The following is a 56,609-nucleotide window of genomic DNA, read 5'->3' on the forward strand; positions in this document are numbered from 1 at the left end:
CTGCCCGGCCCCGTGTGGGGTGTGGGGGCCCGCCCCCCCCCCGGGGGGGGGCCCCCCCCGGGGGGGGGGGCCCCCCGCCCCCACACTTTCAAGGCAACCCCCCGCTCGCAAGGAGTTCCCCCGTGCGTCACCGCCTCACCACCTCTGTCGCCGCGCTCGTCGCGGCCTCTCTCCTGCTCGCCGGCTGCGGCGGTGGGGACGAGGAGGAGCCCCCGGGTGGGTCGACGCCGTCGGAGCCGACGTCCTCGGCGACGAGCGAGCCGCCGGAGCCCGTGTACTGGCCGCTGACCGGCCTCGAGCAGACCGGGAAGGCCCCCCAGCACCCGGTGATCGTGACCAAGGTCGACAACACGTCGTCCAGCGCGCCCCAGGTCGGCCTCGGCTCGGCCGACATGATCGTCGAGGAGCTCGTCGAGGGCGGCTACACCCGCCTCGCGGCCTTCTACTACTCGAAGGTGCCGGCCGACATCGGGCCCGTGCGATCGATGCGCGCGAGCGACATCAGCATCGTCCCCGAGGGTGCGACCGTGGTGACCAGCGGTGCCGCGGCCATCACCATCAAGCGGATCAACGGCGCCGGGATCCCGTGGATCACCGAGGGCGCCGCCGGTGTCTACCGCGACAGCTCGCGCTCGGCGCCGTACAACCTCTTCGCCCACTTGGCCGACATCTCCAAGCGCCTCAAGGCCAAGGAGGAGCCGCCGCCCTACCTGCCGTGGGGCACCGAGGACGACCTCCCGAAGGGCGCCAAGGCCAGCACGCTGACCGCCGACTTCGGCGGCCACTCGACGACGTGGGCGTTCCAGAAGGGCGGCTACGTCAACACCGACTCGTATGCAGCGCAGGGCGACCAGTTCCCGGCCGACTCGGTCCTCGTCATGCGGGTCAAGGTCGGCGACGCCGGATACAAGGACCCCGCGGGCTACCCGGTGCCGGAGACCAAGTTCGAGGGGACGGGTCCGGCGATGCTCTTCCACGGCGGTCGTGTCGTCCGCGGCACGTGGAAGAAGGACGGCCTGACCGGCGCGATCGAGCTGTCGACCAAGTCGGGCGAGCTCACCGTCCCTGCCGGCCACGTGTGGATCGAGCTCGTGCCGCAGGTCAACGGCAACGTCACGTTCGCGAAGTAGCGCTCCCGGCTGCGCCGCTCTCGACGAGGTGGCGCAGTCCTTCCATGATGATGCCGATGGCGGTGTCGACCCGGGCGGCGGCGGCCACCGGGTCGTCGCTCACGGCCACCGAGCTGCCGGCGGCCGACATCGCGCCGAAGAAGATGCGGGTGAAGGTGTCGAGCATCTGCTCGTCGAGCGCCCACTCGTCGCGGGCCAGGACCGACCGCACGACCTCGTCCACGAGGGCGTACGCCGACCCCTCCTCGCGCTCGCGGTAGCGCTCGAGCCCCAGCACGGCCGGGCCGTCGGAGATCACGACCTGCCGGTAGCCCGGCTCCTGGACGACCTCGAGGAAGGCGTGCAGCCCCGCGGTGGCCTTCTCCCACGGGTCCGCGTGCCCCTCGGTGGCCCGGCCGATGCTCTCGGTCGCACGGGACTCGATGCGGTCGAACACCGCCTCGAAGATCGCCTGCTTGCCGCTGAAGTGGTGGTAGAGCGCGCCCTTGGTGACGTCGGCACCCGCGACGATCGCGTCGAGGGAGGTCGCGGAGTAGCCGTGCTCGGTGAACAGCGTCTCTGCCACGTCGACGAGCGCGCGCTTCGTGGAGTCGGAGTAGCGCTGCCGCCTGCTTCTCATCGGGACCTCATGGGGGCACCCTAGTGAGCCGACTCACGCCGGACGGGTTTGAACGCGGTGTGGGCGCTGGCCATACTTGAAGTACGTACCTTCGGTATGTCATTTGAGGAGACCCCATGACCTGGACGTCCCACCACCGTCGCGCCGACGTGCTGCGCGACGTCATCCGCACCCTCGACGAGCGCACCCTCGCCCGCCCGGACGCCGACACTCCCGTCCTCCTGCCGATGGACGTCGAGGGCGTCGCCGAGACCTTCGGCGACGAGCTCTCGCTCCTCGGCGCGCTCCAGCTGCGCTGGCACACCCGCCTGGCCGGCCAGGTCGAGCGGCACCTGAGCGACCAGCCCCTCGACCTCGAGGGCGCCGTCGCCCTCGCCTGGCTCGCCACCGCCGAGGACCTGCCCGGGGTCCGGGCGGTCCTCGACCACCACGTCGAGCACCCCACCAGTCCCGAGATGTTCCGTGCGATGGCCGTCGCCACTGCGAAGGAGCACGAGATGCTCGCCCTGATGGCCGGCCGCGCCAGCGCACCCGGCGCCGCCGCCCAGCGGGTGGGCCGGTCGATCGAGGCCGGTGCGCGGACGTCGTACGTCCCCGGGCGGAGGCCGCGACGCACCTCGGCCGTCGCCGACGGCCCGACCTCGCTGGTCCGCAGGATCCGGGCGGTCCTCGCAGCTTGAGGGTCGTTCTGCCATGGTGGACGGCATGCAGCTCGCATCGGGGATGCTGCTGGTCGCGACGCCGGCACTGCAGGACCCCAACTTCGTCGACACGGTCGTGCTGCTGCTCGACGTCAACGACGACGGCGCGCTCGGGGTCGTGCTCAACCGGCCGTCCCAGGTCCTGGTCGCCGACGTGCTCGAGCCGTGGCGTGACGTGGTGGCCGAGCCCGAGGTGCTCTTCCGCGGCGGACCGGTCGGCACCGACGGCGCGCTCGCGGTGGCCCGGCTCCGGCGCCCCGACGACCCGCCCGTCGGCTGGCGTCCCGTCGCGGGCCTGCTGGGCATGGTCGACCTCGACACCCCGACGGAGCTCGTCGACGGCTCGCTCAGCGCCATGCGCGTCTTCGCCGGCTACGCCGGCTGGGGTGCGGGCCAGCTCGACGGCGAGGTCGACGAGGGCAGCTGGTACGTCGTCACCTCGGAGGCCGGGGACGCGTTCCGGGTCGACACCACCAGCCTGCGACGCGACGTGATGAAGCGTCAGCCGGGGATGCTCGCCTGGCACGCGAACCGCCCCGTCGATCCCGACCTGAACTGACCCGCGCGTTAGGCTCTCCCATCATGAGCACCATCGGATTCTCGCCGGGCAGCCAGACGATCGAAGAGCGTCAGACGGTCCCGACCGACGAGGGTGACCACGAGCGGTTCTCCCACTACGTGCCGAAGGACAAGCTCACCGAGGCGATGGTCATGGGCACTCCCGTGATCGCGCTGTGCGGCAAGGTCTGGGTGCCCTCGCGTGCTCCGGAGAAGTTCCCGGTATGCCCGGAGTGCAAGGAGATCTGGGAGCAGATGAAGCCCGGTGGAGACGGCTCGGACGGCTCGGGTCCCGAGGCGTGACGGGGCGCCCCGACGCGCCCCTGCCCCCCGCGTGGCCCGACCGGGCCGCGTGGGGCACGGCGCCCTCGCTCCGTGCGTGGCAGCAGGCCGCGGTCGACGACTACCGCGCCCGTCAGCCGCGTGACTTCCTGGCCGTCGCCACGCCCGGCGCCGGCAAGACGACCTTCGCGCTGACCGTCGCGGCCGACCTGCTCAGCCGCCGGGTGGTCGACCGGATCACGGTCGTCGCGCCCACCGAGCACCTCAAGACCCAGTGGGCCGAGGCCGCGGCCCGGGCCGGGATCCCGATCGACCCGGCCTACAGCGCCGGCAAGGGCCGCACGTCCGACGACTACGTCGGCATCGCGGTGACCTACGCCGGTGTCGCGGTGAACCCGCTCGCGATGCGGATCCGCACGGAGCGGTTCAAGACGCTGGTGATCCTCGACGAGATCCACCACGCCGGCGACGCGCTGTCGTGGGGCGACGGGGTGCGCGAGGCCTTCGACCCCGCCACCCGCCGGCTCGCACTGACCGGGACGCCGTTCCGCTCGGACATCAACCCGATCCCGTTCGTCACCTACGTGCCCGGGGACGACGGCATCCCGACGTCCAGCGCGGACTTCACCTACGGCTACGCGCACGCCCTCGCCGACCACGTCGTGCGCCCGGTGCTGTTCATGGCCTACTCCGGCGAGATGCAGTGGCGCACCCGGGCCGGCGACGAGGTCGTCGCACGGCTGGGGGAGCCGCTCACCAAGGACATGCACGCCCAGGCGCTGCGGACCGCGCTCGACCCGCAGGGGTCGTGGATGCCGGCGGTGCTGGAGGCGGCCGACACGCGCCTCTCGGAGGTACGACGCCACGTGCCCGACGCCGGCGGGATGGTCATCGCCAGCGACCAGGACTCCGCCCGCGCCTACGCCGCGCTGCTGAAGAAGATCACCGGCGAGGCGCCGACCGTGGTCCTCTCGGACGAGAAGGGCGCGTCGAAGAAGATCGCGACCTACTCGGCCGGCGACAAGCGCTGGATGGTGGCGGTCCGGATGGTGTCCGAGGGCGTCGACGTGCCGCGGCTGGCGGTCGGCGTCTGGGCGACCACCACCTCGACGCCGCTGTTCTTCGCGCAGGCGGTCGGCCGCTTCGTGCGCGCCCGCTCGCGTGGCGAGACCGCGTCGGTGTTCCTGCCGTCGGTGCCGCACCTGCTGGAGTTCGCCTCCGACATGGAGGCGCAGCGCGACCACGTGCTGGGCCGCCGCGTCAACGACGAGGGCGACATCTTCGCCGCGGAGGAGGGGCTGCTCGCCGCCGCCAACGCCGAGGACAGCGCCTCCGGCGAGCTGGAGATGTCGTGGGAGGCGCTCGGCTCGACCGCGTCGTTCGACCACGTCCTCTACGAGGGCGCGCAGTTCGGTCACTCGGGCGAGGTGCACGTCGGCTCCGAGGAGGAGATGGACTTCCTCGGCATCCCCGGCCTCCTCGAGCCCGACCAGGTGCGCGAGCTGCTGCACTCGCGGCAGAGCGAGCGCGCCCGGCGTCGTACGAGCGAGGGCACGGGGGACCGCGTCGTCGACTCAGTCGAGCAGCTCAGCACCCACCAGCAGCTCGGTGTGCTGCGTCGCGAGCTCAACGGGCTCGTCGCGGCATGGCACCACCGGACGGGCCAGGCACACGGGATCACCCACGCCGCGCTGCGCAAGGAGTGCGGCGGCCCGCCCGCCGCGGTCGCCAACGCCGAGCAGCTCGCCGAGCGGATCAACCGCATCCGCGAGTGGGCGGTCAAGCAGACGTCCTGAGACTCCTCGCCCGACCTCGCTCGTCGCTAGGCTCGTTCCCGTGCCCTCGGAGACCTCCCAGACACTGGACCGCGGCCTCCGGGTGCTGCGGGTGCTGGCCGACAGCCCGGAGGGGCTCACCGTCACCGAGCTGTCCGGCCGGCTCCAGGTCAACCGCACGGTCGTCTACCGGTTGATCAGCACCCTCGAGCAGAACGGCCTGGTCCGCCGCGACGCCCGCTCGCGGCTGTTCGTCGGGCTCGGCGTGCTCCACCTCGCGAGCGCCGTGCAGCCGCTGCTGCGCGACCTCGCGATGCCGGTGCTCCGCTCGCTCGCGGAGTCGCTCGGGTCGACGGCGCACCTCACCGTCGCCGACGGCGACGAGGCGCTCGCGCTGGCGGTCGTCGAGCCGACGTGGACCGACTTCCACGTGTCCTACCGCGTCGGCGCCCGCCACTCGCTGGCGCAGGGTGCGGCCGGCAAGGCCATCGCGCTGCTCGAGGTCGACGAGCCGTCGTACGCCGTCACGAGCGGTGAGCTGCAGAGCGGGGCCCGCGGCCTGGCCGCGCCGGTGCGCGGCGTCGACGGCCTCCGGGCGAGCGTCGGGGTGGTCACGCTCGACGACGCGATCGACGAGGACGTCGTGGCACCCCAGGTCCTCGCCGCAGCCCGCGAGGTGGGCGAGCGGCTCAGGTGACCCCCCGGCCGACCGCGGCCCGCGCGAGCGGGACGACCCGGTGCGGGATCTGGGTGGCGAGGGCGATCACCGTGGTGGACCGGTCGATGCCCGGCTCGGTGAGCACCTGGTCGATCACCCGTTGGAGGTCGGCGTTGGAGCGCGCGACCACGCGTGCCCACATGTCGCCGACGCCGGTGATCGTGTAGGCCTCCAGCACCTCGGGGATCGCCGCGAGGTGTGCCGCCACCGCCTCGTGGCCGACAGAGCCGCCGGAGCCCTGCCGGATCTCGAGGGTCAGGAACGCCATCACCGGGAAGCCGATCGCCTCGGGGGAGAGGTCGGGTCCCCACCCGGTGATCACGCCGGCCGCGGTGAGCTTGTCGAGCCGCGCCTGCACGGTGCCGCGCGCGATGCCGAGGCGACGGCTCGCCTCGAGGACCCCGAGGCGCGGCTCAGCAGCGAAGATCTCGATCAGCTTGCTGTCGATCTCGTCCATCTGCGTCCTCTCGACTGTGCAATCTGCTCAACGTTTCGTCGTACTGTTGCACACCTTGCGTCGCCTTGGGCAGGGTGAGGCCATGACGACTGACATCGCCTCGACCGGTGGCGCCCTGACCGTGGACGAGATGAAGGCCGACCTCTCGCTGGAGCAGCTGCGCCAGCTCGTCGGCCTCGTGGAGTACGACGCCGACTCCGACCCGTTCCCGGTCACCGGGTGGGACGCGATCTGCTTCGTGGTCGGCAACGCCACCCAGGCCGCGCACTACTACGCCTCCGCGTGGGGGATGGAGCTCATCGCCTACGCCGGCCCCGAGAACGGCACCCGCGACCACAAGTCGTTCGTGCTCAAGTCCGGCTCGATCAAGTTCGTCGTCAGCGGCGCCGTCTCGCCGGACAGCCCGCTGATCGCGCACCACGCCAAGCACGGCGACGGCGTCGTCGACATCGCCCTCGAGGTCCCCGACGTCGACCAGTGCATCGCCCAGGCCCGCAAGGCCGGTGCGACCGTCCTGCGCGAGCCCGAGACCGTCACCGACCAGCACGGCTCGGTGCGGATCGCCGCCATCGCGACCTACGGCGACACCCGCCACACCCTCGTCCAGCGCACCGTCGACGGTGTCGCCTACGCCGGGCCCTACCTCCCCGGCTACGAGGCCACCGCGTCGCGCTGGGAGAAGAAGGACGGCCAGCCCAAGCGCCTCTTCCAGGCCCTCGACCACATCGTCGGCAACGTCGAGCTCGGCCGGATGGACGAGTGGGTCGGCTTCTACAACCGGGTCATGGGCTTCGTGAACATGGCCGAGTTCATCGGTGACGACATCGCCACCGACTACTCCGCGCTGATGTCGAAGGTGGTCGCCAACGGCAACCACCGCGTGAAGTTCCCGCTCAACGAGCCCGCCGTGGCGAAGAAGAAGTCGCAGATCGACGAGTACCTCGAGTTCTACGACGGCCCCGGCGCCCAGCACCTCGCGGTCGCGACCGGCGACATCATCGCCAGCGTGGACGCCCTGCGCGCCAACGGCGTCGAGTTCCTCAACACGCCTGACTCCTACTACGAGGACCCCGAGCTCCGCGCGCGCATCGGCGAGGTCCGCGTGCCGATCGAGGAGCTGCAGAAGCGCGGCATCCTGGTCGACCGTGACGAGGACGGCTACCTGCTGCAGATCTTCACCAAGCCGCTCGGCGACCGCCCGACGGTGTTCTTCGAGCTGATCGAGCGCCACGGGTCCCTCGGCTTCGGCAAGGGCAACTTCAAGGCGCTCTTCGAGGCCATCGAGCGCGAGCAGGACGCCCGCGGCAACTTGTAGGTTCTCCGCATGATGATCCGTCCGGCCGAGCTGGCCGCGATCAGGGCCGGCACGATCGACCTGGCGTTCCGGCGCTGGGCGCGGCCGCGGGTCGTCGTGGGGACCCGGATGCGCACGGGCGTCGGGCTCATCGAGGTGACCTCGGTCGAGGAGGTCTCCGTGAGCCGACTGAAGGCCGAGGACGCGCGCCGGGCGGGGGCACCGTCGCTGGCCGCGCTGAAGGAGGCGCTGGCGGCGCGGTCGTCCGACCCGGCCTGGCGCATCGGCCTGGCGTACGCCGGCCCCGACCCGCGCGAGGCGCTGCGGTCCGCGGTTCCGGACGCCGACGAGATCGCCTCGATCCTCGCGCGGCTCGACCGCCTCGACGCGTCGTCGTCGTACGGCGCCTGGACGCGGGAGACGCTCGACCTGATCGACCTCAACCCCGCGGTGCGCGCGCCCGACCTGGCCGCGCAGGTCGGTCGCGAGACGCAGGACTTCAAGAAGGACGTGCGCAAGCTCAAGGAGCTCGGGCTGACCGAGTCGCTGGCGATCGGCTACCTGCTGTCGCCGCGCGGCGAGGCGGTCGTCGACGCCGGGCTCGCGGAGCCGCGGGTGCGCGCGCCGCGGGCGACGGGCACGCCGCTGCCCCGGAGCATCGGCGCGCCGGCGACCCGCGCGCTGCGGGAGGCCGGCGTCACCACGCTCGAGCAGGTGGCGGCGTACTCGGAGGAGCGGCTCGCGGCCATGCACGGCGTCGGACCGATCGCCCTCGCGAGGCTGGGCGAGGCGCTCGCCGAGAACGACCTGGCCTTCGCGACCTGACCTCAGGCCAGGTCGCCGACCAGCTCGCTCTGCGCCTCCGTGACGCCGTGCGTGTCCGGGGCCGAGCCGAGGGCGGTCGCGATGGTCCGCGAGCCGAGCGCGACGATCGCGACGCCGATCGCCACGGCGGCCGCGCCGAACCAGAACGGGGCGTGCAGGTCGATGCGCTCGGCGAGCTTGAGGGCCACGAACGGACCCACCGCGCCACCGGTGAAGCGGACGAAGGAGTACGCCGCCGAGGCGACGGGGCGCTCGACCGGAGCCGAACCCATCACGGCCTCGGTGACGAGGGTGTTGGTGACACCCAGGAACGCACCGGCGACGACGATGCCCGCCGTCACGACCGGCTCGTGCGCCGCCCCGAGCGCCATGACAGCGAGGTCGAGCGCGAAGAGCGCGAGCACGGCGGTCAGGGTCGGCAGCGTGCCGAACCGGCGCTGCAGGACGGGGGCGAGCCACACCGAGGTGAGGGCGAGGAGCAGCCCCCAGCCGAAGAACGTCCAGCCGATCCCCATGATCGAGTACGTCGGCAGCGCGAAGGGCCCGGCGGCCATCAGGGTGAAGAAGCCGAGGTTGTAGAAGATCGCGACCAGGGCGAGGAGCAGCAGCGCCCGGTGGCGCAGTGCGCGGAACGGGTCGAGCAGCGACGTCGGCCGTCCGGCAGGAGGGGTGGACGGGAGGAAGAAGGCGGTGGCCACCAGCGCGATCGTCATCAGCACGGAGACGCCGAAGAAGGGGCCGCGCCACGACACCTGGCCGAGGACCCCGCCGATGAGCGGGCCGGACGCGATGCCGAGGCCGAGGGCCGCCTCGAAGAGGATGATCGCCTGGCCCACGGGCCCGGCGGAGGCGCTCACGATCGTGGCGAGGGCCGTGGCGACGAAGAGCGCGTTGCCGAGGCCCCAGCCGGCGCGGAAGCCGATCACGGCGCCGACGCTGTCGGACAGGCCGGCGAGGCCGGCGGAGACGATGATCAGCGCGAGCCCGGCCAGCAGCGTCCGCTTGGGGCCGATGCGGCTGGAGACGACGCCGGTGACGAGCATCGAGACGCCCATGATCGCCATGTAGCTGGTGAAGAGCAGCGAGACCTGGCTCGGCGTGGCGTCGAGCTGCGCGGCGATCTCCTTGAGGATCGGGTCGACGAGGCCGATGCCCATGAAGGCGATGACGCAGGCGAAGGCCACGGCCCAGACGGCGCGGGGCTGGCGCAGGATCGAGGGCTGGTCGGGGGTGTGCGGGGTGGCGGCGGTGGAGCGGTTCACGAGGTGGTGTCCTCCTGCGAGGTGGGGTCGGGTCGCAGGTCGAGGACGTCCCGGAGCACCGCGACGGCGGTCGCGACCTCCTCGGCGCTGTGGCGGGTGGCGGCGAGCCGGTCCAGGACCAGCTCGGCGTTGGCGCGGCGGATGCGGGACAGCTCGTCGCGCCCCGCCGCGGTGAGGGCGACGACCTGTGCCCGCCCGTCGGTGGGGTGCGGCCGGCGGTCGACGAGGCCCTGCTCGAGCAGGGACTTCACCGTCGCGGTCATGGTCGGCTGGCTGCAGCGATCCGCGGACGCCAGCGCGGTGACACCCGTCGGCCCGAGCTCGTCGAGGAGCGACAGGGCCCGGGCGCCCGCGGGGTGCTCGAGCTCGCGCCTGACCGCTCGGCTCAGCCGTGCCGCCAGCACCACGAGGTCGCTGGCGAGGGTGGGCAGAGGGGTGGTCACGCCCTCCAGACTACATAGGAAACCTATGCATCTCCAGCTCGAGCTCGCTCAGTGCGCGAGGAGGCCGATCCCGAGGGCGCCCATCACCACCGCGATGCCCGAGTCGAGCACCCGCCAGGCGGCCGGCCGGGCGAAGAGCCCGCGCAGCAGCCGGGCGCCGTACCCCAGGCCGAAGAACCACAGCAGGCTCGCGACGAGCGTGCCCGCCAGGAACCACCAGCGGTCGCTGCCGAAGCTGTTCGCCACGGTGCCCAGCATCAGCACCGCGTCGAGGTAGAAGTGCGGGTTGAGCCAGGTCAGCGCCAGGGTGAGGAGGATCGCCCGGCCGGTCGACATCGCCGCACCGTCGCCCGCATCGAGGGCGCCCGGACGCCACGCGCGCATCGCCGCGTGCACGCCGAAGGCGATCAGGTAGAGCCCGCCCAGCACCTGCGCCACCGGCAGCACCGACGGCCAGCGCTCCAGGACGACGCCGAGGCCGAAGACGCCGGCGGTGATCGCTACCACGTCGGAGAGCAGGCAGGTCAGCACGATGGGCAGCACCTGCTGGCCGCGGATGCCCTGCCGCAGCAGGAAGGCGTTCTGCGCGCCGACGGCGACGATGAGAGCGAGACCGGTGAGGAGACCGGTGAGAGCAACCTGGAACATGCCGTCAACGGTAGGACGCGCGAATCCCGCAATCCAGCGAACGATTCTGAGGAATCATTAGCATCTCTTAGTATGAAAGACGTCACCCAGCTCGACCCTGTGGCCCTGCGCACACTCGCCGTCGCGGTCCGGCTCGGCACCTTCGAGGCCGCCGCCCGCGACCTTCACGTCACCCCCTCCGCAGTGAGCCAGCGGATCAAGGCGCTGGAGACCCGGATCGGTCGCGTCCTGCTGCACCGGGTCAAGCCGCTCGAGCCGACGGAGGCCGGTCTCGTGCTGGTGCGGCTGGCCACGCAGACCGAGCTGCTCGAGCGCGAGGCCGTCGCGGAGCTCGTCGAGGAGGCCGACGACGCGGGGACGTCGTACACCTCCCTGCCCATCGCGGTGAACGCGGACGCCCTCTACGGCTGGTTCGTCGACGCGCTCGCCGAGGTGCAGACCCGGCACCGCGTGGTGTTCGAGGTGGTCCGCGAGGACCACACCCGCACCGCGGAACGGCTCCGCCGGGGCGAGGTGATGGCGGCGATCACGGGGGAGCCCAAGCCGGTGCCCGGCTGCCGCGTGGTGCGCCTGGGCCGGCTGCGGTACGCCGCGGTCGCGACGCGGGAGTTCCACGCCCGCCACTTCGCCGACGGGGTCGGCACCGCCACGCTCGCGGAGGCGCCGATCGTCGCCTTCGACCGCAACGACTCGCTGCAGCACGACTTCGTGCGCCGGGTCACGCGACGCCACCTCGCCCCGCCGGTCACCTACCTCCCGTCGGTCCGCGAGTTCGACCGCGCGATCAGGGTGGGGATGGGGTGGGGCCTGCTCCCCGAGTCGGACGTCACCCTGGAGCTCGACCGGGGCGACCTGGTCGAGCTGGTGCCCGGCCGGCGGCCGGAGGTCGCGCTCTACTGGCAGCACTGGCGCCTGGGCTCCTCGCTGGTCGCCGAGCTGACCGAGGAGGTCGTCGTGGCGGCGCGTCAGTGGATGGCGTCCTGAGGCAGATGTTCGGTTTCTCTGACAGGTTCCTTGACGAAGTCCTACCCTTCGAAATCGAGCACCGTGCTCGCTCCACCCGCACTCCAAGGGGATCCCCGTGACCCGTCGCATGAACGCCGCCCCGGCCGCAGCGCTGGCCGCCGGCGCGCTCCTGGCCCTGACCGGGTGCGGCGGCTCTGGCGCTGCCGCCGAGGGCGAGACCAAGGGCCCCGAGCTGCTCGGCGAGAAGCTGAGCACGATGGTCGGCACCGTCGACAAGATGGGCATCGTCGAGTGGCACGGCCAGATGCTGACCAAGAGCCCCGAGAAGGGCGGCAAGCGCGTCCTCGACCTCGACGCCCGCTACAGCCCGTCCCTGGGCTACAGCGAGATCTCGATGGACACCGTGCTCGACGGCAACGCCCAGCAGATCGACTACCTGGTCGTCAACGACCGCGTCTACTTCAACAGCGAGAAGTGGGGGCCGGTGGCCAACGACTGCTGGGCCGACATCACCGACGACGCCGCCCGCACCTGGGCGCTGCCGCGCGACCTCGACCCGTCGTGGGCGCTCACGCAGGGCCGCGCGGTCTCGGCCGACGGCGAGGACGTGACGGTCGCCCTCGGCTACAAGGACGTCATCGCCGGCCTGCCGATGGGCCTCTTCGAGTCGGTCCCCTCGCTGCCGTACGACACCGAGGCCACGGCCACGATCGAGCCGCACGGGCACCTCATCGAGGTCGGCATCGACGTCGCCGGCATGTGGAAGAAGGTTGCTCCCGCCGAGAGGGCCACCCTCGACAAGCGGGTCGGCTACTGGGCGATGACGATGAAGGAGTCGCCCGACGGGTCGGCGATCAAGCCGCCCGGTCACGTCTTCGACCCCACGGTGACGCCGCCGAGCCAGTGCAAGCGCTGATACTGGGCGCGTGCCCACCTATGTAGCGTTCCTGCGCGCCATCAACCTCGGCGCGAAGCGCAAGTTCCCCAAGGACGCGATCATCCGGGCCACCGAGGCCGCCGGCGGGTCCGACGTGGAGACCTACATCAACACCGGCAACGTCCGGCTGACGCACTCGGCGCGCTCGGTCGCGAAGGTGCAGGCAGCACTCGAGGAGGCGTACGCCGCCGAGGCGGGGTTCGAGGTGCCGACGGTCGTCTTCACCACCGCCGACCTGGCAGCGCTGACCGCGCGCGCCGACGAGCTGCACGCCGAGCACGACCCGTCCGGGCAGCACTACGTGACGCTCTACCCGGCCGCGCCGACGGCCGCGACGACGACGGCCGTGCACGCCCTCGATCACGACGGGGAGACCGTGGTGGTCGACGGCCGCGCCGCCTACGTCCTGCTCGACGGCGACATCCACACCTCGAGGCTGCTCTCCGGCAAGGAGTTCAAGGCGCTGGGGCAGGGCACCGCCCGTACGGTGAAGGTGCTGCGCACGGTGGTCGAGAAGTGGTGCTGAGACCCGACGCGCGCCGCTAGGCGATCTCGACGCCGGCGCCGCTCAGCTCGGTGAGCGCGGCAGCCGTGGTCTCCTCGGCCACGCCGGCGCTCAGCGCGGTGAGCACCCGGGTCGCGAAGCCCTCGCTCGCGCTGTCCAGCGCGGTCGCCCGCACGCAGTGGTCGGTCGCGATGCCGCAGACGTCGACCTCGACGACGCTCCTCGCCCGGAGCCAGTCGGCGAGCGGCTCGCCCGTCGCCGTACGCCCCTCGAAGCCGGAGTAGGCCGCGGCGTGCTCGCCCTTGTAGAAGACCTCGTCGAAGGGCTGCGGGTCGAGGTTGGGGTGGAAGCCCGCCCCCTCGGAGCCCACCTTGCAGTGGACCGGCCACGACTCGGCGAAGTCGGGCTTGACCGACCAGTGCGCACCGGGGTCGACGTGGTGGTCCTTGGTGGCGACCACGACGTCGTAGTCCGGGCCGTCGGCGTCCTTCGAGTGCCAGCGGTGCAGCAGGTCGCTGATGTCCGCGGCGACGCGCGCGCCACCGGTCACCGGGAGCGACCCGCCCTCGCAGAAGTCGTTCTGGACGTCGACCACGATCAGTGCCCGTGCCATGGAGCGAGGTTACTGCTCGAAGACCGTCGGGATCACGGCCTCCCCGGCCGACATCTGGGTGATCGCGCGCGGGAGCTCGGCGAGGGAGGCACGGTGGCGCGCGCGGGCCTCGTCGAGCGTGGCGCGACCGACGACCTCGCCGTCGCGCACCAGCGGGACCAGGAGCGAGCGGTCGTCCCCGTCGTCGGCGGGTGCCTCGCCGATGCCGAGCACCTCGGCCTGGGCGGTGCCGCCGGGGGAGAGGCGGCGCAGGGCGTACTTCCGCCCGCCGACCGACACCTTGTCCGTCGACTTCTTGGCCACCGACACCAGCTCGCCGTCCTCGCCCTCGCGGGCGACCAGCTTGTAGACGAACCCGCAGGTCGGGTGGCCCGATCCGGTGACCAGCTGGGTGCCGACCCCGTAGGCGTCCACCGGTGCCGCTGCGAGCGCGGCGATCGCGAACTCGTCGAGGTCGCTCGTCACCACGATCCTGGTGCGGGTGGCGCCGAGGGAGTCCAGCTGAGCGCGGACGTCGCGCGCGACCAGCCCGAGGTCACCGGAGTCGAGCCGGACGGCGCCGAGCTCGGTGCCCGCGACCTCGACTGCGCGTCGTACGGCCTCGGCGACGTCGTAGGTGTCGACCAGGAGCGTCGTCCCCACTCCCAGCGTCTGCACCTGCGCGCGGAACGCGTCGGTCTCCTCGTCGTGCAGCAGGGTGAAGGAGTGGGCGGCGGTCCCGGTCGACGGGACGCCGTACGCCGCCCGCGCGGCGAGGTTGCTGCTCGCGTCGAAGCCGGCGACGTAGGCCGCCCGCGCGGCGGCCACGGCCGCCTGCTCGTGCGTGCGGCGCGAGCCCATCTCGATGCACGGCCGCTCGCCCGCGGCGAGGGTCATCCGCGAGGCGGCCGACGCGATCGCCGAGTCGTGGTTGTAGATCGACAGCAGCACGGTCTCGAGCAGCACCGCCTCGGCGAACGTGCCCTCGACGACGAGCAGGGGGGAGTGCGGGAAGTAGGCCTCGCCCTCGGCGTAGCCCCACACGTCACCCGTGAAGCGGTACGACGCCAGCCAGTCGAGCATGTCGGGATCGACCACCCCCTCCAGCGCGGCGATCGCCGCGGGGTCGAAGCGGAACGCCTCGATCGCGTCGAGCGCCCGGCCGACGCCCGCCACGACGCCGTACCGCCGTCCCGCCGGCAGGCGCCGCGGGAAGAGCTCGAAGACGGAGCGGCGGTCCGCGGTGCCCGAGTGGCGCGCGGCCTGCACCATGGTCAGCTCGTAGTGGTCGATCAGGAGGGCGGTCGAGGCATGGGTTGTCCCGGTCACGTACGCCACTGTGCCACGATGGGTGGGTGTCAGCCGCCAGTCCCGTCGAGGTCGAGCCGACCCTCACCCCTGACGAGATCACCTTCCTGGCCAAGCCCTGGGTGACGCTCGTCTGGGACGACCCGGTCAACCTCATGTCCTACGTCTCCTTCGTCTTCCAGAAGTACTTCGGCTACGACAAGGCCAAGGCCGAGAAGCTGATGCTCGAGGTGCACACCGAGGGCAAGTCCGCGGTCTCGACCGGCACCCGCGAGGAGATGGAGCGCGACGTGCAGGCGATGCACGAGTACGGGCTCTGGGCGACGATGGAGAAGGCCACGTGAGTCCATGTGAGGTGGCCCTGACGTGAGCGGGTTCGAGCACCATCGCAAGTCCGACCGCGTCATCGCCACCTTCTCGGGGTTCGAGGCCGACCTGTTGCGGTCCCTGGCCTCGCAGATGGTCGAGCTGCTCCGCAACGAGCGCGCCGAGCCGGCGGCTCCGACCGCGGACGCGTTCGAGGCGCTGATGGCCGAGTTCTCCGGCGCCACCTCGCCGCCCGAGGACCCGGTGCTCGCGCGGCTGTTCCCGACCGCGTACCCCGACGACGAGGAGGCGGCCTCGGACTTCCGCCGCTTCACCGAGGGCGGCCTGCGCGACGGCAAGGCGGCCGCCTCCGGCCTGGTGATCGACACCCTCGAGGACGCCGGGCTGCCGCCCGAGCTCACCGAGGAGGGCCTCGTGATCGACGTCGAGCTCACCTCGGGCGAGGCCGAGACCTGGATGCGCGCCTTCACCGACATCCGGCTCGCGCTGGCCACCCGCCTCGGCGTCGAGGCCGGCGACGAGGAGTACTGGCACTCGCTGCCCGACGACGACCCGCGCGCCCAGGCGCACGACATCTACGAGTGGGTCGGTTACCTCCAGGAGACGCTCGTCGAGGCGCTCACCTCGTGAGTCCCGCGTGAGTCCCGTCCCCGACTTCGTCGTCGAGATGCGGCGCAAGATCGGCCACGACCTGATGTGGATGCCGGGCGTCACCGCCGTGATCACCCGTGGCGACGAGGTGCTGCTCGTCCGGCGCGCCGACAACGGCGCGTGGACGCCCGTCACCGGGATCGCGGACCCGGGCGAGGAACCGGCCGTCACCGCCGCCCGCGAGGCGATGGAGGAGACGGGCGTGCGGATCCGCGTCGACCGACTCGCCTCGACCTCGGTGCACCCCGAGGTGGTGTACGACAACGGCGACCGCGCGGCCTACCTCGACCTCACCTTCGCCTGCACCTGGCTCGAGGGCGAGGCCCACGTCGCCGACGACGAGTCGAGCGACGTGCGCTGGTGGCCGTTGTCGTCGCTGCCGCCGATGTCTGCCCTCATGCTCGAGCGGATCGACGCAGCGACGAGCGGCGAGCGCGAGGCGCGGTTCGTCGCGCCGTCCGGTCAGGACGACGACGAGCCGCCGCCGGTGCTCGCCCCCGACGCGCCCGTGCTGGGCGTCGACGCGTGCAAGGGCGGCTGGGTGGGCGTGGTGGTCGACCCCGCTCGGCGGACCTCGGTCTTCACGGCCGACACCATCGCCTCGCTCGTCGCCCTCGTGCGCGAGACGTACGACGTCGCGGTCGTCGGGATCGACATCCCGATCGGCCTGCCCGACGCCGGTGGCCGCCGCGCGGACGCCGAGGCCAGGCGCGAGCTCGTCGGCAAGGCGTCCTCCCTCTTCTCCACGCCCACACGCGTCGCGCTCGAGGCCCCGACCTACGCCGACGGGCGGGCGGCCAACGTCGCCGCCACCGGCGGCACGAGCGTCAGCGCCCAGGCCTACGCCCTGCGCGAGAAGGTCCTCCAGGTCGACGCCTGGGTGCGCGGCCGGCCGGGCGTCGAGGTGGTCGAGGTGCACCCCGAGCTGAGCTTCGCGCGGATGGCCGGCTCCCCGGTGCTCGCGAGCAAGAAGGACCCTGACGGCGTACGCGCCCGCCGGGAAGCGCTCGCCGCGCACGGCATCGCCGCTCCGCCGTGGTTCCGCGGCTCCGGGTTCGGCGAGGACGACCTGCTCGATGCGTGCGCCGCCGCATGGTCCGCCGTACGCCACTCGCTCGGCCTGTCCGAGTCGTTCCCCGAGACCCCGGAGGTCTTCTCCGACGGACTGCCTGCTGCGATCCGGGTCTGAGTCAGCCGGAGTGCGTCACGACGCCGTAGCGCTCGCGCGAGGCCAGCGCCCAGCGGGAGGCGGGCACCGAGACCGCCGCGATCACGAGCATCATCGCGGCCAGGACGAGCCAGCCGGTCTCGCCCATCTCGACGCAGAGCAGCGTGACGACCGGCGGTCCGACGACGGCGATGACGCTGAAGCCGAGGCCGGCGAAGCCCTGGTACTGGCCTTGGCGCTCGTGCGGCGCGAGGCCCATCTGGAGGCCCCACTGGCCACCCGAGCCGATCATCTCGCCGACGACGTGGACGAGGGAGCCGATGACCAGCACCGCGATCGCGACGGGCGCGTTGCCACGGTCGGCCAGCGACACGATGGCGAAGCCGGCGGCGATCCACACCGCGCCGCGGACGAGGGCCCGGGCGCCCGCCGGGACGGAGTCCGCACGACGGGAGAGGCGGACCTGGAAGAGCGCGACGCAGGCGGTGTTGAGGACGAGCAGGATCGCGACCATCACCGGCGGCGCCGCGGTGCGCTCGGAGATGTAGAGCGCGAGGCCGAGCTCCATCACGAAGAAGTGAATCGAGAAGAGCCCGGTGATGGTGACGATCACGACGTAGGGCCAGTCGCGGATCACGGCGAGCCGCGGCTCGCCCTCGATGCGGACGTACGCCGGCAGGTCGGGCAGGCGGGTGGTGTTCCACGCGGCGAAACCGGTGAAGACGGCGTTGAGGACGAACACCGAGACGTAGGCCCACGACTCGTCGATGACGAGCGCGGCGCCGCCGAAGACCGAGCCGAGCCCGATGGCCGTGTTGGTGACGGCACGCAGGTAGGCCTTGAAGAGCACGCCGCGACCGCCCGTGGCGAGCTGCGCGATGACGCCCTGCTGGACCGAGCCCGCCGACCGCTCGAAGAGCGCGAGCAGCCCGAGCAGCAGCGCCAGCTGCCACGGCGTACGGGCGAGGACGGGCAGCGCGCTGCACAGGGCGGCGCCGACCATGAAGAAGGTCAGCACGCGCCGCGGTCCGCGGGTGTCGCCGAGGTGGCCGGCGGGCACTTGGACGACGATGCCGACGATCGCCGCGACGGACAGGGCCAGGGCCACCTCGGCGGCCGAGAACCCGACCTGGCGGGTGAAGTAGAGGGCGCTGGTCGTCATCACGGCGCCGGCGCCGAAGCGGTTCGCGAACGAGCCCAGCGCGAGGACCCGCAGGTCGCGCTCGACGGGTATGCCGCGTCGCGTCAACGGCTCCTGCGCCTGCGACACCGACATCCAGCTTCTCCCGATCTCTCTCGACGTCGAGACTATGTCGTGAGACCGGTGAGGCGCGCATCGGCGGCCTGCCTAGGCTTGGCGGTGTGCTGACCCTGTCCCAGGAGATCTACGACGCCATCGTGGCGCACGCTAGGCGCGACCACCCCGACGAGGCGTGCGGCGTCGTGGCGGGCCCCGAGGGCAGCGACCGCGCCGAGCGGTTCGTGCCGATGGTCAACGCCGCGGGGAGCCCGACGTTCTACGAGTTCGACTCCACCGAGCTGCTCGCCCTCTACAAGGACATGGACGCCCGCGACGAGGAGCCGGTGGTCGTCTACCACTCCCACACGGCCACCGAGGCCTACCCCAGCCGTACGGACATCGGGCTCGCCAGCGAGCCCCACGCCCACTACGTGCTCGTCAGCACACGGGAGCACGGGAATAGCCCGGGCCCCGTGGAGTTCAGGTCCTACAGAATCATCGACGGAGTCGTGACCGAGGAAGAGGTCACGATCACGACTGGAGAGAAGAGCACCCCCTGATGGCCATCGAGGTCCGGATCCCCACCATCCTGCGCACCTACACCGACGGCGCGAAGTCCGTCGAGGGCACGGGCGGCAGCCTGTCCGAGCTGATCGACGACCTCGAGGGCAACCACCCCGGCATCAAGGGTCGCCTCGTGGAGGACAAGGACGGCTCGGTCGACCTGCGCCGCTTCGTCAACGTCTACGTCAACGACGAGGACGTCCGCTTCATCGGCGGCCTCGACGCGCCGCTCAGCGACGGCGACCAGGTCGTCGTGCTCCCTGCCGTGGCCGGCGGGGCGCGCTGATCGCGTGACGCGCTTCGACAGCCTGCTCGACTCGGTGGGCGGCACGCCCCTGGTCGGCCTGCCGCGGCTGTCGCCGAGCGAGGACGTACGCCTCTGGGCCAAGCTGGAGGACCGCAACCCGACGGGCTCCATCAAGGACCGCCCGGCGCTGCGGATGATCGAGCAGGCCGAGGCCGACGGCACCCTACGTCCGGGCTGCACGATCCTCGAGCCGACCAGCGGCAACACCGGCATCTCGCTGGCGATGGCCGCCAAGCTCAAGGGCTACCGCATCGTCTGCGTGATGCCGGAGAACACCTCGGAGGAACGGCGCCAGCTGTTGCGGATGTGGGGCGCCGAGATCGTCTCCTCGCCCGCCGCCGGCGGCTCCAACGAGGCCGTCCGCGTCGCCAAGCAGATCGCGGGGGAGCACCCGGACTGGGTGATGCTCTACCAGTACGGCAACGATGCGAACGCCCTCGCCCACCAGCACGGCACCGGCCCGGAGCTGCTCGCCGACCTCCCGACGATCACCCACTTCGTCGCTGGCCTCGGCACCACCGGCACGCTGATGGGCGTCTCGCGCTTCTTCCGCGAGGCCAAGCCCGACGTGAGGATCGTGGCCGCGGAGCCGCGCTACGGCGAGCTCGTCTACGGCCTGCGCAACCTCGACGAGGGCTTCGTCCCCGAGCTCTACGACGCCTCGCTCATCGACTCGCGCTTCTCCGTGGGGCCGCGTGACGCCGTACGCCGCGTGCGCGAGCTCCTCGAGCTCGAGGGCATCTTCGCCGGCATCTCCACCGGCGCCATCCTCCACGCCGCCCTCGGCCAGGCCGCCAAGGCGGTCAAGGCAGGCGAGCCCGCCGACATCGCCTTCGTCGTCTGCGACGGCGGCTGGAAGTACCTCTCCACCGGCGCCTACGAGGGCACCGTCGACGAGGCCGAGGACCGCCTCGACGGCCAGCTCTGGGCCTAGCCCGCCCGCTGGCGGGCGTGTCGAGACCCTTGCTCGCTGGGGTCTCGGTGGTTGAGGTGCGAGCGCAGCGAGCCTCGAAACCAGCTCTGTCCTCGGTGGTTGACGTGCGAGCGCAGCGAGCCTCGAAACCACCCTGTGACGCTCGACCCGGCTGTCGGTGCCCTCGCCTAGAATCGAACACATGATCGATGCATTGGCAGGACCCGGGGCAGGTGAGGCAGACGCCCTCACCGCCTCCGACCTGCTCGCGCTCGCCCGCGATCGCAAGACTGCCGAGGACCGCGCCGCCGCCGACCTGCTGGAGATAGCCGCACGGTGGGCCGACCTCCACCCACCCGAGACCATCCACACCGCTGCCGCGTTTGAGGTCCGCGGGAGTGAGCACGAGGAACCCATCGCCGGCGACGGCTGTCCGCTGGTGGCGGAGTTCTGTGTCGCCGAGCTCGGCACCGTCCTCGGCATCTCCACCACAGCGGCGAAGAAGCTCATCGGTCACGCCCTCGAGCTGCGCCACCGCTTCCCACGACTGTGGGTACAAGTGCACACCGGCCGCGTGCCGGCGTGGCGGGCCCGGCTTGTCGCCGAGACCACGATCCACTCGACACCCTCGCTGACCCGCGAGGCAGCAGCGCACGTCGACGCCCAGGTGGCCGCCGTGGCCGGCCGGATCGGTGCCGCGCAGCTCGACCGCCTCGTCGCCGAGACGATCAAGCGGTTCGACCTCGCCGCCCCCGACCCGGCAGCGGATCCCGTGGACGGCTACCTGTCCGTGGACCCGCGTCACGTGACCTTGCACGATGACGACGTGCACTTCGCGGGGACGATGCGGTGGGAGGCCGAGCTCGGTATCGCGGACTCCCTCGACCTCGACCACGTCCTCAAGCACAAGGCCGCCGAGCAGAAGGCGTTGGGTTCGACGGAGTCGTTGGACGTGCGACGCGCGAAGGCGCTCGGTGATCTCGCCCGCACCCAGACCGCCGTCGACCTCGCCTTCGCGCGTGGGGGTGGTGGTTTCGAGGCTCGCTCCGCTCGCACCTCAACCACCGAAGGAACTGACCTCCCGGCCGCGCGTCAGGTCGTCCTCCACGTCCACGTCGACGCCTCGATGGCTGGCGACCAGACGGTGTTCGGACCCACCGGCCGCATGGAGCAACGCAGCAAGCTCCTGCTGCTCGAACAAGTGAAGTCCTGGTGCGGCGACTCCCGCACGAAGGTCACGGTCAAGCCGGTCGTCGACCTCAACGCGGACCTGTCCGCACCCGGGTACGACATCCCGGACCGGATCCGCGACCAGGTCATCCTGCGCGACCAGACCTGCGTGTTCCCGTGGTGCACCCGACCCGCCCGAAGATGCGACCTCGACCACGTCATCCCGTTCGACCACAGGGCTGAGACTGAAGGCAGACCGCAACCCGGCCCCACGACGACCCGGAACCTCGCAGCCCTGTGCCGGCACCACCACCGCCTCAAGACCCACACGGTCTGGCGTTACGCCATGACCGCCAACGGGGTCCTCGAGTGGACCAGCCCCACGGCCACCGCTACCGCCGCGACCACACCGGCACCACCCCGATCGAACCGATCGACGGGCCTGACCCGTGCCTGAGCGACGACCCGCCCGGCATCCCACCCCCACTCCGACGATGACCCCGCCCCACACCCCGCCACGGCACGGCATGGCGGGGGCGTTGGTCTGCGTGGACGACAGACATCGCGGCACGGGGCCACGATGTCTCCGATCCTTCTTCGGAGAACGTGGACACGTCCGCGTGCTGTTCTCAGTTGCCAGGCCGCCGGGCCGTCCGGGGAGGGGTACGGCGCGGCTGCCACCTCACTGCCGGGGGGCACACAAGACGCGCCTGTTGCTAGGTCAGATGCGCTGCTCGCATCCGCGAATCGTCTCCCCCTGGCACACGTCGCGCCCCTTCTTGCCATAGACGGTGTCGTCGCCAGGCCCGCCGATGAGGCGGTCATCGCCGTAGTTCCCGGTGATGAAGTCGTTGCCGGGGCCGCCGTTGATCGTGGCCTTGTGGTCGGAGCACCGAGGCGGGGTCAAGGAGTCTGCGGGATAGCTCTTGATCTGGTGGTCGACGTAGAGGTCGTCCCCGCCCTTCTCTCCCTTGATCGTCGTCCGGCAGGCGGCGGCCCTGATGAAGTCCGTGCGATCGGTGCCGATGACGATGGCGCGCTTCGCGGTCACGATGAGGCGGTTGAAGTCCCTGACGCGGATCGAGTCCGTGACGCCCGCCTCGGTGGCCGTCACCCGGGAACGGCTCAGGTCGGCGCGTACCCGGTCGTGGCTCCCGAGGTCGAGCAGCAGGGTGTTGCGCCCGATGTCGCCCTTGATCCGCGTCGCCTTTCCGCCCAGGCTGTTCGACTCGTAGAGGTCGTTGCCGCTGCCGAGCGCGATGTCGCGGTCATACGTCCTCGGCGCCTGGACCTTGATGTGCTCATTGCGGTCGGTTCCGCGGAACGCGAACCTTCCGTTCGTGGCCGACGTGGTGAAACCGAGCCGGGCGAACCTGCCCGTCCAGGTGAGCGCGGTGTCGACCCCCGTCACCGTGCCGCTGGCCGGACGAATGGCCGTCAGTGGAGCTGTCGTCCTTCCGAGTGGCTGACGCGCCTGGGAGGATGCCGCGGTGCCATTCGGATCCGCCCCTACGGCCTGCTCGGGTCGTTCGTCGAGGTCCTCGTCGGGCCTAGGCTCACGGCCATGCTCCGCGGTGCCATCTCCACTGGCGTGGCCCTCGTCGTGCTCGCAGCGCTGGCGCCCACCCTCGCGACGGCCCCGGCGCACGCCGACGTGGCGGAGCGGGCCGAGCGTCGCGTGGTGACGTACTCCGTCATCACCCGCGGCAAGGTCACCGCGTCGATGGAGGTCTTCCGTCGCCAGGCGCAGGAGACGTACGACGACCCGCGTGGCTGGCGGGCGGGGGGCGTCGAGTTCCATCGGGTGAGGCGGGGTGGCGACTTCACGCTGGTGCTGGCCTCGGCCGGGGCGGTGCCGAGCTTCTCGCCGAGCTGCTCGGCGTCGTGGTCGTGCCGCGTCGGTCGGTACGTGATCATCAACCAGTACCGCTGGCGCCACGCCTCCGCGGCGTGGAACCGGTCCGGCCGGACGATCCGCGACTACCGCCACCTGGTCGTCAACCACGAGACGGGCCACTGGCTCGGGCTCGGGCACGCGTCCTGCCCCCGACGTGGGAGCAAGGCGCCGGTGATGATGCAGCAGTCCAAGGGCACCGGCGGTTGCCGGCTCAACCCCTGGCCGCTCCCTCAGGAAGCGGCCAAGGTGAGGTGACGGCGCGGTCAGGCCGGCGGAGCAGTGAGCCGCAGGTCCTGGTCGACGTCGAACTCGCTGCCCTCCACGGCAGGGAGGTCGAGCAGGTCGAGCGCGAGGTTGGCGATCATCCCGTTGCGCACGGGAGGACGACGCAGGCCGTAGGTGGTCCGCTTCGTGCCCGGGTCCTTGTAGGTCGGGTTGATCGCGTAGAGGTCGACCCCACGGCCGGCGGCCGCGCCCCGCGCCATGAACACGATCCGGTAGTCGTCGAGCAGGCGGGCGTTGCTGTGGTCGGGGCCGTGTCCACCGTGGTCGCTCGTCAGCAGGATCGTCGTACGCGCCTTGCGGACGGGATCGGAGTTGACCGCCTTCACGACGCGGCCGACCAGCGCGTCAGCCTGCCGCACCGCCTTCAGGTAGGGCTTCGACATCCAGCCGTGGGCGTGACCCGCGACGTCCGGCGGCGACAGGTGCAGGAAGCGGAAGTCCCGGTCGGTGCCGAGGTCGGCGATGAACCGGTCGACCAGCTCGGAGTTGTCCTCGTCGATGGTCGTCACGTCGATCGCGTCGGGCCACGAGCGCTGCCACAGGGTGAACTTGGTCTTCGCGGCGAAGAGCGCCGTGGAGCCGCCTGAGGCGTCCACGACCCGGAACACCGACGACACGTCGCTCCCCGCGGCCTCCTGCACCGTCTCGGGGGTGAGCCGGTTGTCGTTCCAGGTCACGCCGTGCCCTCCGGCGGAGGCATCGATCCGCCGGCCGGTCACCATCCCGGTGTGGTTGGGCAGCGTCACCGTCATCTCGCGCTCAGTGCGCGCGTTCATCGTGGATGCGCCCTGGCGCATGAAGCGGTAGAGGTTGGGCAGCTGCTCGCGGCCGAGCTTGCGCACCGCCGCGACGCTCATCCCGTCGATCGAGATGGCGATCACCGAATCGGCATCCGCCCGCTGAACGACGCGACGCTCGGCCGGAGCCGATCGGTCGTCGGACGGCACAGCGGCACATGCCTGCGTGCCAGTGAGGACGACGAGGACGGAGGCGAGCAGGGCGGCGAGCGGGCTGCGGTTCGACACCGATCGACCCTAACCCGCACCGGCCGGTGTGACGGGGTCGACGCGGCGGACGGCGTGACCGGCGGCCCGTCCAGCGCCTAGCCTGCTGCCTGTGCCGACCCCCAGCCCGATGAGCGCCGACGCCCCCATCGGCATCTTCGACTCCGGCTTCGGCGGGCTCACCGTGGCGCGCTCGGTGATCGACCAGCTGCCGCACGAGTCGGTCGTCTACCTCGGCGACACCGCACGCCAGCCCTACGGCCAGAAGCCGATCGGCGAGGTCCGCGAGTACGCCCTCGAGTGCCTCGACCACCTCTACGACCGGGGCGTCAAGGCGCTGGTGATCGCGTGCAACTCCGCCAGCGCCGCGATGCTGCGCGACGCGCGCGAGCGCTACGACGTACCCGTCGTCGAGGTCATCCTCCCGGCCGCTCGCCGAGCCGCGGCCGCCACGCGCAACCGGCAGGTCGGCGTCATCTGCACCCGCGCCACCGCCAGCTCGATGGCGTACGACGACGCCTTCGCCGCCGCGCCCCACCTCGACCTGCACATCCGTGCGTGCCCGAGCTTCGTGGACTTCGTGGAGCAGGGGATCACCGGCGGTGACGAGCTGCTCGCCGCCGCCCACGAGTACCTCGACCCGCTGGCCGCCGCGGGCGTCGACACCCTCATCCTCGGCTGCACCCACTACCCGCTGCTGACCGGCGTCATCTCCTACGTGATGGGCGACGAGGTCACCCTCGTCAGCTCGGCCGAGGAGTGCGCCAAGGACGTCTACAAGATGCTGGCCCGCACCGGGCTGATGCGTGAGGGTGGCGAGGCCGACTACACGTTCTCGACCACCGGCAGCCCGGAAGACTTCGCCACCATCGGACGTCGGTTCCTGGGCTCCGAGCTGCTCGGCGCGAGCCAGTTCGCCGGCGGGGTCAGGTGAGGCAGGGGTGAGGCTCACGATCGTGGGGTGCTCCGGCTCCTACCCCGGACCCGACTCGTCCGCCAGCTGCTACCTGCTGGAGGAGGAGCAGGACGGTCGCACGTGGCGCATCCTGCTCGACCTCGGCAACGGCGCCCTCGGGCAGCTCCACCGCTACGTCGACCCGCTCACGATCGATGCGGTGCTCCTCAGCCACCTGCACGCCGACCACTGCCTGGACCTCTGCGGCTACCACGTGATGCGCCGCTACCACCCGACCGGCCCGCAGCCGCGGATCCCGGTGTGGGGACCCGACGGCACCGCCGACCGCATGGCGCGGGCCTACGACCTGCCGACGGACCCCGGCATGACCGAGGAGTTCGACTTCCGGACGTGGGACGGACCGATCGAGATCGGGCCGTTCGCCATCGAGGCGCGGCAGGTGGTGCACCCGGTGACGGCCTACGCGCTGCGGGTGAGCGCCGGTGGCCGGACCCTCGTCTACTCCGGGGACACCGGACCGTGCGACGCGCTCGACGAGGTGGCGAGCGGAGCGGACCTGCTGCTGGCCGAGGCGTCGTTCGAGAGCGGTGCGGTCAACCCGCCCGACCTGCACCTCACCGGCACCGACTGCGGTCGTACGGCCGCACGCGCCGGCGTCGGACGGCTGGTCCTCACCCACGTCCCGCCGTGGCACGACCCGGCCGTCGCCGAGGCCGAGGCCCGCGCCGAGTGGTCGGGATCGATCGAGCTCGCCCGCGCCGGCGCGACGTACGACGTCTGAGCCCGACGGTCCTGCAGCGGGCCGGGCTCAGACCAGTCCGGCGTCGTGCACGACCATCGCCACCTGCACGCGGTTGGTGCTCTCGAGCTTGGTCAGCAGCCGCGACACGTGGGACTTCACGGTCGGCACGGAGAGGTAGAGCTCCGAGGCGATCTCGGAGTTGCTGAGCCCGCGCCCGACCGCGACCGCGACCTCGAGCTCGCGCTCGGTCAGCACGGTCAGCCGGTCGGCCGCGGCGGCCGAGCGGTCGGTGGAGGTGGCGCTGCGCAGCCGCGCCACGATGCTGCGGGTCGCCGACGGCGACAGCATGGCGTCACCGGCGGCGACCGTGCGGATGGCGTGGACGATGTCGCCGGGCGGGGTGTCCTTGAGGAGGAAGCCGTCCGCACCGGCGGCCACCGCGCGGACGACGTGGTCGTCGGCGTCGAAGGTGGTCAGCACGACCACGGCCGGCGGCGCGGGCTGCTGGTGCAGCACCTGGGTGGCCTCGAGCCCGTCCATCACGGGCATCCGGATGTCCATCAGCACCACGTCGGGGTCGAGCTCGCCGACGAGCGCGACGCCCTCCTGTCCGTTGGGTGCCTCCCCGACCACCTCGATGTCGCTCTGCCCGCCGAGCATCAGCGCGAGCGCCGAACGGACGAGGGGGTCGTCGTCGACGAGCAGCACGCTGATCACGCCGTCCACGGTAGCCAAGCCTCCAGCACGAAGCGTGCACCGTCGGCGCGGTGGTCGAGCCGCCCACCCCGCAGCTCGGTGCGCTCGCGCAGCCCGACGAGCCCGAGGCCGGCGCCCGGGGCACCGGCCCGACGGGTCTCCGAACCGCCCGCGAGCGGGTTGGCGAGCACCACGGTGATCCCCGACGCGGGGTCGCCCGCGGAGGTGATGACGACCTCCGAGCCCGGGGCGTGCTTGCGGGCGTTGGTGATGCCCTCCTGGACGATCCGGTAGATCGTGCGACCGGTCGCGGACGGCACCGGTGCCGCCCCGTCGACGCCGTCGGTCCAGCGGACGTCGAGCCCGAGGTCGCGGGCCTCGGCGACCAGCGCCGCGATGTCGTTGTACGTCGGCTGGGGCCGCGCCGCCGTCGGCCCGGGGGCGTCCTCGCGCAGCACGCCGAGGACGTCACGGAGCTCGTGGAGGGCGTCGTTGGCCTGGCCCTGGATCTGGCCGAGGCCCTCGCGCAGCCGTTCGCTGTCGAGGTCGTCGCGGAAGGCCAGCGCACCCGCCTGCATGGACACCTGCGTGATCCGGTGCGCCAGCACGTCGTGCATCTCGCGGGCGATGCGGGCTCGCTCGGTCGCGCGGGCCTGGCCGATCCGCAGCTCCTGCTCGGTCTCGGCCCGCTCGGCGCGTGCGCGCAGGGTCCACAGCAGCTCGCGTCGCGAGCCGATGTAGAGGCCCCAGCCCATCATCCCGGCGTTGACGACGAGGTTGACGAGGAGGGTGATCAGCTCGTCGTTGTCGACGAGGGGAGCGATCGTGGTCCAGGTCTGGGCAGCTGCGAAGTTGGCCGCGCCGACCACGAGGACCTGGGGCAGGTGGCGACGGGTCGCGACCGACACGGCCGCGAGCGTCGCCGGACCTGCGGCGATCCCTGACGCGGCGCTCATCGCCGCGATCACGAGCGCGATCGGCACGGGCGCGCGTCGTCGGAAGTGCACCAGCACGAAGGCCGCGGCGCCCAGCACGACCTCGACGACGAAGAGGGTCCGGTGCTCGCGCCACTCGACCTCGGCGACGTTGAGCCACACGACCGCCGAGAACACCACGCAGATCGCGTCGCGCCACGCGTGGTCCACCCAGCGCAGGGGTGGCTGGGTCTCGGAGGCAGCGGGACGGGTCTGCACGGCCGCGAGCCTAGCGACGGACACTCCTACTTTGGACTGATGCGCCGGGGCCGCCGTCAAGGTGACCCTTGCTTGACCGCGGAGGGAGCTGCGCGGCGTGGGGCTGCGCGTAGGGGTCCCACAGGGGTAGGGACCTCGCGCGAGCCGGGGCCGGTGACTCACGGGGGTGACCGGACCCGGCTCCGCACATTTCTCCTGGTGTCGCCTCCCGCGTCTAGGGTCGTGCCCATGACTGCTGCACCCTCCGACACCCCCTCTGCGACCCCCTCTGCGACCCCGCGCGCCGACGGCCGCGCCGACGACGAGCTCCGGCCGGTCACGATCACCCGACACTGGCTCGACCACGCCGCGGGCTCGGTGCTCGTCGAGTTCGGGGGCACCAAGGTGCTGTGCGCCGCCTCGGCCTCCGAGGGCGTGCCGCGCTGGCGCAAGGGCTCGGGCCTGGGCTGGGTCACGGCGGAGTACGCCATGCTCCCGGCTGCCACCAACACCCGCTCCGACCGCGAGTCGGTCAAGGGCCGCATCGGGGGGCGTACCCACGAGATCTCGCGACTGATCGGCCGCTCGCTGCGTGCCGTCATCGACTACCGGGCGCTCGGCGAGAACACGATCGTCCTGGACTGCGACGTCCTCCAGGCCGACGGCGGCACCCGCACGGCGGCGATCACCGGCGCGTACGTCGCGCTCGCCGACGCCGTCGCGCACCTGCGTTCGAGCGGCGCGCTGGCCGGCGAGCCGCTCACGGGGTCGGTCGCGGCGGTGAGCGTCGGCATCATCGACGGCGTCCCGCGCCTCGACCTGCCCTACGTCGAGGACGTCCGCGCCGAGACCGACATGAACGTCGTGATGACGGGCGAGGGCTCGTTCGTCGAGGTGCAGGGCACGGCCGAGGGCGCCGCCTTCGACCGGGCCGAGCTCGACGCCCTCCTGAGCCTGGCCGAGAAGGGCTGTGCCGACCTGACGCGCATGCAGCAGGACGCGCTGTCGATCGGTGGTTGAGGTGCGAGCGCAGCGAGCCTCGAAACCACGCGTCTTCCTCGCCTCCGGCAACGCGAAGAAGATCGCCGAGATGCAGCGCATCCTGGTCGAGCACGTCGCAGACATCGAGGTCCTCGGGATCCACAACATCGACGGCTACGTCGAGCCGGTGGAGGACCAGCCGACGTTCGAGGGCAACGCGCTGCTCAAGGCACGCGCGGGTGTCGCCGCGACCGGGCTGCCGTCGATCGCCGACGACAGCGGGCTCTGCGTCGACGCCCTCAACGGCATGCCGGGTGTGTTGTCGGCCCGGTGGTCGGGCCCGCCCAAGTCGGACGACCGCAACAACGAGCTCCTGCTGGCCCAGCTCCACGACGTACCGGACGAGCGCCGCGGCGCGCACTTCACGTGCGCCATCGCGTGGGTGCTGCCCGACGGCACCGAGCGTGTCGTCGAGGGCCGGATGCCGGGCCGGATCATCCGCGAGCAGCGGGGGAGCGGCGGCTTCGGCTACGACGTCGTCTTCGTCGCCGACGAGCACGCGGGCGAAGCCGACGGGCGTGGGCTCACGTCCGCCGAGCTCGACCCGGCCGAGAAGGACCGCATCTCCCACCGCGGCCGCGCGCTGCGCGAGCTGGCCCCGACAGTGGCTGAAGACCTCTCAGGCCGCTGAGACGCGCCGACGCGGGGCGAGTGCGCTCGGAGAGACTCGAACTCTCACTGGCCAGGACCTAAACCTGGTGCCTCTGCCAATTGGGCTACGAGCGCGCGGGCCAATCCTCACACGTGTCCGGGACATGGCCCTCGAGGCGGGTCGCCAGGGCCACCTCGCGGACACGTGTGGCAAGCGTCGTACGCCTCAGTCGAGGCCGAGGTCCCGGCGCAGCTTGGCGACGTGGCCGGTGGCCTTGACGTTGTACTGCGCGAGCTCGACCGTGCCGTCCTCGTCGATCACGAAGGTCGAGCGGATCACGCCCTCGACCTCCTTGCCGTAGAGCTTCTTGGTGCCGTGGGCGCCGTAGGCCCGGTGCACGTCGAGGTCCTCGTCGGAGAGGAGCGTCAGGGTGAGGGCGTCGCGCTCGCGGAACTTCGCGAGCTTGGCCGGCTTGTCCTTGGAGATGCCGAGCACCTCGTAGCCCGCGCCCCGGAGCGAGTCGAGGGACTCGGAGAAGTCGCAGGCCTGCTTGGTGCAGCCGGGCGTCATCGCCGCCGGGTAGAAGTAGACGATCACCTTCTTGCCGCGGAGGTCCGCGAGGCTCACCTGCTCCTCGGTGTCGCTGGTGAGCGTGAAGTCCGGTGCGGTGTCGCCGGGGGTGAGGCGGTCGGTCATGCGATTCCCTTCTCGAACTTCTCCTCGACGCGGCCCAGGTGGTACCACGCGACGCTGGCTGCCCAGACGAGCAGGAACAATGCCACGAGCCCGAAGCCGACGTACTCGAGGTCGAGGCTCCCGGCCCAGGCCAGGCCCGGCACCCACTCGGACGCGAGCTGCACGAGCAGGAGCAGGCCGATCGAGAGCGCGACGGTGACGGACAGGACCGTGACGGTCAGGTTGTAGTAGATCTTGCGGATCGGCTTGAGGAACGCCCACGAGTACGCGCGGGTCATCAGGATCCCGTCGAGGGAGTCGAAGAGCACCATCCCGGCGGCGAAGAGCACCGGCAGCGTGAGGATGGCGTACCAGGGGAGCGCGAAGGCGGCCGTGCCGCCGGCGAGGACGAGCAGCGCGACCTGGGTGGCGGTGTCGAAGCCGAGGCCCATCAGCAGGCCGACGGGATAGAGGTGGCGGGCGCGGGTGACCTTCTGGGTGCTGCGCCGGAAGATCCGGGCGAGGAAGCCGCGGTTGTGCAGGTGGTGCTCGAGATGCTCCTCGTCGAAGGTGCCCGCCCGCAGGTGGCGGTAGGCGTGCACGATGCCGACGAGCGCACTGAGGTTCATCAGGCCGATCACGATCAGGAACGTGCCGGCCGTGAGCGTGCCGATCGTGCCGAGCGTGCCCTGCAGGACGGAGCCGTCGTCCTTGACGGGGTCCGCCAGCGCCCGTACGCCGATCGCGAGGAGGAGGCTGAGCCCGAAGACGACGCTCGAGTGGCCCATCCCGAACCAGAAGCCGGTCGTGGTGGCGGGGGAGCCGTCGCCGACGAGCTTGCGGGTGGTGTTGTCGATCGCCGCGATGTGGTCGGCGTCGAAGGCGTGGCGCGCGCCGAGCAGGAAGGCTGCGACCCCGAGCCCGATGCCGAAGACGCCCGCGCTGCCGACGTCGAAGCGCTGGGGTGCGACGGCAAGGACCAGCACTCCCCAGCCCACCACGTTGAGGAGGACCACGACGGCGCCCATCCCGAGGATGTGGCGGCGGTCGAGGGCGGTGAAGGAGCGAAGCGGGTTGTTCACTCCTCGATGCTATTGCACGTCAGTTGCAACAAGCTCGGAGTCCCGGACCCGACGGGGCCGTTGATAGCCTTCCCGGGTGACCCAGGACATGAGCGCGCTCGAGCGCGAGATCGAGGAGACGCGCCAGCGCCTCGCCTCGACGATCGACCAGCTCGCGCACCGCGCCCACCCCAAGACGATCGTCGGCCGCCAGGTGACGACGGTGAAGTCGACGTTCGTGGACCTCGACACCGGTGAGCCGCGCACCGACAACATCCTGAAGGCCGCCGGCGCGGTCGTCGGCGTGGTCGTCCTGCTCGCGATCGTCCGCAAGGTCGCCGGCTGAACGCCGTACGCAGCGACATGAGCGCCCCGATCAAGATGCTCCACGACCGGGTCCTGGTCGAGGTGGACGCGGAGGCCGGTGAGCGCCGCTCGTCCGGCGGCATCGTCATCCCCGCCACCGCGGCCATGGGTGCGCGGAGGCTGGCCTGGTCACGCGTCATCGCCGTCGGCCCGCACGCCCGCGCTGTCGAGGTGGGTGACCGCGTCCTCTTCGACCCCGAGGACAAGTCGGAGGTCGAGGTCCAGGGCGAGGTCTACGTCGTGATGCGCGAGCGTGACGTCCACGCGGTCGCGGCCGAGCGCCTCGAGGGCGGCTCGACCGGCCTCTACCTCTAGGAACCTCCAGGACCCGCGATGGCCTACTCCGTCAAGCAGCGCGACCGCGCACCCGCCGTCACCGCGCCCGTCCCGGTCGACGAGTCGCTGCCCCGCGCCTGCGTGATCGGCGCCGGCTCGTCCGGCATCACCGCGGCCAAGCACCTCTACCTCGCGGGCATCCCGTTCGACTGCTTCGAGCGCGGCCACGACATCGGCGGCAACTGGGTCCACGACAACTCCAACGGCACGTCCGCCTGCTACGAGAGCCTCGAGATCAACACGTCGTGCCCCCGCATGGCCTACTCCGACTTCCCGATGCCGGCCGACTACCCCGACTACGCGCGGCACGACCAGGTCGCCGCCTACTTCGAGCAGTACGTCGACCACTTCGGCTTCCGCGACACCATCACCTTCGGCACGACGGTCGAGCAGGTCTCGCCGACGTCGGACGGACGCTGGGACGTGCGGATCACTGGGCCTGACGGCACCGAGACCCGCACCTACGACGCGGTGCTGGTCGCCAACGGCCACCACTGGGACGCCCGCTGGCCCGAGCCGGCATACCCGGGCGCCTTCGACGGCGAGCAGATGCACGCCCACGACTTCCGCTCGGGCGACCAGCTCGCCGGCCGCGACGTGGTCGTCGTCGGTGCCGGCAACTCCGCCATGGACATCTCGGTGGAGGCCTCGCACCGCGCGCGGACGACCACCTGGTCGGTGCGTCGTACCGAGTGGGTGCTCAAGAAGCACCTCTTCGGCAGGCCGGCCGACCAGGTGGCCCTGCCCGGCTGGATGCCGTGGTGGGTGACCGCCGCGCGGATGCGGATCGGCGCCACCGCCTCGGGCAGCATGACGAAGTACGGCCTGCCCCGGCCCAGCCACAAGCCCGGCCAGTCGCACCCGGTCAACTCCGCGCACATCCGTGAGCGTCTCGAGGCGGGCGCCATCACGCCCCGGCCGGGCATCGAGCGGCTCGACGGCGACCGGGTGGTCTTCGTCGACGGCACCAGCGCCCCGGCCGACCTCATCGTGTGGGCCACCGGCTACCGGGTGAGCTTCCCGTTCCTGGACGACGACCTGGTGTCCGTGCGCGACAACGAGCTGCCGCTGTGGAAGCGGACCGTGCACCCCGACCTGCCCGGCCTCTACTTCATCGGTCTGGTGCAGGCCATCGGCGCCGTGATGCCGATCGCCGAGGCGCAGTCGTCGTGGATCGCCGAGACGCTGACCGGCGGCTACGTGCCGCCGCACCCCTCCGTCGTACGGCGTCAGATGCGCGCCGAGCACGAGCGGGACAGGAAGCAGTTCTACGCCTCGCCGCGCCACACGCTCGAGGTCGACTTCGACCACTACCTCTGGGACCTCGCGCGCGAGCGCAGGAAGGGACGTGCCCGTGCTTCGACGTAGGGTCGCCAGGCTCGCGCTGCGGGCCGCGCGCTGGCAGGCGGTCGGCGAGGTGCCGCAGCGCGGTGTGCTGGTGGGCGCGCCACACACGTCGAACTGGGACTGGGTGCTCACCCTGCTCCTGGGCTGGACCTACGGCATCGACATCAAGCTGCTGGTCAAGAAGGAGCTCTTCGTCGGCCCGCTCGGCTGGCTGCTGCGACGCACCGGCGCGGTGGAGCTCGACCGCAAGAACCCGTCGGCCACCATCAAGGCGATGCTCGCCGAGTCCGAGGGAGACGACCCGTGGCTCATCGGGATCGCCGCCGAGGGCACGCGCTCGCGCGGGGAGTACTGGAAGTCGGGCTTCTACCGCATCGCCCAGCAGACGGGGCTCCCGATCACGCTCGCCTTCCTCGACGTGCCCTCGCGCACCGTCGGCTGGGGACCGACCTTCCACCCGACCGGTGACGTGAAGGCCGACATGGACGTGCTGCGCGAGTTCTACGCCGACAAGACCGGCTTCCACCCCGAGGAGTTCACGCCGCCGCGGCTGCGCGAGGAGGGGTGACCCCCGCGTAGGGGTGTGCCCGGTTCGTGCGACCTCGCCGCGCTGGCTAGTTTTGACGGTGAAAACCTAGGGAGGGAGCACCATCATGATGTTCTTGCTGTGGATCCTCGCCGTCATCCTCGTGGTGTCCGGCATCGTCTCGCTCGTGCGTGGCCAGCTGCTGTGGGGCATCGTCCTCATCATCGTCGGCCTCGCCGTCGGGCCGGGCGGGTACAGCATCTTCAAGTAGCACCGACGTCGGGCAGCACCAAGCGACGCCTGGCGCGTGCGGGAGCCGGTCCTCCGGGACCGGCTCCTCGCATTCCTGCCCCTTCCACCACGAGGAGCTCGATGGACACCAGCAGCACGCCCGCCACCGCCCGGGACGAGGTCGAGGCGCTCCTGGCCCGCATGGACGTGGTCGAGCCGCTGGTCAACGCGGTGTGCACGGTCCACCCCGATGCGCTCGGGCAGGCCGACCGCCTCGACCGCGAGGCCGCCGAGGGTCGCTCGCGCGGCCCGCTCCACGGTCGCGCGGTGCTGGTCAAGGACAACGTCGATACCCACGACCTCCCCACCACCGCGGGCTCGCTGGCGTTGGCCGACGCCCCGCCACCCGCGCACGACGCGACGCTCGTCGCCCGCCTGCGCGAGGCAGGGATGGTCGTGCTCGGCAAGACCAACCTCTCGGAGTGGGCCAACATCCGTGACGAGGGCTCGGCGTCGGGGTGGAGCGCCTACGGCGGCCTGACCCGCAACCCCTACGCCCTCAACCGCTCGGCGGGCGGTTCGAGCTCGGGCAGCGGCGCGGCCGTGGCGGCCGGCCTGGCGTCGTACGCCATCGGCACCGAGACGGACGGTTCGATCACCTGCCCCGCCGCGTTCAACGGGTGCGTCGGCATCAAGCCCACCGTCGGCACCGTCCCCACCGAGGGGGTGGTGCCGATCTCCGCCTCGCAGGACTCGCCCGGTCCGATGGCCCGCACCGTCCGCGACGCGGCTGCGCTGCTGTCGGTCCTCGCCGGCGACGGTCGCGACCTCGCCTCGCACGCGGTGGAGGGCCGGCTCGCCGGCAAGCGGATCGGGGTGCCGCGTTCGACCTACTGGGGCTACTCGCCCCACGCCGACGCGGCGGCCGAGCGGGCGGTCGCGCTGCTCGCGGCCCAGGGAGCCGTGGTGGTCGACGCGACGGACCTGCCGGAGCTGGGTGAGGAGGTGTGGGACGACGAGCTCCTCGTCCTGCTGGCCGAGTTCCGCTCGGGCGTCGCGGACTACCTCGCGACGCGTTCGGGTGGCGTGCCGCGCACGCTGGACGAGCTCGTGCGCTTCAACCGCGAGCACGCCGGGACCGAGCTCGCGCACTTCGGCCAGTCGCTGTTCGAGAGGGCACTCGAGGGTCCTCGAGCCGGCGACGTGGCGCACCGCCAGGCACGTGCCCGCAGTGCGGAGGCCGCCCGCGCGGCCATCGACGGCGTGCTGCGCGAGCACGACCTCGACGCGCTCGTCACCCCGTCCTACGCACCGGCCAACCCGATCGACCTGGTCAACCCCGAGTCCTTTCCCGGGTCCTGCAGCGGTCCGACCGCGGTGGCGGGCTACCCGCTCCTGACCGTGCCCACCGAGCTCGCGGCGGGCCTGCCGGTGGCCGTCTCGTTCTGGGGCACTGCCGGGTCCGAGGCGACGCTGGTCGAGGTCGCCCACGGCTACGAGGTGGCTCGGGACGCCACGACCGGTCCGCTGCCGGAGCCGACGTACGAACCCTTCGTCTAGCGCGCGGTGCGGGCGAGGAACTCCGCCACGACCTGCCGGAACTCCGCGGGATGCTCGACGAAGGGGGCGTGCCCGCACCGGCCCAGCACGTGGAGGCGGACGTCGGGGAGCAGGTCGAGCAGGGGGAGGGCCGCGGTCCGCAGCGGGGTGACCCGGTCCTGGGCGCCGTGGACGAGCAGCACCGGTGCGATGACGGCCTCGACCGTGGCGGGGGAGAGGGTCAGGTCGTCGGACCAGCGCTCGCGCGGCGGCGGGAAGAGGACGTCGTACGACGCCGCGCCGGCCTCCATGGCCTCCGCGCGGGCCGCGACGGCGGACGCGGTGACGAGGGACTGGTCGTGGAAGAGGCGGCTGAGCATGTCGCGCGCGCCCGCGGTGCCGGGCTCGGCACCCCAGAGGGCGTCGAGGTCCTCGGACAGGGGTGCGCCCGGTGCGCCCATCGACGAGACGCCGACGACCGCGGTGACGTGTGCTGGACGGGTGGCGGCCAGGGACATCGCCACGGCACCGCCCATCGAGTGGCCGACCACCGCGTAGGTGTCGATCCCGAGCGCTTCCATGAGGGCGGCTGCCTGGTCGGTCCAGGTGCGCAGGCCGCCGTTGGACCCGGGCGGCAGGGGAGTACGGCCGAAGCCGGCCTGGTCGGGTGCGATCACCCGATGGGTGCCGGCGTGTGCATCTGCAGTCGCCAGCCAGGCTCCGGACCCGGTGGTGCCGGGTCCGGAGCCGTGGAGGAGGAGCACCGCCGGGCCGTCCCCGAGGTCGAGGAGGTGGACGGGTGAGTCGTGGACGTCGAGCGTCCGTGAGGCGCTCACCCGTGCCCGGCGGAGCCGCTCATGCGGACTTCGCCTCGGTGACGTCGCCGGCGACGGACTCGGAGAACAGCTTCATCATCGCCCGGCCGAACCACGGCATGTCGGGCCAGCCGCGGCACGAGACCAGGTTTCCGTCGACGACGTCGGGAGCGTCGATGACCGTCGCCCCGGCGTTCTCCATGTCCCCCGTGATGGGAGGGAAGCAGGCGGTCTTGCGCCCCTTGAGCAGGCCGTAGACGGCCGGGACCTGCGCGCCGTGGCACACCAGGGCGATGGGCAGGTCCTTGGCGAAGAAGTGCTCGGTGATCCGTCGGACGTGGTCGTCGGTGCGGATCCACTCGGGCGCCCGGCCTCCGGGGATGATCAGGGCGTCGTAGAGGTCGACGTCGACCTCGGACCACGGCACGTCGACGGGCAGCTTGCGACCGTCCTTCTCGACGTAGGCGTCGCAGTTCGGGTCGAACTCGTGGATCACCAGCTGGATGTCGCGCAGGGTCTTGGACGAGACGTCGACGTCCCAGCCGCCCTCCTGGACGCGGTAGTAGGGGTACATCGTGTCGAGTTCCTCGGCGGCGTCGCCGGCCAGGAGCAGAGCTCTGGGCACCTGCGGTCTCCTTGCTGGGTGGGGCTGGGTCGGATGAGGGGTCCGATGGGATGACGGATCAAATCCGATCGGATCTGGTGTGACGAGGACAACAATCGCTGGTCGGACGGCATGCGTCAAGCATCGGTCTGGTCCTCTTGCGCCCGGTCGTCGTGGAAGAGCCGGCGGAAGCGGTCGCGCGACAGCAGGATGTGCTGCCGCATGGCGTAGGCCGCCGCATCGGGGTCGCGCGCGGCGATCGCCGCGAGGACGGCGTCGTGCTCGCCCATGGCCAGGAACGTGACCTCGTTGTCGTAGACGAGCCGGAACAGGTGGACGTGGGTGTGCAGCCGCGCGAGCGCCTCGCGCACGACCTGGTTGCCGGCGCTCGCGGCCACCAGGTCGTGGAACGCGGCGTCGCGGAGGCCGAACGCCCCGTACGACAGGTGGCCGTGGTTCTCCGCCAGCTCGGCCATCTCCTCGAGCATGCGTCGCAGCTCGGCCACCTGCTCGGCCGAGGCGCGTTCGGCCGCGTGCCGTGCAGCGGACGGCTCCAGCAGCAGGCGCAGCTCGACCATGTCCTCGAAGCGTTGCCGCGTGATCTGCGGCGGGATCCGATAGCCGGCGTTGGGGACCCGGACGACCAGCCCGTCGGCCTCCATCCGGTTGAGGGCGTCGCGGATCGGGGTCTGCGAGACCCCCATCTCGCGAGCCAGGGCGTCGATCGTGACCCGTGAGTCCGGGACGATCCGCAGCGACATCAGCTGCGCGAGCAGCTTGCCGTAGACCTCCTCGGCCAGTCGGCCGGTGTGCCGGGTCGGCGGTGCCGCCCTGCCGTCCCGGGCGCCCGGGCCGGGTGGTTGCCACGCCTTCACTACGCCGTCCACGGGCGGATCCCTTCGTCGAGCATCGGTGGTGCCGGGTGTGTCGGGGGGTGTGTGCCGGGGGTGTGTGCGGGCGGGCGGGGGCAACGCCTGGTGATGCGTCTGTCGTGCTTCGGTGGTTCGTCGCAACGACCTACCACGGATGTCATGCCGCGGGAAGAGTCCCGGTGTGTCGGTTGACACACACCGTAGTGCTCCCTCATGCTCTCGCCAATCAGATCGTATAGGAAACGGCTCGCGGTGTCGGGTGGTGGCCATCCGATCGTCTCGCATCACCGACCTCTTCGGAGCCCACATGAGCATGCTCGGAGTCCTGCGCGGACCACGTCAGGTGCTGTTCGGCGCCGGCCAGCGCCGCGCCCTGGGACCGGTCGTCGCGGCCCTCGGTTCGCGCGCACTGGTCTGTACCGATGCGCGGTTCGGCGCGACCCCCGAGTTCGCCGAGCTGGTCCGGCTGATCGAGGAGGCAGGTGTCGAGGTGACGACGTACACCGAGGTCGAGCCCGACGTGCCCGTCCACCAGGTCGGCGAGTGCGCCGCGCTGGCCCGCGAGACCTCGCCCGACGTCGTCGTCGGCATGGGTGGTGGCAGCTGCCTGGACCTCGCGAAGGCGGTGGCGGTGGTCCTGGCCCACGGAGGCCAGCCGTCCGACTACTACGGCGAGTTCCGCGTGCCGGGCCCGGTCGTGCCGGTCGTGGCCGTCCCGACCACCGCCGGGACCGGGTCCGAGGTCACGCCGGTCGCGGTGCTGACCGATCCCGCGCGGGTGAGCAAGGTCGGGATCTCCAGCCCGCACCTCATCCCGCACACGGCCATCTGCGACCCCGAGCTCACCCGGGGCTGCCCGCCGCCGCTCACCGCGAGCGCGGGTGCCGACGCCCTCTCCCACGTGATCGAGGCCTTCACGGCCGTGCGACGCCCCGTCGCCGCCGAGCTGGCGGCCGAGCGGGTGTTCGTCGGCAAGAACGAGCTCACCGACACCTACGCGCTCCTGGGTATCGGGCTCATCGCGGGCAGCCTGGAGCGGGCGTGGTCCGACCCGGACGACACCACCGCCCGGGAGGCGATGATGCTCGGCGCCACCGCCGGCGGCTTCGCCCTCGGCACCGCCGGCACGGCCGCGGCGCACGCGATCCAGTACCCCGTCGGGGCGCTGACGCACACCCCGCACGGACTCGGCGTCGGCGCGCTGCTGCCCTACGTCATGGAGTTCAACCGGCCCACCCGGGTCGCCGAGCTCGCCCAGGTCGCCCTCGCGATGGGCGCCTCCCGCGAGGCCTCCACGGAGGACCTGGCGGACGAGGCCATCGACCGCGTCGCCACGCTGCTGTCGTCGGTGGGCGTCCCCAGGACCCTCGCCGAGCTGGGGCTCCCGCACGACCAGCTGAGGTGGACCGCCGAGCAGGCCATCGGTGCCGAGCGTCTCGTCGCCAACAACCCGCGACGGCTCGACGTCGACGCGCTCGAGCACATCGTCCGTGCGGCGCACTCCGGTGACCGGGCCGCGCTCCGCGACTCGGGCACCGTGGCCGCCGCCGACCTCGCCGGGACGGGAGACCTGCGATGACGCTGATGGACTCCTCCCTCCGCCCGGTGATCGACACGATCCCCGTCCCGACCGAGCTGCTGGTGGGCGGCTCGTGGCGTCCGGCCGCCGGTGGCCGTCAGCTGGAGGTCCGCGACCCGGCCAACGACACGGTGCTGGCCACGGTCGCCGACGCCGATCCCACTGACGCCACGGCGGCCGTCGACGCGGCGGCCGCTGCCGCGTCCTCGTGGGCGGCCACCTCGCCCCGTTCGCGCGCCGAGGTCCTCATGCGGGCCTTCGAGCTGATGCACGAGCGCAGCGAGGAGCTCGCGCTCCTGATCAGCCTCGAGAACGGCAAGTCGCTCGCCGACGCCCGTTCGGAGGTGGGCTACGCCGCCGAGTTCTTCAGGTGGTACGCCGAGGAGGGCGTCCGGCTACGCGGGCAGCTCGGCACCTCGCCCAGCGGGGCCAACCGCCTGCTCGTCGGCTACCAGCCGGTCGGCGTGAGCGTGCTCATCACGCCGTGGAACTTCCCGGCCGCGATGGCCACGCGCAAGATCGGACCGGCACTCGCCGCGGGCTGCACCATGGTGCTCAAGCCGGCGGAGGAGACGCCGCTCACCGCGCTCGCCGTCGCCGCGATCCTCGAGGAGGCCGGTCTCCCCGCCGGTGTCGTCAACGTCGTCACGACGTCCGAGCCCGGACCGGTGGTCGAGACGATGCTGCGGGACCGCCGCACGAAGATGGTGTCGTTCACCGGCTCGACCGAGGTCGGCCGGATCCTCCTGCGCATCGCCGCCGACGGCGTGCTGAAGTGCGCGATGGAGCTCGGCGGCAACGCCCCGTTCGTCGTCCTCGGCGACGCCGACGTCGACGCGGCCCTCGAGGGCGCGATGGTCGCGAAGATGCGCAACGGGGGCCAGGCATGCACCGCGGCCAACCGCTTCTTCGTGCACGCCGACGTCCACGATGCGTTCGTCGACGGGCTCGTCCAGCGGATGGGAGCCATCGAGGTCGGCCCCGGCACCGACGAGTCCTACCAGTGCGGCCCCCTCATCAACGCTGCCGCCGTCGACAAGGTCGACTCGCTGGTGCGGGACGCCGTCGACCGCGGCGCACGCGTCCTCGTGGGCGGGCGTCCCGGCGACGGACCCGGCCACTTCTACCCGCCGACGGTGCTGGTCGACGTACCGCTGGAGGCGCGGATCCTCCACGAGGAGGTCTTCGGACCCGTGGCCCCGGTCGTCCGCATCGAGGACGAGGGTGACGTGCTCGGTCTCGTCAACGACACCGACTACGGCTTGGTCAGCTACCTCTACACCCGCGACCTCGCCCGTGGCCTCCGCCTGGCGGAGGGCATCGAGAGCGGGATGGTCGGCCTCAACCGCGGCCTGGTCTCCGACCCTGCCGCACCGTTCGGCGGCACCAAGCAGAGCGGCCTCGGACGTGAGGGCAGCACCGAGGGCCTCCTCGAGTTCATGGAGGCCCAGTACATCGCGACCTCCTGGTGAGACGTCGCCCCACAGCTCGGAACCACAGCTCGGACCCCAGCACCACCCATCGCAACAGCCCCGGATCCAAGGAAGCAGGACGACAACATGCGGTACGCACAACGAGTTCGACGAGCGCCCGGCCGGCCCCTTCGGCTGGCGACGGCAGCCGTGGTCATGGCCGCGGCGCTGGCCGCCTGCGGCGGCGGTGACGGCGACGGCGGAGGCGGCGGGGGTGGCACGGAGGCCGCCGGCCCCAAGGCGCCGGCCACCATCCCCGAGCTGACCGACGACCCGATCAACCTCAGCTTCGTCTGGTTCGAGTGGCCGCCGGCCCAGGCCCTGGAGGACTTCGCGAACGCGGAGTACACCAAGGAGCGCCCCAACGTGACCATCGAGGTCAACACGGTGCCCAACGCCAACTGGCACGACGCGATGTTCACCCAGTTCGCGGCGCGCCAGACCGACTTCGACATCGCGATCCTCGACTCGCAGCACATCGGTGAGGCCGTGACCAACGGCAACATCCTCGACATCACCGACTTCGTGAACGAGAACATCGACGTCGACGCCTACGACCCCTACCTGCTCGCCGCGTACGGCCAGTACCCGCAGGCCGAGACCGGCCAGCGCGACGAGAACGCCAGCCTCTACGGCCTGCCGCTCCTCGGCGACACCTGGACGATGATCTACCGCAAGGACCTCATCGGCGACGAGCCGCCGGAGACCTGGGACGAGATGATCTCCACCGCGCAGAAGTGCCAGGACGAGAACCCGGGCGTCAGCGGCCTGGCCTTCCACCAGGCCAACGGCTCCGACGCCGCCGCCGTCACCTACAACACCGTCAACGGTGTCTACGGCGGCAACCTGTGGGACTCGGAGGAGAAGAAGATCGAGGGCGTCATCAACGACGAGGCCGGCCAGAAGGCGATGGACGTCCTCGTCAACCAGATGAAGCCGCTCACCGCCAAGGGCTCGGGCAACTGGTTCATCGACGAGACCAACGCCGCCGTCGCCCAGGGCAAGGCGTGCATCGCCTTCCAGTGGATCGCCGCCGCCGGAGGCCTGCTCGACCCGGCGCAGTCGACGCTCGGCAAGACCCAGGACGAGATCCTCGACAAGCTCGGCTTCGCGACCCTGCCCACGCAGGACTCCGACGTCGTCCCGCTCGGCGGCATGGGGATGCACATCTCGGCCTACGCGTCGGAGGAGGACCAGGCGGAGGCGCTCAACTTCATGAAGTGGTTCGAGCAGGAGGACATCCAGAAGAAGTGGGCCGCCGCTGGTGGCGTGCCCGCACGCACCGACGCCATCCAGTCGCCGGAGTTCCTCGAGGCCGGTCCGTTCAACCAGGTGTACGCCGACTCGGTGGCCCGGATGCGTGACATGTGGAACGTCCCCGAGTACGCCAAGCTCATCGACATCGAGAACACCAACGTGAACGCGGCGCTCAACGGTGCCAAGGACCCGGAGCAGGCTCTCAACGACATCGCCGCGGAGCAGCAGAAGGTGCTCGACTCCGCCGGCGGCGGCGGGCTGTGAGCTGACTCCCATGACCACCACCACCGACCGCCCGGTGCAGGAGGCGTCCCAGACGCCTCCTGCACCGGGGGGTTCCCCCCGTCTGAGCGACCGCGGCCTGGCCGTGGCGTTCATCTCCCCGGCACTGCTGCTGCTGCTCGGGATGTCGGTGTTCCCGCTGCTGTGGGCGCTCTACCTGTCGTTCACCGACTACTCGGCGACGCGTGACGTGCCCGCCAACTTCATCGGGCTGCGCAACTACACCGACATCCTGACCTCCGACCAGGTCCGCATCCGCGCCCTGACCACGCTGATCTACGTGGTCGGCGCCGTCACCCTCCAGACGGTGCTGGGCTTCGCGATCGCCTACCTCATCTCCCGGCGCACGAAGGGCCGGGGAGCACTGACCACCCTGTTCCTGGTGCCGATGATGCTCTCGCCGGTGGTGGTCGGCCTGTTCTGGAAGTTCATGCTGGACGCGCAGTTCGGCGTCATCAACTCGATGCTCGGCTCGCTCGGGTTCGGGCAGGTGGAGTGGCTCACCCGGCAGCGGACGGCGCTGTTCTCGCTCATCGTGGTCGACACGTGGCAGTGGACGCCGTTCATCATGCTCATCGCACTGGCGGGCCTCACGGCCGTGCCGAACTACCTCTACGAGGCGGCGTCCATCGACCGTGCGTCGGAGTGGTTCCGGTTCCGGCACATCACCCTGCCGATGGTCTGGCCGCTGCTCCTGATCGCGGTCATGTTCCGCGCCATCGAGGCCTTCCGGCTGTTCGACCTCGTCTACATCCTCACCAGCGGAGGTCCTGGGGTCTCCACCGAGACGCTGTCCTTCCACGTCTACAAGGTCGCGTTCCTCGGCTTCAACACGGGGACCGCGTCGGCCTACGGGATCCTCATGGTCCTCGTGGTCATCGTCCTGGCGCAGTTCTACCTGCGCTACCTCAACAAGCTGAAGGAGGGCTGATGGCCATCTCCATCGACGAGGCGGTGCCCGCCCCGGCCCAGGCCGCCGAGGACGCACCTGCCGGGCGTCGCCGGGGCGGTACGGCCCGCCGGGTGATCGAGGTCGTCCTGCTCGTGGCCCTGGCCGTGGCGATGCTCTTCCCGGTGCTGTGGATGCTCGAGACCTCCATCAAGGAGAACCGTGACGTCTACGCCGTGCCGGCGAAGTTCTTCAACTTCGACTTCACGACGATCCACTACAAGGACGTGTTCGTCGGACGCGACGGAGGCCGCTCCGACCTGTCCGGGTCGTTCCTGAACTCGGTGATCGTCGCCGGTGCGTCCACCATCCTCGCCACCGTGCTCGGGGTCCCGGCGGCCTGGGCGTACTCGCGCTTCACGCTGAAGGCCAAGAAGGACCAGCTGTTCTTCATCCTCTCGACCCGCTTCATGCCGCCCGTGGTCGTGGTCATCCCGATCTTCCTGATGTACCGCGAGCTCGGCCTCATCGACAGCAAGCTCGGCCTCGTCCTGATCTACGCGGCGTTCAACGTGCCGTTCACGATCTGGATGATGAAGGGCTTCGTCGACGAGGTCCCGGCCGAGTACGAGGACGCCGCCATGCTCGACGGCTACACCCGGCTGCAGGCGTTCCGGAAGTTCACCCTGCCCCTGCTCGTGCCCGGCATCGCCGCGACCGCGGTGTTCGCCCTGATCTTCTCCTGGAACGAGTTCGTGTTCGCCATCTTCCTCACCTCCAGCCAGGAGGTCCGTACGGCACCTCCCGCCATCGCCGGGCTCATCGGTGGCACCACCGTGGACTGGGGCCTCGTCGCCGCCTCCGCCGTGGTCTTCGCGCTCCCGGTCCTCGTCTTCGCCTTCCTCGTGCGCAAGCACCTGGTGGCGGGCGTGACCCTCGGGGCGGTGCGTCGCTGATGGCCGGCATCGAGGTCACGAACCTCCACAAGCGCTACCCCGACGGCACCGTCGCGGTGGAGCAGGTGGACCTGTCCATCAAGGAGGGCGAGCTCTTCGTGATGCTCGGCCCGTCCGGGTGCGGCAAGACCACCACGCTGCGCGCGATGGCCGGGCTGGAGCGGCAGACGAGCGGGGACATCCGCATCGGGACGACGCTGGTCAACGACCTGCCACCGGCGGAGCGCGACATCGCGATGGTCTTCCAGTTCTACGCGCTCTACCCGCACCTCAGGACCCGCGACAACCTGGCCTTCCCGCTGCGTGCCGAGGGGCTGCCGGAGAAGGAGGTGCGCGAACGGGTCGCGGAGGCGTCCCGGATGATGCAGCTCGACGCCCTCCTCGACCGGCGGCCGCACCGGCTGTCGGGGGGTGAGCAGCAGCGCGTCGCACTGGCGCGCGCCCTCGTCCGTCGGCCGCAGGCCTTCTTGATGGACGAGCCGCTGACCAACCTGGACGCCGAGCTGCGCGCCGACACCCGCACGGAGATCAAGCACCTGCAGGCCCAGCTCGGCACGACGATGGTCTACGTCACGCACGACCAGGTCGAGGCGATGTCGCTCGGGCACCGGATCGCGATCCTCAACAAGGGCCGCGTCGAGCAGGTCGGGACCCCGCTGGAGGTCTACGACCGGCCGGCCAGCCTCTTCTGCGCCTCCTTCATCGGCTCCCCGCCGATGAACCTCATCGAGGTGGAGGTCTCCGAGGGCGCCCTGCGCGGACCCGGAGGACTCGTGCTGCCACCGCCGCCCGGGCTGCCACGCGACCGCACCCTGGTCGCCGGGGTCCGCCCCGAGGCGCTCGAGGTGACCAACGCCGGCACCGAGGGCTCGGTGGCCGCTCGGGTCGTCTCCGCCGAGGCGCTCGGCGACGAGATCATCTACGTCCTGGACCACGGTGGTGGGCGCGACCTGCGCGTGCGGATGCCACCGACGGCCCGCTTCGCCACCGACGACTCGGTGGGGCTGCGCCACGCCGGCGGGACCCCGCCGGTCTACGACCTGAGCACGGAAGAGCTGGTGGCCTGATGGGAACCGTCGCAGCGCACGGGTTGCGCAAGTCCTTCGGCGAGGTCCAGGCGCTGGACGGCGTCACGCTCGACGTGCCGGACGGGTCGTTCTACGTCGTGCTCGGTCCCTCGGGTGCCGGCAAGACGACCACGCTGCGCGCCATCGCCGGGCTGGAGCAGCTCGACGAGGGCTCGGTGCACCTCGACGGCCGGGACGCGACGGCGGACACACCGGCCGCGCGCGACCTGGCCATGGTGTTCCAGAGCTACGCGCTCTACCCGCGCAAGACTGCCTACGAGAACATCGCCTCGCCGCTCCGGGCGCGCCGCGCCTCCTCGACGGAGATCTCGGAGGCCGTCACCAAGGTGTCCGGCCTCCTGCACATCGAGCGCCTGCTGCAGCGTCGCCCGGCGCAGATGTCGGGCGGTGAGATGCAGCGCGTCGCCCTCGCGCGAGCGCTGGTCAGGCGACCGCGGGCGTTCCTGATGGACGAGCCGCTCACCAACCTCGACCTCAAGCTCCGGGTGGAGATGCGCACGGAGCTGACCCGCATCCACCGCAGCCTGGGCGGCACGTTCGTCTACGTGACCAACGACCAGGTGGAGGCATTGTCCATGGCGGATCGTGTCGCGGTCCTGCGCGAGGGCAAGGTGCAGCAGGTCGGCACGCCCACGGAGGTCTACGAGCGGCCCGCCAACCAGTGGGTCGCCGGCTTCGTCGGCAGCCCGAGGATCAGCCTGCTCGCGTGTCGGGCCGAGGGCGACCGGCTGGTGGGGGAGCAGGGCTGGACCCTGCCCCGTCCGCGGTGGACGACCGCGAGGGACGGCCACCCGCTCATGCTCGGGTTGCGCGCCGAGGACCTCTCCGTCGAGACGCGGAGCGAGGCATCCCTCCCGGGGGAGCTCTACGGCCTCGAGCCCCTGGGCGACCGCACCGTGGTCGACGTGAAGGTGGGCGAGGAGATGGTGAAGGTCAAGGCCCGTCCCGCGGTCTCCGGCACGCCCGGGGAGCGCCTGTCGGTGGCCGTGGACCTCGACCGCGCCCATCTGTTCGACGCCGAGACGGGACTGGCGCTCTCCGCTCCCGGACGGTGATCTCCCGGCAGCCGGCCCCCTGGTCCGGCGTGCGCTCCAGCGCGCGCCGGGCCGTGCCGCGCGCGATCGGACACGATTCGGACGCCCGATTCGCAACCTATGCGGCGCCTGTGATATTGCGTGCGCGAGGCTGGTGCGGCATGTCCCCAGATTTCGGATAGGAAATCCCGTTCGGATGCTTGCGCACCAGTCGCCAGTGGCTTAGTTTGAGCGACGCCCCAACAAAACGTGATCGCCGTCACAGGACGGCGAGACCCTCGGCCTTCGGATCGTCGCACGCCTGCCGGCAACCGGCACGGTGTCGTCGCTCCTGCCTGCCACAGCCCCATCCCGTGCGGAGAGGAGTGACCATGTCGAACCCCGTCGTGAGCCCGGGCCTGATGACGCCCGACCACCGCATCGCGCACCCCGACGTCCGACGCTCGAACCTCGGCCTCGTCCTCCGCCACCTGCGCGACCACGGCCCGCGCTCGCGTGCCGCGCTCGCCACGGAGCTGGGGATGACGCGCTCGACCATCTCGACGCTGGTCAGCGAGCTCCTCGAGCGCGGCCTGGTCTCCGACGGCCAGCTCGTCCAGAGCGGCATCGGACGCCCCAGCATCACCGTCGAGCTCGACGGGCGGACGGTGGCCGGCATCGGGGCGGAGGTCAACGTCAACCACGTCTCGACGATGGCGACGGACCTGCGCGGTGACGTGCTCGAGGAGAACCGGGTGCCCCTCGACGCGCGGTCGATGGACGCCGAGAGCGTGCTGATGTGCCTCGCGGACCTCGTACGGACGACGGTCGCGCGGCTCGAGCGGCGCGGAGCCACCGTCGCGGGCATGACGGTCGGGGTGGCCGGGCTCTACGACCAGACCCGCGACGTGCTGACCCACGGCCCCAACCTGGGCTGGTACGACGTCCCGGTGGGGGAGCTGCTGCGGCGCGAGCTCGGGACGGCGTACCCGATCATGATCGACAACGAGGGCAACCTCGCCGCGGCCGCCGAGGCGACGCCGGGCGACCCGCTGCGACAGGACATCCTCGTGCTGCACGGCGAGGTCGGTGTCGGTGGCGGCATCGTCAGCGGTGGCCGGCTGCTGCGCGGCAGCCACGGCTACGCCGGCGAGTTCGGGCACATGATCGTGGAGGAGGACGGCCGCGAGTGCGGCTGTGGCCGCCACGGGTGCTGGGAGACGGTCATCGGGCTCGGAGCGGTGCTCGAGGGAGCCGCCGACGCCGATGACGCCGTCCGGGCGCCGGCAATGGCCCTCGACGACCGGCTCGCCGAGCTCAACCGGCGCGCGGACCTCGGCGACGAGCGCACCCTGGCGTCCCTCGACGCCGCCGGGGCCTGGATCGGGACCGGCGTCGCGATCCTCGCCAACGCGCTCAACCCCGCGGCCGTGGTCCTCACCGGCTACTACGCCGCGGTCGGTCACCACATGCGACCCGCGATCGAGCGTGGACTGCGCGCAGGAGTGCTGGCGCCCGACGCCGGCGGCACCCGCGTCGAGCTGTCCAGCCTCGGCTTCCGCGCCGCCGTGCGGGGCGGGGCCACCGCCGCGCTCGAGCCCGTGTTCACCGACCCCACCCTCGTCGCCCGCACGATGCCGACGAGCGCCTGACGACCAGCAACGACAGGCCAGCACCACCACCGACCAGCACCACCACCGACCAGCACCACCGACCAGCAGCACCGAGCACGACGCAGCACCACGAAGTCACCAACCCGTACCACCAGCAGAACCAGCAACACCTGCACCACAGAGGGCCGAACGCCCGGGGACCCGCCCCGGAACCGATGGAGCGCACATCCATCAAACGAAGGGACCGTGATGAACCGACTCATCACGCGGCCGGGGAGGCGCGCACGCGCCACCCTCGGCTCGACCATGGCCATGCTCGTGGCGCTGCCCCTGGGCGCGGCACTGGGCATGGCACCCGCCGTGGCGGCGCCGGAGGCACCGGCCCCGGCAGCCAGCTCGACCAGCTCGACCACTGACAAGACCGGCTCGACCGACACCTCGTCCACGCTCGGCGAGGCCGTGCCGTGGACCGACGAGCGTGCGAACAAGGCCGCTGCCGCGGCCGCCGCAGCGGAGTCGTTCGACGCCCTCGTGTTCTCCAAGACCGCCGCCTTCCGGCACGCGAACATCCCCGACGCCATCGCCGCCATCCAGAAGCTCGGCGCCGACAACAACTTCACCGTCACCGCCACCGAGGACGCCACTGTCTTCACCGAGGCCAACCTCGCGCAGTACGAGGTCGTGATCTTCCTCTCCACCACCGGCGACGTGCTCAACCCGACGCAGCAGACCGCCTTCGAGAACTACATCAAGGGCGGTGGCGGCTACGCCGGCATCCACGCGGCCTCGGACACCGAGTACGACTGGCCGTGGTACGGCAACCTCGTCGGTGCCTACTTCAACAACCACCCCAACGGCACGCCGACCGCGACCGTCAAGGTGGAGGACCCGGCCCACGCCTCGACCGCGGGCATCACCGCCCGCTGGCAGCGCACCGACGAGTGGTACAACTTCCGCGGCACCAGCACCGACCTCCGCAAGAAGGTCCACGTCCTGGCGTCCATGGACGAGACCTCCTACGCCCCGGGGACCGGTGCCATGGGTGCCGAGCACCCGATCGCCTGGTGCCAGGACTACCAGGGTGGCCGCAGCTGGTACACCGGGATGGGCCACACCTCGGAGTCCTTCGTGGACCCGACGTTCCTGACCCACATCCTCGGCGGCATCCAGACCGCCGCCGGTGTGGTGCCGTCGGACTGCAAGGCGACCCTCGAGCCCAGCTTCCAGAAGGTGGCCCTCGACGAGAACACCTCCAGCCTGATGGAGCTGGCCGTGGCCGAGGACGGTCGTGTCTTCTACATCGAGCGCAACGGAGAGGTGCGCATCATCCTGCCCAACGGCAACGTCGTCGTCGCGGGCACCATCCCGGTCTACACGGGTCAGGAGTTCGGCCTGCTCGGCATCGCGCTCGACCCGGACTTCGCGACCAACAACTGGGTCTACCTCTACCACTCGCCGCCGGGTGAGTCGCTCGACCGCATCAGCCGGTTCACCATGTCCGGCAACACCCTCCAGACCGCCTCGGCCGTCAAGATCCTCGACGTGCCCACGCAGCGCAACGAGTGCTGCCACGCGGGTGGGGCGATGGAGTTCGACAACACCGGCAACCTCTACCTGACCGTCGGCGACAACACCAACCCGTTCGCCTCCGACGGCTACAACCCGATCGACGAGCGCGCGGGCCGCGAGGCCTGGGACGCCCAGCGCACCTCGGGCAACACCAACACGCTCAACGGCAAGGTGCTCCGCATCAAGCCGCTCGCTGCGGGTGGCTACTCCATCCCGGCCGGCAACCTCTTCGACGAGGCTCAGGACACCAACAACAAGACGCGTCCCGAGATCTACGCCATGGGCTTCCGGAACCCGTTCCGGATGGGTCTCGACGTGCAGAACAACAAGATGCTCGTCGCCGACTACGGCCCGGACGCCACGTCGACCAGCGCCACCCGCGGCCCCAACGGCATCGTGGAGTGGAACATCCTGGACCAGCCCGGCAACTACGGGTGGCCCTACTGCATCGGTGACAACAAGGCGTTCGGCGACTACAACTTCGCCAACAGCACCGCCGGCGCCAAGTTCGACTGCGCCGCGCCGGTCAACGACTCGCCCAACAACACGGGTCTGACCAACCTCCCGGCCGCCAAGCCGGCTGTGATCTGGCAGAGCAACAACGCGTCCAGCACGAGCACCCCGGAGATCGGCGCCAGCGGTGCCCCGATGACGTCGGGCACCTACGCCTACGACAAGGACCTGGTCTCCGACCGCAAGTGGCCCGCCTACTTCGACCGCAAGGCGATCTGGGCCGACTGGAACAACAGCCGCCTGTTCACCGTCCAGATGAACCAGAACGGCACCAACTACACCGACATCAACCGGTTCCTGCCCTCGCTGGCGATGAAGCGTCCGCACGCGCTGCAGTTCGGCCCGGACGGTGCCCTCTACATGATCGAGTGGGGCAGCGGCTTCAACGGCAACAACACCGACTCGGGCATCTACCGCATCGACTACGTCGAGGGCAGCCGCGCCCCCGTCGCCCGGGCCACCACGGACAAGACGTCGGGCGGGGTCCCGCTCACCGTCGCGTTCGACGGCACGACCTCCTTCGACGGTGACACCGGCACCAACACCGGCCTCACCTACGCGTGGGACTTCAACGGCGACGGCACGACCGACTCGACCAACGCCACCGCCAGCTACACCTACACCGCGGCGGGCACCTACAGCGCCCGTCTGACCGTCACCGCGACCAACGGCCGCACCGCGACCACCACCCTCAGCATCACCGCGGGCAACACGGCGCCGACGGTGAAGCTCGTCCTGCCCAAGAACGGCGGGTTCTTCGAGTTCGGCGACACGGTGAAGTACGAGGTCCAGGTCACCGACCCCGAGGACACCACGATCGACTGCAGCAAGGTCGTCGTCACGCCCGGGCTCGGTCACGACCAGCACGCCCACGACTACGAGCAGTACACGGGCTGCACCGGCTCCTTCCCGCTCCCCGGTGACAGTGGCCACTCCGGCGCCAACATCTTCGGCGTCATCAAGGCCACCTACACCGACAACGCGGTCGGCAACGCCGGCGCACTCACGGGCGTCGACGGGATCGTCCTCCACACGAAGAAGAAGGAGGCCGAGTTCTTCGACACGACCGGTCGCACCGGCGGCAACACCACCGGCACGGCGGGCGTGACCACGCAGACCACGACCGACACCGGCGGCGGCCAGAACGTCACCGGCGTCGAGACCGGCGACTGGTTCGCCTGGGACGTGATGAACCTGACCAACATCAACGGCGTCACCATGCGGGCGGCCTCCACCACGGCCGGCGCGACGTTCGAGGTGCGCCAGGGATCACCGACCGGCACCGCGATCGGCACCCTGAGCATCCCCAACACCGGTGGTGCCCAGACCTACCAGGACGTGTCCACCACGTTCACCGGCGCGACCACGACGAGCCTCCCGCTCTACTTCGTGGCCACGACCGGCGGTGCCAACGTCAACTGGCTGCAGTTCAACGGCAAGGGCGTCACGGACAACCAGCCGCCCGTCGTCACGGTCACCGCGAGCAAGACCAGCGGCGCCGCGCCGCTGCCGGTGGACTTCACCAGCACGGTGTCCGACCCCGACAACGACGTGCCGGTCACCTACGCGTGGACCTTCGGCGACGGCGGGACGGCCACCACGGCCAACCCGAGCCACACGTTCGCCGCTCCGGGCAAGTACACCGTCTCCCTGACGGTGACCGACGCCCGAGGCGCCAAGGCCACCCGCACCACGCAGGTCACCGTCACCTCGGCGAACACCTGCTTCAACGGTCGCTCCGACGACTTCGTCGGCAACGCGCTCGACACGACCAGGTGGGACAAGAGCGTCCGCGTCAACCAGTCGCTGACGGTCGCCGACGGGAGCCTCAACATCCCGTTGACCAACTCCGACATCTACCAGACGACCAACACGACGCCGAACATCGTCCTCCAGGACCTCCCGGCCGGCGCCTTCGAGGTCACCACCAAGGTCGACCTCACCGGAGCCAAGAGGGGCTACCAGCAGGGCGGCCTGATCATCTACGGCGACGACAACAACTACCTCAAGCTCGTCTACTCCGGTCGCTCGACCGCGACGGACGGCAGCAAGGCAGCCAACGTCATCCAGTTCGCCAAGGAGGTCAACGGCACCGCGTCGGAGTCCAACTCCACCAACCTCGGTGCGAGCTTCCCGGACGTCGTGTACCTGCGGATGACCAGTGCCAACGGCACCTCGGTCACGCCGACGTACAGCACCGACGGGGCCACCTGGTTGCCGATCACCACGTCGTCCGGCACCGCGCCGGCGCGTGACCTCACCGGCATCACGTCGCCGAAGGTCGGGCTCCTGGCCCTCGCCTCGACGGCGGCCGGTGCGGCGGACAACCTGGTCGCGAAGTTCGACTACTTCACCATCACGCCGGACGACAAGGCCACGCCCTGCAGCCCGCCGTGCGTCGTGGAGGACTTCAACGGGTCCGCGTTGGGCAACGACTGGAGCCTCGTGCGCCCCAGCGGCAACCTCACGGTGTCCAACGGCTCGGTGAAGATCCCGCTCGAGGCGACCGACCTCTACCAGACCACGAACACCGCGAGGGACCTGGTGCTGCGCACCCTGCCCTCGGGAGGCTTCGTGGCCACCACCAAGGTCACCGCACCGATCAACCGGTCCTACCAGTCGGCGGGCCTGCTGATCTACGGGGACGACGACAACTACCTCAAGCACGTCTTCCAGGGACGCAGCACCGACCCGAACGCGGCGTCCAACATCATCCAGACCGCGAAGGAGACGGCAGGAACGGCCGCGGAGACCAACACGGCCGCTCTCGGGGCTTCGTTCCCGAGCACGGTCTGGCTCCGGCTGACCAGCGAGGACGGCACGCAGGTCCTCGGCAGCTACAGCACCGACGGTGTGACGTGGACGAACATGTCTGCGGGCTACAGCCTGACCAGCATCACCAACCCGAAGATCGGGCTGCTGGCAGCCGCTAACACCGCCAACGGAGCCGGGATCACCGCGTCGTTCGACTTCTTCACGCTGGGCAAGGACGACACGTGCGTCCCCGGCGGAGGACCGACCGACACGGCGGCGCCGACGACGACGCTCACCATCCCGTCCGCGAACGCGGCCGGCTGGTACACCACGCGTCCGTCGTTCACGCTGGCGGCCACCGACGGTGAGGGCGGGTCGGGCGTCGCCTCGACCGAGTACCGCATCGCCGGCGGCGCCTGGACCCCCTACACCGCGGCGGTCTCCGTCCCGGGCGAGGGGACCCGCCTGATCGAGTACCGCTCCACGGACTCGGCAGGCAACGTCGAGGCGATCAAGTCGCAGTCGGTGAAGATCGACACGGTGGCACCCACGGCGACGCTCGCCATCCCCGCTGCCGGAGGCAGCGACGGTTGGTACACCGAGCGTCCGTCCTTCACCCTCACCGGCGCCGACGGCACGGACGGGTCGGGCATCGCCTCGATCGAGTACCGCATCGCGGGCGGCGACTGGATGCCGTACTCCCTCGCAACCCCGGTCACCGGGGAGGGTGCGCGTCTGGTCGAGTACCGGGCGAAGGACACCGCCGGCACCGTCGGGTCCGTCGCGTCGCGGACGGTGAACGTGGACACGGTCGCCCCGACCGTGAGCGCCAAGGTGGGAGGTGACCGGGCCAGGACCATCACCCTGACCGCCACCGACGCCACCTCGGGCGTGGCGAGCATCGAGTACCAGCTCGACGACGCCACCACCTGGACCACCTACACCTCGCCGGTCACGATCGACGAGCCCGGCACCCACGTCGTGCGCTACCGCGCCACCGATGTGGCGGGCCAGCGCGGCACGGGTGAGCTCGAGGTCGAGGTCTCCGAGCCCGGTGACCCGGTGGTGATCGAGAAGCCCTCGGTCTCCGTGGCCACGGTCCCGGCGGCGGCCAACGGTCGCAGCAACTGGTTCACGCGGTCGGTGGCGGTCGTCCTCACGGGCGCCGGCGGCGACGGCAAGCTCACCATCGAGCACCGCATCGGCAACGGTCCGTGGACGGCGTACACCGCGCCGTTCGAGGTCACCGCTGACGGGGTGACGCTGGTGCAGGCCAGGGCGACCGACGCGGCGGGCACGACCTCCCCGGTCGCGACGCTCACCGTGAAGATCGACACCGCGGCTCCGGAGGTCGCCGTCACCGGGATCTCCGAGGGCGACGAGCTCGACGCCTCGGCGGTGCGGACCGCAGTGGTCACGCCGTCGGACGCCGCCTCGGGTGTCGCCGAGCGGTCGGTCACGCTCGACGGCCGGGCCGTGGCCTCCCCGGTGAGCATCGACGCCATGTCGCTGCGCAGCGGGACCCACACCCTCGAGGTCGCGGTGCGCGACGAGGCGGGCAACCTGACGACGCGGACGATCACCTTCACGGTGGTCCCCACGTACGCCGGGAGCACCAGGCTCGTCAAGCGGCTCGACGACGAGGGCACGATCGGCCCGAAGCTCGCCAAGAAGCTCGTCAAGGAGCTGAAGGCGGCGGGCCGTGCCGACCGGAAGGGTCACGAGAAGCAGGCCCGCCAGGCCCTGCGCCGCTTCACCAAGCTCGTCCGAGGTATCGACGACGAGGCGGCCTCCGCCGCGCTGAAGAGCGTGGCGCGCACCCTCAAGGCCCAGCTCTAGCAGCCGGGCACGAGGAGAGGGGAGAAGAGAAAGAGACGTCCGCAGACGGTGGCTCGGCCACGTGACACCCAGGTGTCGCACCCGGTCGCTCACAGGTTCGGCCCTGTGAGCGGCCGGGGCCGGGTCCTCCGTCCGGGCGGGGTGGCGGCGCACGACGTCGTCCCCGCGGCCGGTGCCGGGACAGCGCGCTCCGTCCCGGCACCGGCCCGCACCGTTCCACCGCACGACCCGATCCGCCGGGATCGGCCCACGCTCCGCCCGATCCACCGTCCGACGAAGGGACACCCGATGCCTCGCCCCGTCACCACGCCCGGCCGCATCGTGACCGCGGCGGTCGTCGCACTGCTCGCGACGGTGGTGGGGTTCCCGGCGGTCGTCCCGGCCTCGGCCCACGGCGAGCTGCTGTTCTCCGACCCGTCCGACGGAGGGGTCCTGGAGGCACTGCCGTCACGCGCGTTCCTGACGTTCTCCGACTCGATCACCGAGATCCGCGAAATCACGATCGTCGGACCCGACGGGAGCGTCACCAACGGTGCGCCGACCTCGGTCGGCCCGGAGGTGCGGCAGACGTTGTGGGCCGGCCCGGAGGGCTCCTACACGATGGAGTACTTCGTCGTGTCGGCCGACGGCCACGACGTCCGCGGCGACGTGCACTTCGAGGTCGGCTCCGCCCCGACGTCCGCTGCGAGTGCGGACGGTGAGGCGACCGGCACCCCGGCGGCGGACGGGTGGGCCGAGCGCGGACGCGGAGCCGTCGTACCCGGCGTCGTGGTCGTGCTCGCCGCCGCGACCGCACTGGTGCTCGCGCGACGGCGTCGCGCCCAGGCCTGATCGGGCCGTCAGGCCCTCACTGGCCCCAGACCCGCACCCAGTCGACCTTCGCGGTCTGGCGCATCCGGCGAGGGGTCAGCTTCTCCAGCTCGTAGTCGGACGTGAGCATCGACAGCAGCAGGTACTCCGGAGCCTGGGACACGATCTCGGTCTGGCGCCAGTACTCACGACCGTCGACGCGGAAGACCAGGGCGTCCGGGGTCCACTCGACGCTGAACACGTGGTAGGCCTGCGACCACGTCTCGGCGCGCTTGCGGAGCCGGTTCGCGCCGGGGAACTTCCCCCCGAGCTTGTGGTGCTCGTTCGCGTCGTCGTACCAGTGGAGGAACGACGCGATGGTGGAGTCGCGCTTCGTGCGGCCGAAGAACTCGACGACGTCGATCTCGGTGCCCTTGGCCGGCCGACCCGGCGTGTACCAGTTCGCGGGCTGCATCCAGAACGAGGCGTGCATGCCCTTGTCGAGGTGCATCTTCATCCGGACCGCGGCGTAGCCGTAGGTGAAGTCGAAGGTGTCCCGGGTGAAGAGCTGGGTGTTGAGCATGTAGCGGTGCGAGCCCGACTGCCCGTTGAGGTGCCAGGTGCAGGTCTGGTCGGCGCGCGCGGGGTCGTAGGCGACGCCCATCCGGAGGACGCCACCGCCCAGGGTGCGGGCGCGGGGTGAGAGCCGGGAGCACATCCGCATGTACGCCGGTGCCAGTGTCGGCTGGTCGCGCCACCTGGTCCGGTCGAGCCGCTTGCCGGAGAACTCGTCGCGGAAGATCGTGTCGAACCCCCGTGCCTGCACGCTGCCGGTCACGGCCAGGGTCGCCCCGGAGCCGGACACGGCGACCGCGCGGTAGCGGCTGGTGGTGTCGGGGAGGGTGAAGACGGTCGAGCC

General features: G+C 71.3%; 57 protein-coding genes and 1 tRNA gene (1 of these 58 running past the window's edge). 39 read left to right on the top strand and 19 right to left on the bottom strand.

Features of this window, described 5'->3' with window-relative positions; translation table 11 throughout:
- The first annotated feature begins 122 nt into the window (after positions 1-122).
- Positions 123-1,130: a DUF3048 domain-containing protein gene (locus tag L2K70_RS04290; RefSeq protein WP_236399522.1), complete on the top strand. Its 1,008-nt coding sequence runs from the start codon at positions 123-125 to the stop codon at positions 1,128-1,130.
- Here the strand turns inward: L2K70_RS04290 and L2K70_RS04295 are convergent.
- A complete protein-coding gene (locus tag L2K70_RS04295; protein WP_236399525.1) occupies positions 1,114-1,749 on the bottom strand; it encodes a TetR/AcrR family transcriptional regulator in 636 nt (211 codons plus the stop codon). The genes L2K70_RS04290 and L2K70_RS04295 overlap by 17 nt on opposite strands.
- Before the next feature lie 116 nt (positions 1,750-1,865).
- Between L2K70_RS04295 and L2K70_RS04300 the strand changes: the two genes are divergently transcribed.
- From L2K70_RS04300 to L2K70_RS04320, 5 genes are read left to right on the top strand one after another with little or no spacing between them, the layout of a single operon-like run.
- The gene (locus L2K70_RS04300; RefSeq protein ID WP_236399527.1) at positions 1,866-2,429 is read left to right on the top strand and encodes a hypothetical protein; all 564 of its coding nucleotides are present in this window, start codon (positions 1,866-1,868) and stop codon (positions 2,427-2,429) included.
- A 25-nt stretch (positions 2,430-2,454) separates the two neighbouring features.
- Positions 2,455-3,009 (top strand): YqgE/AlgH family protein, encoded by a 555-nt coding sequence (locus L2K70_RS04305; RefSeq protein ID WP_236399530.1) that lies wholly within the window; start codon positions 2,455-2,457, stop codon positions 3,007-3,009.
- A 23-nt stretch (positions 3,010-3,032) separates the two neighbouring features.
- The gene (locus L2K70_RS04310; RefSeq protein ID WP_236399533.1) at positions 3,033-3,311 is read left to right on the top strand and encodes a DUF3039 domain-containing protein; all 279 of its coding nucleotides are present in this window, start codon (positions 3,033-3,035) and stop codon (positions 3,309-3,311) included.
- Positions 3,308-5,086 (top strand): DEAD/DEAH box helicase, encoded by a 1,779-nt coding sequence (locus L2K70_RS04315; protein WP_236399536.1) that lies wholly within the window; start codon positions 3,308-3,310, stop codon positions 5,084-5,086. The genes L2K70_RS04310 and L2K70_RS04315 overlap by 4 nt, the downstream gene beginning before the upstream one ends.
- 40 nt (positions 5,087-5,126) lie before the next feature.
- The gene (locus L2K70_RS04320; protein ID WP_236399539.1) at positions 5,127-5,762 is read left to right on the top strand and encodes an IclR family transcriptional regulator; all 636 of its coding nucleotides are present in this window, start codon (positions 5,127-5,129) and stop codon (positions 5,760-5,762) included.
- Here L2K70_RS04320 and L2K70_RS04325 read toward each other — a convergent pair.
- Positions 5,755-6,240: an Lrp/AsnC family transcriptional regulator gene (locus tag L2K70_RS04325; protein ID WP_236399542.1), complete on the bottom strand. Its 486-nt coding sequence runs from the start codon at positions 6,238-6,240 to the stop codon at positions 5,755-5,757. The two genes, L2K70_RS04320 and L2K70_RS04325, sit on opposite strands and share 8 nt — an antisense overlap.
- Positions 6,241-6,322: 82 nt before the next feature.
- On the opposite strand from L2K70_RS04325, the gene hppD reads away from it, so the two are divergent.
- Complete coding sequence (gene hppD, locus L2K70_RS04330) at positions 6,323-7,555, top strand: 4-hydroxyphenylpyruvate dioxygenase (protein WP_236399546.1); 1,233 nt, start codon at positions 6,323-6,325, stop codon at positions 7,553-7,555.
- A 9-nt stretch (positions 7,556-7,564) separates the two neighbouring features.
- Positions 7,565-8,359 (top strand): hypothetical protein, encoded by a 795-nt coding sequence (locus L2K70_RS04335; protein WP_236399549.1) that lies wholly within the window; start codon positions 7,565-7,567, stop codon positions 8,357-8,359.
- A gap of 2 nt (positions 8,360-8,361) precedes the next feature.
- Here the strand turns inward: L2K70_RS04335 and L2K70_RS04340 are convergent, their stop codons facing one another.
- The 3 genes from L2K70_RS04340 to L2K70_RS04350 are packed head-to-tail and all read right to left on the bottom strand — an operon-like array spanning position 8,362 to position 10,712.
- Positions 8,362-9,621 carry an MFS transporter gene (locus tag L2K70_RS04340; protein WP_236399553.1) on the bottom strand — a complete coding sequence of 420 codons (1,260 nt, stop codon included), beginning with the start codon at positions 9,619-9,621 and terminating at the stop codon, positions 8,362-8,364.
- Positions 9,618-10,064 (bottom strand): MarR family winged helix-turn-helix transcriptional regulator, encoded by a 447-nt coding sequence (locus L2K70_RS04345; protein WP_236399555.1) that lies wholly within the window; start codon positions 10,062-10,064, stop codon positions 9,618-9,620. The genes L2K70_RS04340 and L2K70_RS04345 overlap by 4 nt, the downstream gene beginning before the upstream one ends.
- Positions 10,065-10,112: 48 nt before the next feature.
- Positions 10,113-10,712 (bottom strand): LysE/ArgO family amino acid transporter, encoded by a 600-nt coding sequence (locus L2K70_RS04350; RefSeq protein WP_236399558.1) that lies wholly within the window; start codon positions 10,710-10,712, stop codon positions 10,113-10,115.
- Positions 10,713-10,784: 72 nt separating this feature from the next.
- Between L2K70_RS04350 and L2K70_RS04355 the strand changes: the two genes are divergently transcribed.
- The 3 genes from L2K70_RS04355 (at position 10,785) to L2K70_RS04365 (ending at position 13,141) form a co-directional block, all read left to right on the top strand.
- Entirely contained in the window at positions 10,785-11,696 is a 912-nt protein-coding gene (locus L2K70_RS04355) for a LysR family transcriptional regulator ArgP (protein ID WP_236399561.1), read from the top strand.
- A 97-nt stretch (positions 11,697-11,793) separates the two neighbouring features.
- Positions 11,794-12,594, top strand: a complete 801-nt coding sequence (locus L2K70_RS04360; protein WP_236399564.1) for a hypothetical protein — start codon at positions 11,794-11,796, stop codon at positions 12,592-12,594.
- 10 nt (positions 12,595-12,604) lie between these two features.
- Positions 12,605-13,141 carry a DUF1697 domain-containing protein gene (locus L2K70_RS04365; protein WP_236399568.1) on the top strand — a complete coding sequence of 179 codons (537 nt, stop codon included), beginning with the start codon at positions 12,605-12,607 and terminating at the stop codon, positions 13,139-13,141.
- A gap of 16 nt (positions 13,142-13,157) precedes the next feature.
- Here L2K70_RS04365 and L2K70_RS04370 read toward each other — a convergent pair whose 3' ends face one another.
- Together L2K70_RS04370 and L2K70_RS04375 are read right to left on the bottom strand one after the other, a co-directional pair.
- Entirely contained in the window at positions 13,158-13,733 is a 576-nt protein-coding gene (locus tag L2K70_RS04370; RefSeq protein WP_236399570.1) for an isochorismatase family protein, read from the bottom strand.
- 9 nt (positions 13,734-13,742) lie between these two features.
- On the bottom strand, positions 13,743-15,041 hold the full coding sequence (locus L2K70_RS04375; protein WP_308195728.1) for a nicotinate phosphoribosyltransferase: 1,299 nt from the start codon (positions 15,039-15,041) through the stop codon (positions 13,743-13,745).
- 26 nt (positions 15,042-15,067) lie between these two features.
- On the opposite strand from L2K70_RS04375, the gene clpS reads away from it, so the two are divergent.
- From clpS to L2K70_RS04390, 3 genes are read left to right on the top strand one after another with little or no spacing between them, the layout of a single operon-like run.
- Entirely contained in the window at positions 15,068-15,364 is a 297-nt protein-coding gene (clpS, locus tag L2K70_RS04380) for an ATP-dependent Clp protease adapter ClpS (protein WP_236399573.1), read from the top strand.
- Between the two features lie 22 nt (positions 15,365-15,386).
- Positions 15,387-15,977 (top strand): DUF2017 domain-containing protein, encoded by a 591-nt coding sequence (locus L2K70_RS04385; protein ID WP_236399576.1) that lies wholly within the window; start codon positions 15,387-15,389, stop codon positions 15,975-15,977.
- 7 nt (positions 15,978-15,984) lie between these two features.
- Positions 15,985-17,187, top strand: a complete 1,203-nt coding sequence (locus L2K70_RS04390) for a DUF429 domain-containing protein (RefSeq protein ID WP_236399579.1) — start codon at positions 15,985-15,987, stop codon at positions 17,185-17,187.
- A 1-nt stretch (position 17,188) separates the two neighbouring features.
- Here L2K70_RS04390 and L2K70_RS04395 read toward each other — a convergent pair whose 3' ends face one another.
- Positions 17,189-18,442 (bottom strand): MFS transporter, encoded by a 1,254-nt coding sequence (locus L2K70_RS04395; protein ID WP_236399582.1) that lies wholly within the window; start codon positions 18,440-18,442, stop codon positions 17,189-17,191.
- Positions 18,443-18,528: 86 nt separating this feature from the next.
- Here L2K70_RS04395 and L2K70_RS04400 point away from each other — a divergent pair, with 86 nt between their 5' ends.
- The 4 genes from L2K70_RS04400 to L2K70_RS04415 all read left to right on the top strand — a co-directional run bounded on the left by L2K70_RS04400 (position 18,529) and on the right by L2K70_RS04415 (position 21,817).
- Positions 18,529-18,966 carry a M67 family metallopeptidase gene (locus tag L2K70_RS04400; protein ID WP_236399585.1) on the top strand — a complete coding sequence of 146 codons (438 nt, stop codon included), beginning with the start codon at positions 18,529-18,531 and terminating at the stop codon, positions 18,964-18,966.
- On the top strand, positions 18,966-19,256 hold the full coding sequence (locus L2K70_RS04405) for a MoaD/ThiS family protein (RefSeq protein WP_236399588.1): 291 nt from the start codon (positions 18,966-18,968) through the stop codon (positions 19,254-19,256). Before L2K70_RS04400 ends, L2K70_RS04405 begins: the two co-directional genes overlap by 1 nt.
- Before the next feature lie 4 nt (positions 19,257-19,260).
- Positions 19,261-20,211, top strand: coding sequence for a PLP-dependent cysteine synthase family protein (locus L2K70_RS04410; RefSeq protein ID WP_236399591.1), 951 nt, complete (start codon positions 19,261-19,263; stop codon positions 20,209-20,211).
- A gap of 181 nt (positions 20,212-20,392) precedes the next feature.
- Positions 20,393-21,817, top strand: a complete 1,425-nt coding sequence (locus L2K70_RS04415; RefSeq protein ID WP_236399594.1) for an HNH endonuclease signature motif containing protein — start codon at positions 20,393-20,395, stop codon at positions 21,815-21,817.
- A gap of 264 nt (positions 21,818-22,081) precedes the next feature.
- Here L2K70_RS04415 and L2K70_RS21550 read toward each other — a convergent pair whose 3' ends face one another.
- The gene (locus L2K70_RS21550; protein WP_236399597.1) at positions 22,082-22,771 is read right to left on the bottom strand and encodes a hypothetical protein; all 690 of its coding nucleotides are present in this window, start codon (positions 22,769-22,771) and stop codon (positions 22,082-22,084) included.
- 153 nt (positions 22,772-22,924) lie between these two features.
- Here L2K70_RS21550 and L2K70_RS04425 point away from each other — a divergent pair, with 153 nt between their 5' ends.
- The gene (locus tag L2K70_RS04425) at positions 22,925-23,512 is read left to right on the top strand and encodes a DUF3152 domain-containing protein (protein ID WP_236399600.1); all 588 of its coding nucleotides are present in this window, start codon (positions 22,925-22,927) and stop codon (positions 23,510-23,512) included.
- Positions 23,513-23,520: 8 nt separating this feature from the next.
- Here the strand turns inward: L2K70_RS04425 and L2K70_RS04430 are convergent, their stop codons facing one another.
- The gene (locus L2K70_RS04430) at positions 23,521-24,567 is read right to left on the bottom strand and encodes an alkaline phosphatase family protein (RefSeq protein ID WP_236399603.1); all 1,047 of its coding nucleotides are present in this window, start codon (positions 24,565-24,567) and stop codon (positions 23,521-23,523) included.
- Positions 24,568-24,676: 109 nt separating this feature from the next.
- Between L2K70_RS04430 and murI the strand changes: the two genes are divergently transcribed.
- Entirely contained in the window at positions 24,677-25,480 is an 804-nt protein-coding gene (murI, locus tag L2K70_RS04435; protein WP_236401528.1) for a glutamate racemase, read from the top strand.
- Positions 25,481-25,487: 7 nt separating this feature from the next.
- Positions 25,488-26,243, top strand: a complete 756-nt coding sequence (locus tag L2K70_RS04440; RefSeq protein ID WP_236399607.1) for an MBL fold metallo-hydrolase — start codon at positions 25,488-25,490, stop codon at positions 26,241-26,243.
- A 27-nt stretch (positions 26,244-26,270) separates the two neighbouring features.
- Here the strand turns inward: L2K70_RS04440 and L2K70_RS04445 are convergent, their stop codons facing one another.
- Both L2K70_RS04445 and L2K70_RS04450 read right to left on the bottom strand, forming a co-directional pair.
- On the bottom strand, positions 26,271-26,921 hold the full coding sequence (locus L2K70_RS04445; protein ID WP_236399610.1) for a response regulator: 651 nt from the start codon (positions 26,919-26,921) through the stop codon (positions 26,271-26,273).
- Positions 26,918-28,093, bottom strand: coding sequence for a sensor histidine kinase (locus L2K70_RS04450; RefSeq protein ID WP_236399612.1), 1,176 nt, complete (start codon positions 28,091-28,093; stop codon positions 26,918-26,920). Before L2K70_RS04450 ends, L2K70_RS04445 begins: the two co-directional genes overlap by 4 nt.
- Positions 28,094-28,321: 228 nt before the next feature.
- Here L2K70_RS04450 and rph point away from each other — a divergent pair, with 228 nt between their 5' ends.
- Both rph and rdgB read left to right on the top strand, forming a co-directional pair.
- Positions 28,322-29,092 (top strand): ribonuclease PH, encoded by a 771-nt coding sequence (gene rph, locus L2K70_RS04455; RefSeq protein WP_236399615.1) that lies wholly within the window; start codon positions 28,322-28,324, stop codon positions 29,090-29,092.
- A gap of 1 nt (position 29,093) precedes the next feature.
- A complete protein-coding gene (gene rdgB, locus L2K70_RS04460) occupies positions 29,094-29,744 on the top strand; it encodes an RdgB/HAM1 family non-canonical purine NTP pyrophosphatase (RefSeq protein ID WP_308195730.1) in 651 nt (216 codons plus the stop codon).
- 21 nt (positions 29,745-29,765) lie between these two features.
- On the opposite strand, the gene L2K70_RS04465 is transcribed toward rdgB, so the two are convergent.
- The 3 genes from L2K70_RS04465 to L2K70_RS04475 form a co-directional block, all read right to left on the bottom strand.
- A tRNA-Leu gene (locus L2K70_RS04465) sits at positions 29,766-29,839 on the bottom strand.
- Positions 29,840-29,930: 91 nt separating this feature from the next.
- Complete coding sequence (gene bcp / locus L2K70_RS04470; protein ID WP_236399617.1) at positions 29,931-30,401, bottom strand: thioredoxin-dependent thiol peroxidase; 471 nt, start codon at positions 30,399-30,401, stop codon at positions 29,931-29,933.
- The gene (locus L2K70_RS04475) at positions 30,398-31,462 is read right to left on the bottom strand and encodes a HoxN/HupN/NixA family nickel/cobalt transporter (protein WP_236399620.1); all 1,065 of its coding nucleotides are present in this window, start codon (positions 31,460-31,462) and stop codon (positions 30,398-30,400) included. Before L2K70_RS04475 ends, bcp begins: the two co-directional genes overlap by 4 nt.
- Positions 31,463-31,538: 76 nt before the next feature.
- Here L2K70_RS04475 and L2K70_RS04480 point away from each other — a divergent pair, with 76 nt between their 5' ends.
- The 6 genes from L2K70_RS04480 (at position 31,539) to L2K70_RS04505 (ending at position 35,807) form a co-directional block, all read left to right on the top strand.
- The gene (locus tag L2K70_RS04480; RefSeq protein WP_236399622.1) at positions 31,539-31,787 is read left to right on the top strand and encodes a DUF3618 domain-containing protein; all 249 of its coding nucleotides are present in this window, start codon (positions 31,539-31,541) and stop codon (positions 31,785-31,787) included.
- Positions 31,788-31,804: 17 nt separating this feature from the next.
- A complete protein-coding gene (locus tag L2K70_RS04485; protein ID WP_236399626.1) occupies positions 31,805-32,122 on the top strand; it encodes a GroES family chaperonin in 318 nt (105 codons plus the stop codon).
- A gap of 18 nt (positions 32,123-32,140) precedes the next feature.
- Entirely contained in the window at positions 32,141-33,511 is a 1,371-nt protein-coding gene (locus tag L2K70_RS04490) for a flavin-containing monooxygenase (RefSeq protein ID WP_236399629.1), read from the top strand.
- Positions 33,498-34,058: a 1-acyl-sn-glycerol-3-phosphate acyltransferase gene (locus L2K70_RS04495; protein ID WP_236399631.1), complete on the top strand. Its 561-nt coding sequence runs from the start codon at positions 33,498-33,500 to the stop codon at positions 34,056-34,058. Before L2K70_RS04490 ends, L2K70_RS04495 begins: the two co-directional genes overlap by 14 nt.
- A gap of 85 nt (positions 34,059-34,143) precedes the next feature.
- Positions 34,144-34,287 (top strand): GPGG-motif small membrane protein, encoded by a 144-nt coding sequence (locus L2K70_RS04500; RefSeq protein ID WP_236399634.1) that lies wholly within the window; start codon positions 34,144-34,146, stop codon positions 34,285-34,287.
- A 101-nt stretch (positions 34,288-34,388) separates the two neighbouring features.
- The gene (locus L2K70_RS04505) at positions 34,389-35,807 is read left to right on the top strand and encodes an amidase family protein (protein WP_236399637.1); all 1,419 of its coding nucleotides are present in this window, start codon (positions 34,389-34,391) and stop codon (positions 35,805-35,807) included.
- Here L2K70_RS04505 and L2K70_RS04510 read toward each other — a convergent pair.
- The 3 genes from L2K70_RS04510 to L2K70_RS04520 form a co-directional block, all read right to left on the bottom strand.
- Entirely contained in the window at positions 35,804-36,622 is an 819-nt protein-coding gene (locus tag L2K70_RS04510; protein ID WP_236399640.1) for an alpha/beta fold hydrolase, read from the bottom strand. The two genes, L2K70_RS04505 and L2K70_RS04510, sit on opposite strands and share 4 nt — an antisense overlap.
- Positions 36,623-36,641: 19 nt before the next feature.
- Positions 36,642-37,226 carry a DJ-1/PfpI family protein gene (locus tag L2K70_RS04515; RefSeq protein WP_236399643.1) on the bottom strand — a complete coding sequence of 195 codons (585 nt, stop codon included), beginning with the start codon at positions 37,224-37,226 and terminating at the stop codon, positions 36,642-36,644.
- 116 nt (positions 37,227-37,342) lie between these two features.
- The gene (locus L2K70_RS04520) at positions 37,343-38,092 is read right to left on the bottom strand and encodes a GntR family transcriptional regulator (protein WP_236399646.1); all 750 of its coding nucleotides are present in this window, start codon (positions 38,090-38,092) and stop codon (positions 37,343-37,345) included.
- A 292-nt stretch (positions 38,093-38,384) separates the two neighbouring features.
- Between L2K70_RS04520 and L2K70_RS04525 the strand changes: the two genes are divergently transcribed.
- The 10 genes from L2K70_RS04525 to L2K70_RS04570 all read left to right on the top strand — a co-directional run bounded on the left by L2K70_RS04525 (position 38,385) and on the right by L2K70_RS04570 (position 55,732).
- On the top strand, positions 38,385-39,656 hold the full coding sequence (locus L2K70_RS04525; RefSeq protein ID WP_236399649.1) for an iron-containing alcohol dehydrogenase: 1,272 nt from the start codon (positions 38,385-38,387) through the stop codon (positions 39,654-39,656).
- A gap of 5 nt (positions 39,657-39,661) precedes the next feature.
- Positions 39,662-41,128 carry an NAD-dependent succinate-semialdehyde dehydrogenase gene (locus tag L2K70_RS04530; RefSeq protein WP_236399652.1) on the top strand — a complete coding sequence of 489 codons (1,467 nt, stop codon included), beginning with the start codon at positions 39,662-39,664 and terminating at the stop codon, positions 41,126-41,128.
- 156 nt (positions 41,129-41,284) lie between these two features.
- Positions 41,285-42,649, top strand: a complete 1,365-nt coding sequence (locus L2K70_RS04535; RefSeq protein WP_236399654.1) for an extracellular solute-binding protein — start codon at positions 41,285-41,287, stop codon at positions 42,647-42,649.
- A 10-nt stretch (positions 42,650-42,659) separates the two neighbouring features.
- Positions 42,660-43,598: a carbohydrate ABC transporter permease gene (locus L2K70_RS04540; RefSeq protein WP_236399657.1), complete on the top strand. Its 939-nt coding sequence runs from the start codon at positions 42,660-42,662 to the stop codon at positions 43,596-43,598.
- Positions 43,598-44,512: a carbohydrate ABC transporter permease gene (locus L2K70_RS04545; RefSeq protein WP_236399660.1), complete on the top strand. Its 915-nt coding sequence runs from the start codon at positions 43,598-43,600 to the stop codon at positions 44,510-44,512. The genes L2K70_RS04540 and L2K70_RS04545 overlap by 1 nt, the downstream gene beginning before the upstream one ends.
- Positions 44,512-45,579, top strand: coding sequence for an ABC transporter ATP-binding protein (locus tag L2K70_RS04550; RefSeq protein ID WP_236399663.1), 1,068 nt, complete (start codon positions 44,512-44,514; stop codon positions 45,577-45,579). Before L2K70_RS04545 ends, L2K70_RS04550 begins: the two co-directional genes overlap by 1 nt.
- Entirely contained in the window at positions 45,579-46,655 is a 1,077-nt protein-coding gene (locus L2K70_RS04555) for an ABC transporter ATP-binding protein (RefSeq protein ID WP_236399666.1), read from the top strand. The genes L2K70_RS04550 and L2K70_RS04555 overlap by 1 nt, the downstream gene beginning before the upstream one ends.
- A gap of 350 nt (positions 46,656-47,005) precedes the next feature.
- Positions 47,006-48,265, top strand: a complete 1,260-nt coding sequence (locus L2K70_RS04560) for an ROK family transcriptional regulator (RefSeq protein ID WP_236399669.1) — start codon at positions 47,006-47,008, stop codon at positions 48,263-48,265.
- 210 nt (positions 48,266-48,475) lie between these two features.
- Positions 48,476-54,901, top strand: coding sequence for a ThuA domain-containing protein (locus L2K70_RS04565; protein ID WP_236399672.1), 6,426 nt, complete (start codon positions 48,476-48,478; stop codon positions 54,899-54,901).
- A gap of 288 nt (positions 54,902-55,189) precedes the next feature.
- Complete coding sequence (locus tag L2K70_RS04570; protein WP_236399675.1) at positions 55,190-55,732, top strand: copper resistance CopC family protein; 543 nt, start codon at positions 55,190-55,192, stop codon at positions 55,730-55,732.
- A gap of 16 nt (positions 55,733-55,748) precedes the next feature.
- Here L2K70_RS04570 and L2K70_RS21555 read toward each other — a convergent pair whose 3' ends face one another.
- Positions 55,749-56,609: the 3' portion of a glycoside hydrolase family 16 protein gene (locus L2K70_RS21555; RefSeq protein ID WP_308195732.1), read on the bottom strand. Its footprint extends 213 nt past the window's final position; 861 of the gene's 1,074 nt are visible here — the last part of the coding sequence; its start codon lies beyond the right edge, outside the window; its stop codon occupies positions 55,749-55,751.

The sequence above is a fragment of the Nocardioides potassii genome, assembly GCF_021648885.1.
Lineage (GTDB): Bacteria > Actinomycetota > Actinomycetes > Propionibacteriales > Nocardioidaceae > Nocardioides > Nocardioides potassii.

Bases quoted from the DNA above. Each gene is read 5' to 3' on its own strand.
- L2K70_RS04295 (WP_236399525.1), bottom strand. From the start codon at position 1,749: ATGAGAAGCAGGCGGCAGCGCTACTCCGACTCCACGAAGCGCGCGCTC.
- L2K70_RS04300 (WP_236399527.1), top strand. From the start codon at position 1,866: ATGACCTGGACGTCCCACCACCGTCGCGCCGACGTGCTGCGCGACGTC.
- L2K70_RS04305 (WP_236399530.1), top strand. From the start codon at position 2,455: ATGCAGCTCGCATCGGGGATGCTGCTGGTCGCGACGCCGGCACTGCAG.
- L2K70_RS04310 (WP_236399533.1), top strand. From the start codon at position 3,033: ATGAGCACCATCGGATTCTCGCCGGGCAGCCAGACGATCGAAGAGCGT.
- L2K70_RS04325 (WP_236399542.1), bottom strand. From the start codon at position 6,240: ATGGACGAGATCGACAGCAAGCTGATCGAGATCTTCGCTGCTGAGCCG.
- hppD (WP_236399546.1), top strand. From the start codon at position 6,323: ATGACGACTGACATCGCCTCGACCGGTGGCGCCCTGACCGTGGACGAG.
- L2K70_RS04335 (WP_236399549.1), top strand. From the start codon at position 7,565: ATGATGATCCGTCCGGCCGAGCTGGCCGCGATCAGGGCCGGCACGATC.
- L2K70_RS04350 (WP_236399558.1), bottom strand. From the start codon at position 10,712: ATGTTCCAGGTTGCTCTCACCGGTCTCCTCACCGGTCTCGCTCTCATC.
- L2K70_RS04355 (WP_236399561.1), top strand. From the start codon at position 10,785: ATGAAAGACGTCACCCAGCTCGACCCTGTGGCCCTGCGCACACTCGCC.
- L2K70_RS04370 (WP_236399570.1), bottom strand. From the start codon at position 13,733: ATGGCACGGGCACTGATCGTGGTCGACGTCCAGAACGACTTCTGCGAG.
- L2K70_RS04395 (WP_236399582.1), bottom strand. From the start codon at position 18,442: ATGTCGGTGTCGCAGGCGCAGGAGCCGTTGACGCGACGCGGCATACCC.
- L2K70_RS04405 (WP_236399588.1), top strand. From the start codon at position 18,966: ATGGCCATCGAGGTCCGGATCCCCACCATCCTGCGCACCTACACCGAC.
- L2K70_RS04415 (WP_236399594.1), top strand. From the start codon at position 20,393: ATGATCGATGCATTGGCAGGACCCGGGGCAGGTGAGGCAGACGCCCTC.
- L2K70_RS04425 (WP_236399600.1), top strand. From the start codon at position 22,925: ATGCTCCGCGGTGCCATCTCCACTGGCGTGGCCCTCGTCGTGCTCGCA.
- murI (WP_236401528.1), top strand. From the start codon at position 24,677: ATGAGCGCCGACGCCCCCATCGGCATCTTCGACTCCGGCTTCGGCGGG.
- rph (WP_236399615.1), top strand. From the start codon at position 28,322: ATGACTGCTGCACCCTCCGACACCCCCTCTGCGACCCCCTCTGCGACC.
- bcp (WP_236399617.1), bottom strand. From the start codon at position 30,401: ATGACCGACCGCCTCACCCCCGGCGACACCGCACCGGACTTCACGCTC.
- L2K70_RS04485 (WP_236399626.1), top strand. From the start codon at position 31,805: ATGAGCGCCCCGATCAAGATGCTCCACGACCGGGTCCTGGTCGAGGTG.
- L2K70_RS04490 (WP_236399629.1), top strand. From the start codon at position 32,141: ATGGCCTACTCCGTCAAGCAGCGCGACCGCGCACCCGCCGTCACCGCG.
- L2K70_RS04500 (WP_236399634.1), top strand. From the start codon at position 34,144: ATGATGTTCTTGCTGTGGATCCTCGCCGTCATCCTCGTGGTGTCCGGC.
- L2K70_RS04505 (WP_236399637.1), top strand. From the start codon at position 34,389: ATGGACACCAGCAGCACGCCCGCCACCGCCCGGGACGAGGTCGAGGCG.
- L2K70_RS04525 (WP_236399649.1), top strand. From the start codon at position 38,385: ATGAGCATGCTCGGAGTCCTGCGCGGACCACGTCAGGTGCTGTTCGGC.
- L2K70_RS04530 (WP_236399652.1), top strand. From the start codon at position 39,662: ATGGACTCCTCCCTCCGCCCGGTGATCGACACGATCCCCGTCCCGACC.
- L2K70_RS04535 (WP_236399654.1), top strand. From the start codon at position 41,285: ATGGCCGCGGCGCTGGCCGCCTGCGGCGGCGGTGACGGCGACGGCGGA.
- L2K70_RS04540 (WP_236399657.1), top strand. From the start codon at position 42,660: ATGACCACCACCACCGACCGCCCGGTGCAGGAGGCGTCCCAGACGCCT.
- L2K70_RS04545 (WP_236399660.1), top strand. From the start codon at position 43,598: ATGGCCATCTCCATCGACGAGGCGGTGCCCGCCCCGGCCCAGGCCGCC.
- L2K70_RS04550 (WP_236399663.1), top strand. From the start codon at position 44,512: ATGGCCGGCATCGAGGTCACGAACCTCCACAAGCGCTACCCCGACGGC.
- L2K70_RS04555 (WP_236399666.1), top strand. From the start codon at position 45,579: ATGGGAACCGTCGCAGCGCACGGGTTGCGCAAGTCCTTCGGCGAGGTC.
- L2K70_RS04560 (WP_236399669.1), top strand. From the start codon at position 47,006: ATGTCGAACCCCGTCGTGAGCCCGGGCCTGATGACGCCCGACCACCGC.
- L2K70_RS04565 (WP_236399672.1), top strand. From the start codon at position 48,476: ATGAACCGACTCATCACGCGGCCGGGGAGGCGCGCACGCGCCACCCTC.
- L2K70_RS04570 (WP_236399675.1), top strand. From the start codon at position 55,190: ATGCCTCGCCCCGTCACCACGCCCGGCCGCATCGTGACCGCGGCGGTC.